We start from the raw sequence: 57,671 nt of genomic DNA, 5'->3' as shown, positions 1-57,671 counted from the left end.
GCCTCCGTGACCGGATGGCACTGGTCAGCATCGCCGGATGGGACGAGAAGAACAGCTGGGAGAAGGAGTGGGGCGAACACCGGGCGATCCTCGACGCTGCCGCTGACGGCGACGCCGACCTCGCCGCAACGCTGGTGCGAGATCACATCGAGTCGTTCCGCGCCCGCTTCGACTCCCTCTGGCCCAGCTAGAACACGAACCACGTCTCGGACGGCCCTTTGTCGCCGAGCGCTGAGATATCAGATATGAGAATGGAGTCCCGATGAGCCTCATCGACCGGATCGAAGTCAGCACATTCGACCTGCCCGTGGAGAACTTCGCGCACAACTACGACGACGACACCTACGGCGGTTCGTTCACCTACGCGCCCGGTGTCACCTCGCCCAGGCAGGTGCTCATGGTCCAGGTGTTCACCGAAGACGGCCTCGAGGGCAACTACGCCTTCTGGTCAGTGTCCGCGGCTGTGCCGCAGGCTGTCTCGGCAGCGCGGGTCGCGGTCGGCCACCGGTGGCATGAACGTGAGGCGATCTTCCGGGCCGTTCGTCGTGCTGCACGGCCCGCCCATTCGTACGGTCTCTCGTTCCTCGACGTCGCCCTGTGGGACCTCGCAGCTAAGGCGCAGAACGTCTCGTTGACCCAACTGCTCGGCGGTGATCGGACCGAGGTTTCGGCATACGCCTCATGCCACAACGGTGATGTCCTGGGCAACCTCTCCGATCAGGACGCGGTCGCGGACTTCTTCCTGAGTCTGCAGGAGAAGGGCTTCCGTGGTTTCAAGATGCATTCGTGGCACAAAGGCGACAAGTGGCAGGAGGCTGCCAACGTCGCGAACATGCGTGAGAAGCTGGGTGAACGCGTCGAACTCATGCTCGACCCGGCGTGCGTGTTCGACTCGCTCAGCGACGCGATCTTCGTCGGAAAAGCTTGTGAGGAATCCGGATTCCGCTGGTACGAAGACCCGATCCGGCCAACCGGCCTCGGAGCCTTCCAGCATCGCAAGCTGCGTGAGGCGCTGAACATCCCGATCCTGCAGACGGAGCATGTCGCGGGTCCGGAAGCGAAGGCCGACTTCCTGCTCGCCGGGGGGACCGATCTGCTGCGCGTCGACGTGCACTACGACCTGGGCATCACCGGTGCGCTCAAGACGATCCACTTCGGCGAATCGTTGGGCGTCACCACCGAGATGCATGCGCCGAGCCCGGTCCATCGGCATCTGATCGCCGCCATGCAGCAGACCACGCTGTACGAGGTCGCGAATGTCTCGCCCGCTGGGCTGGATCCGTCGCCCGAGATCTACACCAACTATTCCGACCATGTCGACTCGATCTCGGCCACGGGCACCCTGGCCGTGCCCACCGGGCCGGGCGTCGGGGTCGAGTATGACTTCGAGAAGTTGCTGCCGCTCCGATCGTTCCACGAGATCGTCAAGGCCGGCTGACCGCGCGAACAGTTCGAGGAGCATCAATGACATCGACTCTCGTCACCGAGATCCGCAGCGTTGCAGCACGAACCGGTGCTGACAACGGACACGTAGCACCCGTCACGACCGCCGACGATGTCGACGAGACGGTCCAGCGCGCAGTGGTTGCGTCCCGGCAACTCCGTGATGCCGGTCGCGATCGACGGATCGAGTTGCTGACCGCACTCGCCGATGCTCTCGACGATTCGGTGGACGAGCTCGTCAGCCTCGCCGACGTCGAGACCGCACTCGGCGCAGCACGTCTCGCCGGCGAGGTCGCCCGGAGCTCGGGACAGTTACGACACTTCGTCGCGGTGCTCGTCGACGGTTGGTACGCGCAAGCGACGATCGATCATGCCGAGCCGTCGGCGACTCCCCCGAAGCCGGATCTGCGGCGGCATCTGACCTCCATCGGACCCGTGGCGGTATTCGCGGCCAGCAACTTCCCGTTCGCGTTCAGTGTGTGTGGCGGCGACACCGCCAGCGCACTCGCCGCGGGATCGGCCGTCGTGGTGAAGGTCCACGACGGACATCCGGCGACCTCGGCCCGCACCGCAGAGATCCTGCGCGCGGCGGCCGAGAGCGCCGGGTTCTCCCCGGACGTGGTGCAGCTCGTCTTCGGACGTGACGCCGGCATCTCGCTGATCTCCCATCCGGACATCGAGGCGGCAGGTTTCACGGGTTCGGTTCCCGGGGGCCGTGCGCTGTTCGACATCGCTTCGGCCCGCCCCACGCCGATCCGGTTCTTCGGCGAACTGGGCAGTCTGAACGCCCTGATCATCACCCCCGGGGCTGCGCTGGACCGGGGCGCGGAGATCGCCGCCGGCCTCGCGGGATCGTTCACCCTCGGGCAGGGACAGTTCTGCACCAAGCCGGGCGTCGCATTCGTCCCGGACGGAGATGCCGGCGACGAACTGATCCGACGGCTGGTCGACGAGGCCTCGACGGTTCCGGCCGGGGCGCTGTTGATGCCGCGGTTGCTGGACGGCTATCGCGCGTCCGTCGGGGAGCTGGTCGGCGCGGGTGAGATCGCCACATCGTTGCTCGATCGATCTGCCGACTCCGAGTTGGGTGTCGGGCCGACGATCCTCCGCATCGACGGAGACGATCTCATCGCCAACGGTGCCGGGCGGCTTCTCGAGGAATGCTTCGGACCGACGACGGTCGTGGTCACCTATTCGTCGGATCGAGAGCTCGCCGAACTGGTGGACCTGGTGCCGCCCAGCTTGACGGGCACCGTGCACGCCACCGCCGCAGAGTCTCAGCCGGGCGCCGCCGGAGACCGCGCGATGCAGGCGCTGCGCGCCAGGTCCGGTCGGCTGGTGTGGAACGGGTACCCGACGGGTGTGGCGGTGACGTGGGCGCAGCACCACGGAGGTGGCTACCCGTCGACGACCGATCCGGCGGCGACCTCGGTCGGTGCGTCGGCGATCGGTCGGTTCCTGCGTGCGGTCGCATATCAGGACGTTCCCGACGCCCTCTTGCCGCCGGAATTGCAGGAGGCGAATCCGCTCGACATCGTCCGCCGCATCGACGGGACGATCGTCCTGCCCTGAGCCGGGCGACAGACCTGCGGTGACTCGGAGTGTGCGACAACGGAGTCCGCTCCGAGTCACCGCATACCACTGGCGCGTAACGGTCGACTCGGCACGCGATCTGTCACAGCCGGTCGACTGTGGCGAGCGCGACAGTCCGGCGGCAGAATCAGGCATTCCAGACTGAGCTAAGGCTATGCTAATCTCACCTCGCCCGGGCAGATCGACACCTCGATCGGGTTCCCGGTTATGACGCTCGGCGAGGTTCCGGTTCGTTCTCGATCCCACCGCCGTGCCCGATCGATGGGGTGGGATGACCGCGGAACAGAAGACCTCGGTGGATGCTGCGCAGAACACGGCAGATGAGCCGATGAGTCCGGTTGGCCATCGCGCCGCCGGCCGACGACGACACCTGGTCGTGAAGCTGACCGCGGTGCTGACACTGGGCACCATCGTCGCGGCGACCATCGGGGCTACGGGCTCCGCGGAGGTGCTCGGGCCGATCCGGCCCGCTGCAGCCACGCCGGTCGCGGAGTCGACCAACAAGTCCACGAAGGACGAGAAGGCCGAGTCGGTCGACGAGCGGATCGAGCGCATCGCCGCGGAGCGTCCGATGCTGAAGGCCCCCAAGGCCAACGAGGGACGTGACACCACCTGCGTGAGTGGCGAGTTCGCCACCTTGTCGGTGGTGTACGACTCGATCTTCGAGTCGGTCCTCCCGTCGCTGCCGCCGCAGCTGCGCCCGACCGCCCAGTCGGCGCGGATCGCCGCACACCGCGACATGAAGCGGCTGCACGTCTCCAGCCTGGCGGTCTCCAACCACCCGATGACCCGTGGTGCCGACAAGGACGACCCCGCCGTGTTGTATCGGGATTCGGTGTCGCAGTGGATCGTCAGTCAGCTCCTGAACATCCGCGACGGGCGTCAGCACGACGCGATCCCGGTCGGGAACCTCACCGTCAGCCAGGCGGTCGAGACGGTGTGGCTCTATCTCTCGGTCACGGTGTTCGCGCCGATAACGTTGGCATCCGGGCTCATCCCGCCGCTGGGCAGCCCGCTGACCGGCACCGCGCTCGAGGCCCTGTCCGGTTATGTCACGTACGGCTCGATCCTGAGCCTGGTGGTCGCCGGCGGCACCCTCGGCCTCCAGTTCCTCTACGCCGGGATCTCCGCAGCGCTGATCGACCAATGTCTGGTGCAGGTCACCGATGAGCAGCGTCGTTCGGCGGGGCGACCCAGCGACACCGTCCGCTATGACATACCGATCCCGGCGATCGTCGCCGAGACGGCGAACCAGCTAGCACTTGCCGACTCCGACACCTGCGCACCGATCGGATCGTTCTCCCTGGAACGTGTCCTGCAGCGCACCTCTGATCAGGCGATCCGCACGACGTCGAACCCGGCGGCCAAGCAGCGCATCAAAGCCCAGACGCGCACCCTGATGCATCAGCTGCGCACCACCCGCGTTCCGCACAACCTGATCCCGGCCGACCCCTACGACTACACGCAGGCCGAACTCGCGGCGTCCATCGTCGGACGTGTCATCCCGATCGTCGGCGGGGCGCCGCTGGGCATCGCCCTCGGTCTCTCGCACAACAAGAACGAGGGCGCCGACTTCGGTGAGATGATCCCGCTCGCGGACCTGACCGTGACCAAATCCCTCACCGCCGCGTATTACACGTACTCGTTCGCACAGTTCCTGTTCGGCACGGTCGGTGGACTGCTGGAGCCGAGTCTGTTGGCCCCGCTGGGTCTCTCGTCGCTGCCGGTGACACCGGTCCGACTGGCCAGCGCATTGCTCTCCCTGCCGCTGACCTACGGACTGATCGTCTACCAGAACGTCGTCCGCTCGATGTGCCTCCGCGAGGACGACACATCCGGGACCGGCCTCGGCGCACAGAAGGACAGCCGAGATGGGCAATCCGTGCAACGCGCCGGAGGATCGGCAGCGGGCCGCACGAGCGCCGCGAAGCCGAGCCGTGCCGTCACGCCCAGCAGTCCCGCGAAGCCGAGCCGCGCCGCCACTCCGAGCAGTGCCGTGAAGCCGAACCGGGCCGCCACATCGGGTCGTGCCTCGACGGCGCCGCACCGGACCTCGGCTGCTCCGGTCCGCATCGCGGGTGATGGTCGATGAGTCCGAGTGACCCAGTCCGCAGGGTGATCCGGCGTCGACACCGTGTCGCGGTGGCTGCGGTACTCGTCGGGATCACCGTCACCGCGGCGGTGCCGGCGGTCGCATCGGCGACACCGACGAGCATCTCGGCAACCCCTACGGCACGTCCCGGTGCAGTCCTCCGCGTGGAGACATTGCCCGCCGAACTGGTCCTGACCCGGGCGAGCAGCGCCCGACACTTCGAGTACTCGACGACCGGTCCGAACGGCCGAGCAGCGACGAGCCTCGGCACGCTGTACGTCCCGAAGGGCACGCCGCCGCGTGGCGGTTGGCCGGTGGTGTCATACGGACATGGCACCGCCGGGCTCAGCGACCAGGTGGTCAGCTACACCGGGTGGGTCGGCAAGGACAACACCGGCGATCAGTACCTGTCGCGATGGCTCGACGCCGGGTTCGCGGTGGCCGCATCGGAATACGTCGGCATCGGGACGCCGGGAGTGCACCCCTACCTGAACACGCGGAGCGAAGGTGCGGCGATGATCGATGTCGTCCGCGCTGCGAGGTCGGTCGATCCGTCGCTGTCGCGCATCTGGGTGGCCAACGGCTACTCGCAAGGGGGTCATGCGAGTGTTGCGGCAGCATCGATGGCGCGCACCTACGCCCCGGAACTGAGGATGGCCGGGTCGGCGGCCGGCGGTGTCCCGGCAGGGATCGCCGACGAGCTCGCCCTGGTGACACCTGCAGCGCCGGTCAACCCCAGTCCCGATCTGTCCGTCTATCTCGCGTACGTACTCGCGGGTTTCCGTGCGGCACAGCCGGACTATCCGTTGGACACCTACCTGAGCCCGCGCGGCGCAGAGGTGCTGGCGCTCGCCGAGAAATTGGACTACTTCGACCTGGGCAAGGCCATCGGATCGGCCGCTCCGGGTGAACTGGTGAGCCGCCCGCTGTCCGAGGGGACGCTGCTCGCCGCGATCCGTCGCAACTCGGGCCTGCCGGTCGCCCGGTACGGGGTCCCGGTCCTGATCTACCAGCAGGCGTTCGATGCGGTGTCGCCGGCGCCGTTCTCGGCACGTCTCGCCGACGACCTGCGCGGCGCCGGCACCTCGGTGACCTACCGGCTCGACCGCTCGCCGGCGGGCCATGCCGCGTGGGACGAGGCGCTCGACCAGGTGCTTCGATTCGCGCGAACCTCCGTCGACGCCGCGCGCTGAGGCGCAGCGTCGACGTGGATTCGTGGCGATGAGGGGCCGAGGCCGGCGATCAGGCGGGTAGGGCGTCCCGGCTGGTCTCGCGGATCGTCAGGACGGTGATGACGCCGATCACGCACACGCCGATGACCCAGTACGCGGGTGACATGCTGTTACCCGTCGATTCCACCAGTTGCGCAGCGACATACGGCGCTGTACCGCCTGCGGCGATGGTGCCGATGTTGAATCCCAGCGAGACACCCGTGTAGCGGACGGCCCGCGGGAAGAGCTCGGTGAACAGCGGGAACGCGGGCACCTGGACCACACCGTTGAGCGTCATGTAGACGAAGTAGACGAGTCCGACGACGATGATGCTGCCGGTGGCACCGAGAATCATGAAGGCGGGCAACGCGATCACCACATACGCGAGGTATCCGGCGAGGAGTACCGGTCGGCGGCCCCATCGGTCGGTCATGAGTCCACTGATCGGGAATGTTGCGCAGGCCAACGCGATGCTGATCGCCGACGTCCAGTAGACCGCTTCCTTGGAGAAGCCCAGATCGTTGATCAGATAGACGCTGAAATACGTCAGACCGATGTAGCCGGAACCGTTCATCGCGATCGCGACACCGACGACCTTGAGCACCGACAGCGGGTTGTTGCGCACCACGTCGAGCAGGGGGCTCTTGGCGACCTGCTCCTTCTCGGCCATCTCCTCGAACTCCGGTGTGTCCTCGAGCTTCAGCCGCACCCGCAGACAGATGAAGGCGAGCGGCAAGGCCAGCAAGAAGGGGATGCGCCATCCCCACGAGGACATCTGTTCGTCGGTGGTGAAGAGCGCCACCAGCCCTACCACCGCGGCGGCCACCGCGAACCCGAGGGTGGATCCGATCGGGGTGAACGAACCGAAGAAGCCGCGGCGATTGTGCGGAGCCGACTCCGCGATGTACGTGGCCGCACCGCCGACCTCGCCTCCTGCCGAGAAGCCCTGTGCGAGACGGACGAGCACCAGGAGGATCGGTGCGACCACGCCGATCGACGAGTGCGTGGGTAGCAGGCCGAGGACACCGCACGCCACACCCATACAGACGACAGTCGTCACCAGCGCCGACCGCCGCCCCTTACGGTCTCCGAGGCGACCGAAGAAGATGCCTCCGAGTGGCCGGGCGACGTAGGCGACACCGAACACCGCGAGGGTGGCGAGGATCGACACCCCTGGACTGTCGGACGGGAAGAACAGCGGCGCGATCGTGACGGCGAGAAAGCCGTAGACCGCGAAGTCGTAGTACTCGATCAGTGTTCCGACACCGCCCGCGATCGCCGCGCGGCGTGCCATCGCAGGCGACTTCGCGGGAGAGGCAGGGGATGTCGCCGAGGGGGACGGGGAGCCCTCGATCTGGGGAGGGCGCTGCACGTTCGTCATCGAGTCTGTCCTTGTCGAGCGGGTGAGTGTTCGGTGAGCAGGAGTTGGTACGAGCCACCTGCTTCGATGATCTGGATGGTCCGGGGATTCGGAGGGTGTCCGACGATCTCGGCGCCACCGGCGGTTCGGAGCGTGGCGGTGCGCCAGTCGAGCAAGATCGCTTCGTCGGTGGACACCGTCGACGAAACCCCCGGGATGGTGATCAGTGGCATCCCGTTGAAGGTCTCTCCTCGCCAGAAGCCCGGCGAGAACGACTCCGCGACGATGGCGGAGATCCCGGCATTGCGCAGGGCGACCATCGGTGGATAGTGCGGATGTCCGTACCCGAAATTGCGTCCGCCGACGATGATGTCGCCGGGCCGCACCCGATCGGCGAAGTCCGGGTCGTAGGCACCCATACACACCGACCGCAGATGATCGGCGTCGTACGACTTGATGTTCGAGACGCCGACGACGAGATCGATGTCGAAGTCGTCGCCGAAGATCCAGGCGACCCGACCTTCGATGAGGTCGGGCGGCGGCGGATACGCGCTCATCGCGCGGACTCCGCGATGGAGCCGCTCAGTGCACTCGCGGCGACGGTGTACGGGGACCCCATGTAGATGTTGGCGTCCGGGCTCCCCATGCGGCCCGAGATGTTGAGCACACCGGTGGAGATGCAGTTCTCGCCCGACTGCAGCGGCTGCTGGTAACCGAAGCAGAAGTCGCAACTGGACACCGCGATGGTGGCACCGGCCGATCGCAGTACGTCGAGAATCCCTTCGCGCTCAGCCTGTTCGTGGACTTCGCGCGACGTGGGGACCACGTTGAGCTCCACCGTCGGCGCGATCGTCCGGCCGTCCAACACCAGTGCGGCGGCCCGCAGGTCCTCGATCCGACCGCTCGCACACGAGCCGATGAACGCCCGCGTGATCGGTGTCCCGGCGAGATCGCGTGCCGTCGTGGTGTTCGCGACCCGCGCCGACCCCGGCGTGACGACCTTGGGGACGAGTGTGCTCAGGTCGATGGTGTAGCGCGCCGCATAGTCGGCATCGGGATCGGGGTGCACCGGCTCGAATGCGGTGCGGGCGACGTCCCGCACATAGGCCAGTGAGACCTCGTCCGGCTCGAAGATCGCGGACACCGCCCCGGTGAACATCGCCATCCCGCACAACCCCTGCCGGTGGTCGATCTTCATCTGGCGCGCACCGGGGCCACCGAACTCCATGACCTGATGGGCGCAGCCGTCGGCACCGACCATCTCGATGATGGTGTGGACCAGGTCGCGACTGTCGACGCCGTCGGGGAACTCGCCGACGAGATCGAAACGGGTGGTCGCGGGGATGTCGACATGGATCTGACCGGTCACCCACGCCTCGATCAGGTCGCGCCGGATGCCCCAGCCGAGGGCGTTGAACGCACCGATCCCGCTGATGTGGCCGTCGAAGTGGACGAGGAACTCGCCCGGGACCGCGAGGCCGAGTTCGGCTGTCAGCTGGTGCCCGATGCCCTGACCCTCGTGCAATTCGATCCCGTAGAACTCACACCAGTCACGGGTGACCTGGTGGACCTCGGTCTCGCGCTCGTTGTTCTTGGTCAGCATGTGGTCGATGAACACGACGTAGCGGCTCGGGTCGTCCAGTTCGGTGATGCCGAAGTCGTCTCGCATCTGGCGGAACATCACATCGGTGTAGCCGGGGAAGTCGTAGGCGATCATCCGCGCGGGCCGAACGGCGTGGTTCTCGCCGGCGCGGACTGCGCGGTTCTCGCCCGCGCGGGCGGGGGCCGGGCCGGCGGTCCGGGCGAGGATCTTCTCGGTGATCGTGTGTCCCATCGTGCTCACCGGGTCCGCTCGGTCGGAAGATACTTGCGTTGCATGGCCTCGACCTCTCCGAAGCCGATCAGGTCGACGAACTCATGATGCGGCATCGCATCCGCGCTCACCTCGGCCGGTGCTTCTCCGGAGACCAGCCTGCGCAACGTCTCCTGCGCAGCGCCGGTGACCGACATCAGGATCTGTGTCGGTAGCAATGCGAGCCGCACCCCGATCTGATCGAGCACCTCGGGGGTGAACTCGCGTTCGGTCCAGGTCGATGCGGTGAGGGTGGCCATCAGCGGGACCCCGACCTCGTCGTGGCACCGTGCCCATTCGTCGACGGTCGTGAAGGTCTTGGTGACCGGCATGATCATGTCGGCGCCTGCGTCGACGTACGCGGTGGCCCGGTGCAGCGCCTCATCGCCGCGGGCGTCGGTCCGAGCCACGAGGAGGACCTCGTCGGGGATCGAGTCGCGAACGGCACGGATCTTGCCCGTCGCCTCCTCTTCGGTGATGAGGTCGACCGGGTCCCCGACGCAGATCGGGCACGACTTCGGCGAGACCTGATCCTCCATGAACATCCCCTGCACGCCGGCGTCGACGAATGCGGTCGCGGTCCTGGCGGCATTGACGGCATTGCCGTAGCCGGTATCGATGTCGGCGACCAGCGGCAGCTTCGATGCGGCGTGGATCGTGCGAACTGCCTGCAGATTCTCCGACATCGTGTAGAGCTCGGCGTCCGGCAGGCCGAGGGCCGCCGAGACCGCGAATCCGGATGCGCACAAGGCGCTGAAACCCGCTTGGTCTGCGAGGCGGGCCGTCAGTCCGTCCCAGACGCCGGGTGCATAGACCAGGCCGCGCGATGTGAGGTCCTTGAGCGAGGGCGCGCCCATGTGATCAACTCCGTTCCGTTATGCGGAATGCGTTTCGCATCTCGATACGAACGGTAGGGTGGCGTGGGTCACAAGTCAAGCGATGTCGGTCCGAAGCTGTTCGTAAGATGTCGGTACCCATCGCGCGTAGACACGGGAAGTGAGTGAGTACCTGTGGGAGTTCCCGCTGAGGCCGAGGGCCAGTCGAACCGCGAGGTGGTCGGCGCCGTCCTCAAGGCGTGCTCGCTGCTCGAGCACTTCGGCACCGATCGGCCGTTCTGGACGCTCAACGAGCTGACTGCGGCCAGCGGCATGAACAAGACGACGGTCCATCGCCTCATGGCGACCCTGATCCATGCCGGGTGGGTGAACCGGAACGACGACGGCGGGTACCGGATCGCGATGCGGGCCTTCGAGGTCGGGTCGGCGGCACTCGTCCGACTCGACATCCGTTCGGCGGCACAGCCGTACATGGTCGATCTGGCGAACACCTTCGGTGACACCGCGTACCTGATGGTGCCATCGGAGCAGGGGGCCGTGTGCATCGACAAACTCGAGGGGCGCAATCCCCTTGTCGTGGCGGGCATCTCGATCGGTTCGGTGATGCCGTACCACGCCGCGGCGGGCCCCACGGTGATGTTGGCCCACTCCGAGGAGATCCGTCGTCGCTGGCTCGCCGACGTCCTGCCGTCGTTCACCGACCGGACCATCACCGACACCGCGCGCCTCGCCACCCATCTCGAAGAGATCCGAGCGGCGGGGTACTCGATCAGCAACGCCGATTATCTCGCGGGGGTTGCAGCGGTGGCGGCGCCGATCTTCGATCGCGCAGGCGCGGTGGTTGCCTCGATCAGCATCGGTGGGCGGGTCGAGGCGTTCGACGGCGAGGCGCTTGACGAGAAGGTCGACCGGGTCCGTTCCGCGGCCGCGTCGATCTCGCGGATCGTCCAGTCGATCCCGCGGTGACCGGGCTCGGGACTCCGAAACGATTCGTTCCCGCTCACCCGGCGGATGAGCGGGAACGGGATCGACGGGTCACCGACGTTCGTCGGCGGGACTGCTAACCGACGCCCTGCTGCTCCGCGTTCGCGACGATGATGTCGCGCACGAACTGCGCCAGGCCAGGTGCCCGGCCGTCGTAGTGCTCGGTGAAACGCTGGTCGGCGATGTACATCTCACCGAGGCACACCTGCATCTCGTGCCCGCAGTCGTAGTAGCGGTTGATCGACGCACGGTGTTCCTCGGCCAGCGCGTTCGCCTCGGCCGAACCCGCGACCACACCGGCCGCCAGAGCATCGGCGAACCGTTGCTCCATGGCCTCGTTCTCCGCGGCGATCCGCTTCCAGTCGTCCTTGGAGAACGTCGCGGTCCGTGCCTGGCTCTGCGCCCAGGCGTCGGTGTCGCCCCATCGCTCCTGTGCCTCGGCGGCGTACTCGTCGCCGAGCCAGTCGTCGCCGAAGATCTCGACCTGTTCCTCGGCGGTGAGCTGGATACCTTCCTTCTTCGCGTTCATCATCTCCTCCACAGCTGCGACCATCCGGTGCAAGCGATCGATCCGCTCGGTCAGCAGCTCTCGCTGAGATCGCAGATGCGCCAGGGCATCCGCGTCCGGATCGTCGAGCAGGGTCGCGATCTGCTCGAGGACGAAACCCAGTTCCCGATAGGTCAGGACCTGGTGGAGGCGCTCCATGTCGGCGTCGGAGTACAACCGGTACCCCGAGTTCGAACGCTGCGACGGGATGACCAGACCGATCTGGTCGTAGTGGTGCAACGTGCGGACACTGACCCCGACCATCCGGGCGATGTCACCGACGGTGCGCCCTGTTCCGGCACGTCTCGTCTCGCTCACATCGGCCACCTTCCGGCCTGACGTCACGTCAGGGTCAAGTGTTCGGGCGCCCGGGCACCCGCGCGGTACCGCTCAGGGCAGAAAGCCGATGCGGTCCGAGCCCTTGGTGCATGTCGCGAGAACGCCCGCGGTGTCGGCGAGTCCGCACTGCCATCCGGAGACGGTCGTCGGCTGACCGGTGGCGATCTTCGGTCCGTACTCCTGGGCGATCTTCGTGGCGGTGCCGCAGTCGACGCCGCCGGCGAGGACCACGATCTCCAGCGCGCCGTCGGGTCCGCGGGTCTCACCGCAGTCGGTGCCCTGGATGTGGGTGCTGCGCGGCACCGAGGAGACCGGGGTGGCGGGTCGAGGCCCGCCGACCACCGATGCGCTCGGGTTCTCCGACACCGTCCCGACCGACGCCGACGAGGCGCTGCCGGGCGACTCCTGCTCGGTCCCGCAACCCACCAGCACCACGGCGAGGGCCACCGCGACCAGCGGTGCGAGGAGCAGGACGCGACGGACGACAGGACGAGAACGCGGCGGCATGGCTTCACCGTAGCGAACCGACCGGTCCCCACGGAACCGCGCACTTTTGGGCGCTGCCGTGCGGACCTGGGAAGATGTCGACGTGACGATCAGCAGTACCGGACTGACCCCCGACCACAGCTTCACCGTCGGCGCGACGCTGCCCGGCACGCGTGGGCGGACCGGGACGATCTCCACCCCGCACGGTGAGATCCAGACGCCGGCCTTCGTCCCGGTGGGCACCAAGGCGACCGTGAAGACGGTGCTCCCGGAGTCGGTCGCGGCGCTCGGCGCGCAGGCCGTGCTGGCCAACGCCTATCACCTCTACCTCCAGCCCGGGCCGGAGATCATCGACGCGGCCGGCGGCCTCGGGCGCTTCATGAACTGGCCCGGGCCCACCTACACCGACAGTGGCGGGTTCCAGGTCATGTCGCTCGGCGCCGGCTTCAAGAAGGTCATCGCGATGGAGATCGAGAAGACTTCACCCGACGACTCGATCATCGCCCCGGGCAAGGAGCGTCTCGCGCTCGTCGACGACGACGGGGTGACCTTCAAGTCACATCTCGACGGGTCGACGCACCGGTTCACCCCCGAGGTGTCCATGCAGATCCAGCACCAGCTGGGCGCCGACATCATCTTCGCCTTCGACGAGCTGACGACACTGATGAACACCCGTGCCTATCAGGAGACGTCGCTCGAACGAACCCGACTCTGGGCCATCCGCTGCCTCGCCGAACACAATCGGCTGAGCCTCGAACGTGCCCATCGTCCGCAGCAGTCGCTGTGGGGTGTCATCCAGGGAGCCCACTACGAGGACCTGCGGCGACAGGCCTCTCGTGACCTCGTCGCCGCCAGCGATCGTGACCAGTCCGAGGGGGGACGCGGGTTCGGGGGATACGGGATCGGTGGCGCGCTGGAGAAGTCCAACCTGGGCACCATCGTCGGGTGGGTCACCGACGAGCTGCCCGACGACAAGCCCCGCCACCTGCTGGGGATCAGCGAACCCGACGACGTCTTCACCGCGATCGAGAACGGTGCCGACACCTTCGACTGTGTGTCGCCGACGCGGGTGGCGCGCAACGGCGCCATCTACTCGCTCGACGGTCGGTACAACGTCACCAACGCGCGCTACCGGGACGACTTCCGGCCGTTGGACGGCGAGGTCGAGAACTACACGTCGCAGTACTCGAGGGCCTACCTGCACCACCTGTTCAAGGCGAAGGAAGGACTCGCGTCGACCCTCGCGACCCTGCACAACGTCGCGTTCATCGTCGCGATGGTCGATCGCGCGCGGGAGGCGATCGTCGAGGGCGATTACGAGGCATACCGCGACGACTTCCTCGGGCGGTATTACGGCGGCACGCGCGGCTGACCCGGGAGGTGCCGACCCGCTGAGTCGACCGGTGGTGTCGCGGGCGAGACGTCGGACACGGTTCGCCCAGATCATTCCTGTCGATCGATAGGCTCTGCTCGGACGAGAGATCCCGACAGACAGGACAGATGCGACGATGCCGAAGCTCGACGAGAAGGTGCAGGATCTGTACGACCAGGTGGTCGCGCGGAACCCCGGAGAAGTCGAGTTCCACCAGGCGGTCCGCGAGGTCTTCGACAGTCTGGGGCCGGTGCTCGCCAAGCATCCGCACTACGCGGAGGCCGAGGTGATCGCCCGGCTCTGTGAGCCCGAGCGGCAGATCATCTTCCGCGTGCCGTGGACCGATGACGCAGGCCGCGTGCGCATCAACCGCGGCTTCCGCGTCGAGTTCAACTCGGCTCTGGGACCGTTCAAGGGCGGGCTGCGCTTCCACCCGAGTGTCTATCTGGGTGTGGTGAAGTTCCTGGGGTTCGAGCAGATCTTCAAGAATGCGCTGACCGGTCTGCCGATCGGTGGTGGCAAGGGCGGTTCCGACTTCGATCCGAAGGGTCGGTCGGATGCCGAGGTGATGCGCTTCTGTCAGTCCTTCATGACCGAGCTCTACCGGCACATCGGCGAATACACCGACGTCCCGGCCGGTGACACCGGGGTGGGCGGCCGCGAGATCGGCTACCTCTTCGGTCAGTACAAGCGGATCACCAACCGCTACGAATCCGGTGTCCTCACCGGAAAGGGTCTGGCCTGGGGCGGTTCCCAGGTACGGACCGAGGCGACCGGGTACGGCGTGGTCTTCTTCGTGCTGGAGATGCTCGCGGCGAAAGGCGAGGCCCTCGACGGCAAGCGCGTGGTGGTCTCGGGTTCGGGCAACGTCGCCGTCCACGCGATCGAGAAGGCGCAGCAACTCGGTGGCCGGGTCATCGCGTGTTCGGACTCGAGCGGCTATGTGGTCGACGACGCCGGCATCGACCTCGAGCTGCTGAAGGACGTCAAGGGTGGGCGCCGCGGCCGGATCGCCGACTACGCCCGCGAACGTGGTTCGGCACGGGTGGTGACCGCCGGGAACATCTGGGATGTGCCCACCGACGTCGCCATCCCGTGTGCCACCCAGAACGAGCTCAACGGAACCGATGCTGAACGACTGATCGCGAACGGGTGTCGGGTCGTGGCCGAGGGGGCCAACATGCCGTGCACCCCGGAAGCGATCCGCGCGCTCACCGGCGCCGGGGTCGGCTTCGCGCCCGGCAAGGCCGCGAACGCGGGCGGTGTCGCGACGAGCGCATTGGAGATGCAGCAGAACGCCTCTCGCGACTCGTGGACATTCGATCACACCGAACGGCGGCTCTCGGTGATCATGCGCAGCATCCACGACACCTGTCTGACGACAGCGGACGAGTACGGTCGCCCGGGCGACTATGTGGTCGGTGCCAACATCGCCGGGTTCACCCATGTCGCAGACGCGATGCTCGCACTCGGCGTCGTCTGAGTTCGAGACGGCCGGCGATTCAGGCTGGCGGATCGAAAATTCATGCGAGAATCCGGAGGATGTTCGATCGCATCCGGCGGTCGCCGAGTGAGAAGAGCTGCCGTGCCGCCGATCCGGAGAACGTCTGTCGTCCTGACCGCCGTCGTGGCGGTGCTCGTCGCCGGCTGTGGATCCGGATCGGACTCGGACAGCTCGACGGACGCGGCCGAATCGGGTGCCGCCGCGGTGTCGTCGTCACGCGCCGGGGCGGGTGGCGCCGCCGGGCCGGTGGAGCGACTCGACGAGATCACCGTCCACCGCATCGACTACCCGACCCGTGGCACCCGGGATCCACAGCAGAACTGGGGAGAGTTCTATCTGCCCGCGGGTGACCAGAAGGTCGACACCATCCCGCTCGTGGTGCTGATCCATGGCGGTTCCTGGAAGTCGAAGCTGGACGCGGGCACGATGCGTCCGTACGCGATGGATCTCGCGAAGCGCGGGATGGCGGTCTACAACATCGAATATCGGCGGGTGGGTTCCGGCGGCGGATTCCCGACCACATTCACCGACGTCGCAGACGCACTCGACCACGTCGTCGAGATCGACAAGAAGTACCCGCAGATCACCACCGACGACGAACTGGTCGTCGGGCACAGTGCCGGCGCCCAGTTGGCGATGTGGTCGGGGACCCGGAACGAGTTGAACCCCAACGAGGTCGGCGCGAACCCGAAGTTCCGGCCGACGAGGGTCGTGTCCCTCGCCGGCCCGCTGGACATGGTCTACGCGGCGCATCACGGCAACGACCGGATCGTCACCGTCCTCGGCGGCACCCCCGAGCAGGTGCCCCAGCGTTACGCATCGGTCGACCCGATCCAGAACATCGACCCGACGATGCCGGTGATCGCGGTCCACGGCAACAAGGACACCCTGGTCCCGCCGATCCTGTCGGAGCGCTACATCGACGCGGTCGAGCGCCGGAAGGGCATCGGTGACCTGGTCATCGCCGACGGCGAGGACCACGTGTCGATCGTGAGTTCCAACTCGCGGGTCTATCCCAAGATCCTCGACATCATCACCGACGCGTCGGGCAAGACCATCGACCAGCTCGAGGACCTCTACAACAGCTGACGTGCGGGGATTCCTCACCGCGAGGAACAGTGGGGAACCATGTCGATGTCCGGTTCGTTACACTCTCACCACTGACCCCCACCGACTCAGAGAGAGCCGATGAGACGCGCCAAGCGCCGACGAAAACGTCGACGATCCGAACCCGCCCCGCTTCACCTCGACGCCCCCGGTCCGTCCCCGACGGTCACGAGCGTCATCCACGCCCCAGGCGTGATCCCCGCCGCCGATGATCGCGGCATCTTCTCCCGGGTGGTCCCGTGCTGACCGTCCTCGGAATCCTCTTCGGTCTCCTCGTCGTGGTGCTCATCACCGCGTTGACCGGCTACTTCGTCGCCCAAGAGTTCGCCTACATGGCGGTCGACCGCTCTCGCCTGAAGGCTCGTGCCGAGGCAGGAGACGCATCGGCGGCGCGCGCACTCACCGTCACCCGACGCACGTCCTTCATGCTCTCCGGTGCCCAGCTGGGCATCACGGTCACCGGACTCTTGGTCGGCTACGTCGCCGAGCCGCTGATCGGTAGCGGATTCGGCGAGTTGCTCAGCGGGATCGGTGTACCGGTGGCGGTCGGCATCGGTGTCGGCACCGTGCTCGCCGTCCTGTTCTCGACTGTCGTGCAGATGGTGCTCGGTGAGCTGTTCCCGAAGAACCTCGCGATCGCCCGCCCGGAGCCGGTCGCCCGATGGTTGGCACTGTCGACCACCCTGTACCTCAAGCTGTTCGGCTGGCTGATCTCGCTCTTCGACGCATCGTCCAACCTCCTCCTCCGTGCACTGCGGATCGAGCCGGTGCACGACGTCGAGCACTCCGCGACACCGCGCGATCTGGAGCACATCGTCTCCGAATCGCGTGCGGCCGGCGAACTCCCGGCCGAGCTGTCCGTGATGCTCGATCGGGTTCTCGACTTCCCGACCCGCACTGCCGATCACGCGATGATCCCGCGCCGCGCGGTCGACCACGTCCGTGTCGACGATCGCGCCGCGGACGTGCTGGAACTGATGAGCACGGGCCACTCGCGCTACCCGGTCGTCGGCGACACCACCGACGATCTGCGCGGCATCATCTCGCTGCACGATCTGCTCGCGTGGTCCGCCTCCGTCGCGGACGCCGAACGCGACGGGGTCACCGTCGGTGCGGTGTCCCGTCCCGCCGTGGTGGTACCCGTCTCGCTGCCCCTGCCCGATGTCCTGGTGCGCCTGCGGGAAGTCGACGAAGAGATGGCGTTGGTCATCGACGAGTACGGCGGTTTCGCCGGCGCGGTGACCGTCGAGGACATCGCCGAGGAACTCGTCGGCGAGATCGACGACGAGCACGACATCGAGTCGCACGACCCCATCACCGCCGACGCCGACGGCGGCTGGACCGTCCGTGGTGACGTACACATCGACGAAGTGTCCCGAGCGGTGGGACATGAAGTGCCCGAAGGGGATCACGAGACCATCGCCGGTCTGGTGATCGCCGAGTTCGCCGGGTTGCCGACGGTCGGCGAGGTCATCCGGATCCCGCTCCAACCCGACTCCGCCGACCTACTCGCGCAGCCGGACACGGTCGGGCGCCGACATCTGGTCGCGCAGGTGCGTGCGGTCGAACGGCGTGTCCCCTCGTCACTGCACCTGTCCATCGAGGTCGACCCCGTCGAGGATGGCAGCGAGACGGATGAGGAGGTCGGTCGATGAGCAACCCATGGGTCGTCGTGATCGTGACCTTCGGTCTGATCGCGGCCAGTGCCTTCTTCGTCGCCGTCGAGTTCGCGCTGATCGCCGCGCGCCGGCATCGCATCGAGGATGCCGCGTCCGAGAGTCGCGCTGCGCGTGCGGCATTGCGCAGTGCGTCGGAGTTGTCGGTGCTGTTGGCGGGCTCGCAGCTGGGCATCACCGTGTGCACGCTGGCGCTCGGTGCGGTCACCAAACCGGCGGTGCACCACTGGCTCACGCCGCTCTTCGAGACCTGGGGTGCGCCGCTGTGGATCGCCGACGTCGCGGGCTTCGTCCTCGCGCTGATCATCGTGACGTTCCTGCACCTCGTGGTCGGTGAGATGGCGCCGAAGTCGTGGGCCATCGCGCATCCCGAGCGGTCGGCGATCCTGCTGGCGCTGCCGATGCGGGCGTTCATGTGGGTCACCCGCCCGGTCATCGTCGTGCTCAACCGACTCGCCAACTGGTGCCTGCGCAAGGTCGGCGTCGAGCCGGTGGATCAGGTGGCCTCCGGCCAGGACCCGGACACGTTGCGGCAGTTGGTCGAGCACTCGGCGGCCACCGGTGCACTCGATGAGCGGTACCACGCCCACCTGGCGAGTGCGCTCGAACTCGAGGCACTGACGGTCCGCGACGTGCTGGGCCCGGACGCCGAGCTCAGCACGGTGCTGCCGACCGCGACGGCGGCGGAGATCCAGGAGCGGTCGCGTAGCAGCGGCCACCTGCGACTGTTGGTCCGCGCGAACGGACATGTCGACGGCGTGGTGCACGTTCGGGACAGCCTGCGGACGCCGGCCGGGACCACGGCAGCCGACCTGATGCGCCCGGTGCTCTCGTTGTCGGCGACCGAGCCCGTCTACCAGGCGCTGACGACGATGCGGGACACCCGCGGTCACGTCGCGCTGGTCCTCGACGAGGGGGTGGTGGTGGGTGTGATCACCCTCGACGACGTGCTCACCAGGCTGCTCGCCACCGCCGTCTGACCCAGCCCCGAATCGGTAGAAGTTCTTCCCGGAAACCGGGAGGAACTTCTACGAGATCGCGAAGAGCCAGGGTTCGCGCGGGAGTGCGGCGGGATCGAACCGCCGGAGGAGGTCGGCAGCGGTCACCTGCTCGCCGGGCTCGGCCATGCCGAGGGAGACCGCCATCCGCGAGACCACGTCGCCGACCGACAGTCCGAGCTCGGCGAGATCGGTGAGCGTCACCGCCCCGTCGCGTTTGCTCAGCCGCACGCGGTCGTGGTTCAGGACCATGGGGACGTGCGCGTAGGTGGGCGGACAGTGTCCCAGCAGGGTGGCCAGGTACGCCTGGCGGGGTGCCGACGACAGCAGATCGTCGCCTCGGACGACCTGGTCGATCCCCTGTGCTGCATCGTCCACGACCACCGCGAGGTTGTAGGCGGGGGTGCCGTCGTTGCGGCGGATCACGAAGTCGTCGACGCTGCCGGAGTAGTCGCCGTGGAGCATGTCGGTGACGGTGAACTCGTCGGCGTCCGTACGGATTCGGATGGCCGGTGGCCGGCCGGCGGCCCGACGTTCGGCGCGCTCGGCGTCGCTCAGGTGCCGGCAGGTTCCGGGGTAGGCGCCCGGCGGGGTGTGCGGCGCCGACGGAGCCTCCAGGATCTCTCGTCGGGTGCAGAAGCACTCGAAGGTGCGACCGGTTGCCGACAGGCCGTCGATGACGGACGCGTAGGTCGCCAGACGATCCGACTGGTACACCACCGGCGGCTCCCAGTCGATGCCGAGCGCAGCGAGGTCGGTCAGTTGCTGAGCGTCGGCGCCGACGGCCGTACGATCGAGATCCTCCATCCGGATGAGGAACCGACGGTCGGTGCTCCGCGCGAAGAGCCACGCCAGGAGGGCCGTGCGCAGGTTCCCGACGTGCAAGGTCCCCGACGGCGACGGCGCATAGCGACCGGCGGGTCGATCCTGGTTCTCCATTGCGGTCGAGACTACAAGTGAGACCATGGGGGAGTGGATCTCCCGGTCATGCCACCGATCGCCCCGATGCTCGCCAAAGCCGTCACGGCGGTGCCCGCCCAGCCCGACGACGGCCCCGAGTGGTCGTATGAGCCGAAATGGGATGGCTTTCGCGCGTTGATCTTTCGAGACGGCGACGAGGTGGCCATCGGATCACGCGGCGGCAAAGACCTCGCGCGCTACTTTCCCGAACTGGTCGCCGCAGCCAAGGCCGAACTCCCCGACAAAGTGGTCGTCGACGGTGAGATCGGTGTTCCGGCGCTGATCGGCGACACCCATCGGCTCGACTGGGACTCCCTGGCCCAACGCATCCATCCAGCGGACTCGCGGGTGCGGATGCTCGCAGAGAAGACACCGGCCATCTTCATCGGCTTCGACGCGCTGGCCCTGCAGGACACCAGCGTCGTCGACGAACCGTTCGAGGTCCGACGCGAGACGTTGTTGCGGGCGATCGAACGCACCGACGACCGCAGTCGGCTGTTCCGGGTCAGCCGCGTCACGCAGGATGCCGAGGTCGCGACCGGGTGGTTCTCCGCCTTCGAAGGCGCCGGACTCGACGGGGTGGTCGGCAAGCGGTTGGCGGGGACGTATGTGCAGAACAAGCGCGAGATGGTGAAGGTCAAGCACAAGCGGACAGCGGATTGCGTGGTGATCGGCTATCGGGTGCACAAGAGCGGCACCGGCCTCGGGTCGATGCTGCTCGGGCTCTACCACGAGGGCGAGCTCCGGATGGTCGGCGGCTCGGGGGCTTTCTCGGATGCCAAGCGCATCGAGCTGCAGGAGATGTTCGAGCCGCTGCGACTCGACCCCGACAACGCCGCGCCCGGCGAGCCGACGCGATGGCGCTCGGAGAAGTCGGGGGAGTGGATCCCGATCCGACAGGAGCTCGTGGCCGAGGTGGCCTACGACCAGATGGAGAACCAGCGGTTCCGGCACACGGTCAAATTCCTGCGATGGCGACCCGACCGTGACCCGGAGAGCTGCGGGTACGACCAACTCGAGGTCCCGCTCACCTACGACCTGCACGATGTGTTGGAAGAGGAGTCCTGATGCCTTCGCCCTCGCCTGCCGAAGAACTCGATGTCGACGGTGTCGCCGTCCGGCTGAGCAACCCCGACAAGATCTACTTTCCCGAACTCGGTGAGAACGGCGGGCGCAAGCGCGATCTCGTCGGCTACTACCGGGAGGTGGCACTCCAGGGCGCCATCATGACCGCCGTGCGTGATCGCCCGACGTTCCTGCAGCGGTTCCCCGATGGTGTCGATGGCGAGGAGATCTACCAGAAGCACATCGCCAAGAAGCGTCCCGACCACGTCGAGTCGACGCGGATCACGTTCCCGTCCGGTCGGACCGGTGATGCCATCCGGCCGACCGTGCCCGCCGACATCGTCTGGGGTGCCAATCTGGGGACGTTCACCTTCCACACCTGGCCGACCATCGCGCCCGACAACGATCATCCCGACCAACTGCGCATCGATCTGGACCCGCAGCCGGGTACCAGCTTCGACGACGTGCGGCGGGTGGCCCTCCAGGGGTTGCGTCCACTGCTCGACGAGCTGGGATTCGTCGGGTTCCCGAAGACGTCGGGCAGCAAGGGAATCCATGTGTTCGTGCCGATCGAGCCGACCGCCGACTTCATCGCGACGCGCCGTGCGGTCATCGCCGTCGCGCGCGAACTCGAGCGTCGGGATCCCGACGGTGTGACCACCTCCTGGTGGAAAGAGGAACGCGGCGAGCGGATCTTCATCGATTTCAACCAGAACGCGCGGGACCGGACGATGGCGTCGCCCTACTCCGCGCGGCGCACGCCGAACGCGATGGTCTCCACCCCCGTCACGTGGGACGAGTTGGTGGATGTGAACCCGCAGGACTGCACCATCGCGACCGTGCCGAAGCTGCTCGCCGACCGCGGAGATCCCTTCGCCGACATCGCCGACCACCGGAAGCCGATCGATCCGCTGTTGGAGATGGTCGCCGCCGACGATGCGAAAGGCCTGGGCGACATGCCGTATCCGCCCAGCTATCCGAAGATGCCCGGCGAACCGAAGCGGGTACAGCCGAGTCGGGACACCGACCGTAAGAAGACTGCCGACGACTCCAGTCACATGCCTTGCATCGGTGACGGACCTTCGTCGATATCCCGCAATCAGGCCGAGGCAACCGCGGCGAAGCGTCGGCGATAGCTGCTCGGGGACACCCCGACCGCCCCTTGGAAGTGATGGCGCAGCAGCGTGGCCGAGCCGAATCCGACGCGGCCGGCGATGTCCTCGACCGACAGCTGGGTCGACTCCAGCAGACGCCGCGCGTGCAGCACCCGCTGCTCGGTGAGCCAGCGATGCGGCGATACACCGACTTCGTCAGCGAACCGGCGGGCGAAGGTCCGGGGAGACATGTGCATCCGCTTCGCCAGGTCGTCGACCGCGATGTCCTGGTCGAGGTTCTCGATCAGCCACGCGAGCATCGCGCCGAAGCCGTCGGAGTCGCACGCCGGCACCGGTGCCTCGACGTATTGGCGTTGGCCACCGTCGCGATGCGGGGAGACCACCATCCGGCGGGCGATCTTGTTGGCGACATCGGGACCCCATGCCTCACGCACCAGATGCAGGCTCGCGTCGATTCCGGCCGCGGTGCCGGCACTCGTGGTGATGGGTCCGTCGTCCACGAACAGGACGTCGATGTCGACCTCGGCCTTCGGATAGTCCTCTTGGAGCTTGCGTCCGTACCGCCAGTGGGTGGTGCAGCGGCGGCCGTCGAGCAGGCCGGCGGCCGCCGCCGCGAACGCACCCGAGCACACGGTGAGGATGCGGCCACCGTTGGCGACCACCTGGCGCAGGGTGTCCAGCACCTCGGGGGCGAAGTCGTCGTCGGTACTGCCGCCGGGGATGGCGACCAGGTCGGCGTTTAGGCACGCGTCGAGTCCGTAAGGCGGCACCACCTGTGCACCGTTACCGATACTCAGCGGCACGCCGGGTTCCGGCGAGCAGATGCGGAAGTCGAACGACGGCACACCGTCTTCGGTCCGGTCGAGGCCGAAGACCTCGTTGACCACCCCGAACTCGAAGAGGGAGACCCGCTTGCCGTGTAGCAGCACGGCCACCGTGGACAGCATCGGACCAGTATGGCAGAAAGTTTGCGAAGAGTGACGATCATGCCACTGGCAGCCGGATCTTTGTGGGCGCATATTTCATGTCATGACAACTCTCGCGATCACCCTCCTCGTCCTCGTCGCCGTCCCCGCCGCAGTGGTCGTCTACCGGGTTCACCAGCGCACCCACGAATTGCCCCGCATCCCATTCGGATTCGGGGTGGCCCAGCCCGATGGCCGGAACCGCGGCAACGACGTCGTCGCGGCCCGCCGGCTCGGCCCCGATGCCGACCGCATCCGCTCCGAACTCGTCACACTGCAACTCCATCACCGCGACTCCGCCTGAACGGGTCCGCCGATCCCGACCGGGCGTCGATCCCGAACCGGGCCACGCACGGCTCTGACCTGCGCGACAATGATCGGGCAGGTGTGGGGATCGTGCACACCTGGGACGTCGCTCGGCGAGGAGGTCGGCATGGGTGTGACGCTGGACGGTGGGATCACCCCCGACGAGTTGGCCGCGGTACCGGACGCGAGTACGCGTCTCGATCCGGTCGAGATCCTGCAGGCGCAGGCGCGCTCGCGGGTGCAAGAACTCGTCCCGGTTCGGTACGGGCGCATGGTCGCCACCCCCTTCACCTTCTTTCGCGGTGCCGCCGCCGTGATGGCCGCCGATCTCGCGTCGACCCCGGACTCGGGCATCCACACGCAACTATGCGGAGACGCGCATCTGAGCAACTTCGGGCTCTTCTACACACCCGAGCGGCGGATGGCGTTCGATCTCAACGACTTCGACGAGACCCACCCCGGTCCGTTCGAGTGGGATGTGAAGCGACTCGCGGCGAGCGTGGCGGTCGCGGCACGCGGCAACGGGTTCGCCGAGGAGGACGTTCGTCGCGTCACACGCGAGGTGGGTCGGGTGTACCGGAAGTCGATGCGCCGCAGTCGGAAGAAGTCGACGCTTGAATGCTGGTACGACCACATCGACGTGGACGAGGACCTGGTGCGCATCAGCGCGAAGCTCGACACGTCGACGGCCGCGCGTACGCGGAAGGCGCTCACCAAGGCCCGGCATCGGGACAGCGTGCAGGCCTTGAGCAAACTGTGTGAGACCGCACCGGACGGGTCCATCCGGATCCGCAGCGATCCGCCTCTGCTGGTGCCGCTCCGCGAGATCTTCTCCGGGGAGGCCGAAGGGGTTGCGGGTGCCGAGATCGACCGACGTCTCGGCGACTATCGGAGCGTGTTGGCGCCGCATGTGGCAGCGCTGTTCGATCAGTTCACCATGATCGAGGTGGCCCGCAAGGTGGTCGGCGTCGGGAGCGTCGGTACCCGCGCGTGGATCGTGCTGCTCCGCGGCCGCGACCTCGACGATCCGCTGTTCCTGCAGCTCAAGGAAGCTCAGGAGTCGGTGTTGGCGCCGTACGTCCGGGGGCACGTCTACGCGAACCAAGGCGCGCGGGTGGTCGAGGGACAGCGCCTGATGCAGGCGGCCAGCGACATCTTCCTGGGGTGGCACACAGGTGTCGACGATGCGTTGGCACAGCACGACTTCTACGTGCGTCAGCTCCGCGACGGCAAGGGATCGGTGGTGATCGAGGCCTTGGAGCCACAGCAGATGCGTCTGTACGCCCGACTGTGCGGTCGGGTTCTCGCCCAAGCCCACGCGCGGACCGCCGGTCGAGAGCGCATCGTCGAGTTCGTCGATGTCGGCAGCGTTTTCGACGAAGCCATCGCAGAGTTCGCGGTGCGTTACGCCGACCTGAACGACGCGGATCATGCGCAGCTGCGCGTGGCGGTGGACAGCGGCCGGGTTCCGTGTCGCGAACTGGTCTGAAGGAATTTATCGTCGCAAACGAATTCGCGGTCGCTGACGGTCGTGCATATGCGGCCGGGAGTGAAGGATTCCGTCCTTTTCGATTGCAATATCCGACATTCTCCATCGAGAAGCGCACAAACGGCTCAGAATGAAGCCGCCGTGCACGAGATAGTGCACTTCGAGTCGGAGGACAAATCATGACTATCGACAATCCGCACCCCGCAAAGCAGGGCATCGCCGCCGGTACGACCTTTGCGGCAGCGATTCTGCTGCTGGTGGCGTCGCTGCTCGCACTGTTCCAGGGAATCGTCGCAGCAGTCAACGATGATCTGATCGTCGCGGGGCCGCAGTACGTCTATCAATTCAACCTCACCACCTGGGGCTGGATTCACATCATCGTCGGCATCATCGGAGCGGCGATCGCATTCGGTCTGTTCACCGGCGCGGTGTGGGCGCGCGCCGCCGCCATCGTGATCGCGGCGATCTCGATCATCGCGAACTTCCTCTGGCTGCCGTACTACCCGCTGTGGTCGATCATCGTGATCGCGATCGACCTGGTCATCATCTGGGCGGTCGTCACCTGGCGCACCGCCGACTGACCTGGTTGGCTCTCCGGACTGCTCGCGGCGCTCTCGGCGCGCGAGCCTCAGGGCGCGTCGTCGGGGTCGGTCGGGGGCTCGACGACGCGTTTCCGGGTGTTCGACGGCCTGCGTACGCGCGCGACGAGAGCCGGACGGGCGAGTCCGACGATCGCGGCGACGGCCAGACCGAAGACGGTCTCGCCCAGACGCTCCAGGAGTCGGCTCTGCGCCTCGCCGACGTCGGGGTAGGCGAGCAGCAGGATCACCAGGAACGTCGTGAAGGTCGGCAGGATGTACCACCGGCTGCCGCGGGTGGCCGCCGCAGCCGCCAGCGCGACCACGAGGGCGGCGGCGATGACAGCGGCCGGCGGTGCGATGTCGACGATCGCCGCAGCTGTGAGCGCGCCGACGAACACCGAGATGAATCGGCCGACGGTGCGCCATTCCTGCAGGTTCCGATCGGGACGTATGACCAACAGTGCTGCCGCGCAGGCCCATCCGACGTGGTCGAGATCCAGTGCGAAACCCGCTGATGCCGTGATCGCGCCGACCAGCGCCACCCGGACGCCGTAGCCGATACCGGGTAGGACGGGGGTGGGACGATCCTCCGGCGCGTCCGCGATCCATCGGATGGGGATTGCGAGGGCTGCTCCGTAGGCGACGACCGAGCCCGCGACGAACAACATGGTGACGGTCACGCCGGAGCTGAAACCGTCCATGCTGAACCCCAGCCCGATCAGCGGCGGCGCCATGGTGATCAGCAGCATCGACAGGCGGGGTCTGCCCAGTCGGGGCGCAGACCAGGTGGCCAGCAGTGGGATGGCCACGATCGTCGCGACCGCCACCGCCGGGATCGGTGCCACTGTCGCCCCGACGAGCATCGGGATACCGAGGATCAGCCCGGCGGACAACAGGATCGCGCGGCGGCGGCGATCCCGGGGCACCCCCAGGACGAGGGCGGGGATCGCCCCGACCGCGAGTGCGGCGCCCGCGCGCACGTCGGCGACGGCCACGGCCGCAGCCGGTGTCGCGGTCAACGCGCCGACGAGTGCGGGCGCCCATCGCCAGACCACCCAGGGAGTCGACGTCACGCTCGGATCAGCGCCCACCGACCCCTCCCGTGTCGCCGCCGGGTGGCGTGACCCCTGCGTCGCCGGTGCTGAATCGCTCGACCAACAGATCTTTCAGTTGCGGTCGGCTGGCAGCGACCAGCGTGAAGGTCGCCTGCCGAGCCAGTCGTTCGGCATCGGAGCCCGCGATCAGTGCCCGTCCGCCGTCGGCGGCCACGAGTGTCGCGGCCGCCTCCACGGCGAGGCGTGCACCTTCGGCTCGCGCGTCGAGAAGTGCGTCGGCATCGGCGATCCCGGCATCGAGACGGGTGCGGATCGCGCTCGCCCGTTCGCGCAGCGTCCGGCCCGCGTGGGCGTGACCGCCCCGGTCCAGCAGCGCCGCGCATCGTCGGACCAGGCCCAGCGGCAGTGTCCCGTTGAGCCGGACCCCGATGTTCTGGGTGGCGAAGAAGTCGTCGAGGGAGACGCGGCTGACGACCTGTGCGTCGTCGACCACGAGATCGTCCACCTCCATCGCCACCGTTGCGCTCGCGTCGGCGGCGATGAGCGGCAACGGTGTGACAGCGGCGATGCCGGGTTGGTCACGCGCCGGCACGATCGCCGCGACCACGTCGTCGGTCTCGTCGTCACGTGCGGAGATCTGCAGGACGTCGACGATGCCCCACCCGCTCACGAACGGTGCATGGCCGGAGAGTCGCCATCCGCCGTCGATGCGATGTGCACGCATGCGAGGTGGGGTGGGGACGACCCCCGCGTAGGCGACGCCGGCCCGCACACGACCGGTCACGGTGTCGGCGAGCAGCCGATCGCGGAGGGTGACGTTGTCGGTGCCGGCGAGGGAGATGACCACTCCGTGGTGCTGCATCCAGGTGAACGCCGTCGCGAGGCAGCCGCTGGCCATCACCTCGATGGTGTCGACCACCTGGGCGAACCCGAGGCCTGGGCCGCCGACGGTGGTCGGTGCCGCGATGCCGAAGAGCCCGGCGTCGGCGATGGCGGTCCAGTGGGATGCCGGTATCGACCCGGTGCGATCCACGTCGGCGGAGGCGGGGAAGAGGATCTCGTCGGCGATTCGTTGGACCGCACGTCGCAGCGGCTCGTCCCCGTCGGTCACGCGCGGCTGTCCGGCCGCGCCGCTGTCGTCGGTCACGCCTCGAGCGTACGGCGGTGCGGCGCGGATCGGTCGTCGATCCGCACCGCACCGGTCAGGCCGTGTGGTGAGTCCGGGTCAGATGGTGCAGAGCGGCGAGTAGTCGCTGCGCCCACCGGTGGTCGGCGAGACCAGGAAGGTGCACGAGTTGTAGCCGACCTTCTCGATCTGGGTCCGGAGCTTGCGGAGTTCGGAGTTCGGGATGACCTTGTCGCGCGAGAGCAGGAAGCCGGACGTCCGGGTCGGATCACCCACGATCGCATAGCGATAGGGGGCATCCGGGGTGGCGCCGTCCTGGACCCAGGAGACGATGTAGTTCGGCGCATCACCGAGGTCGATGCTGTTGGGAACGCCCGGGAAGCGCACCGCCAGTTGGGCATTGGTCTTGGGGTCGACGACCTTCGCGCGGCCCTTCACGCCGTCGATCATCCCGGTCGGCGAGGTGCACTTGTTGTCGACGCCCACCGTCTTGGCATCGATCAGGGTGTAGGTGGCGTTGGTGTCCTTGGCGCAGCGGATACCGAAGAACGACGGCACCGTGGCGAGCTGCCACCACTGACCGAGGTAGCGCTGCACGTCGAGTTTGGCGACCGGTTGCAAGGGAGCCGCGCTCGCCGGTGCGGCGGTGGCGAAGAGTCCCGTCGCGGTGATCGCCGCCGCCGCGAGTGCGGTCGCCCATCGTGTGGTCCATCGGGTGCGTCGCATGATCAGGTCATCCCTTTCCTTGCCGGCTGTGCCGTGGCTTCGACTGCCGTGGATTCGACGCCGCATACCCCGGCGGATGGGTGGAGTAAACGAAGCGCCTTGCCGGGGGATGCTGCGACCAGCGGATTTAGTCGTGCGAGGGGTGGGGTAGTAAGCTATCGCAGGCTACACACGGGGTGTGGCGCAGCTTGGTAGCGCGCTTCGTTCGGGACGAAGAGGTCGTGGGTTCGAATCCCGCCACCCCGACTCGGCGGAAGAGGACGAAGTCCGATTCCGACCACTGTCTTCTTGTGGTTGAGAAGTAGATGAGGCCCTGGCCGGAGAGATCCGGTCGGGGCTTCCTCGTTTGTGCGGGTCGGGCGTAACCGAGTCGGCAGGTGCTTGAATCGAGGCGACGTCTGTGTAGTTGCTGCAGCATCGTTGCGCGACGTCAGGCACCTCTGCCGCACATTCAGGTTCTTGGTAGAAGCCAGCGTAGGTCTCGAGCGTTAAAGTTGCCGACCGTCGACGGTATCGCTCGCTCGGGGTCCACCTCGCCCCGGCCGAGACGAGCAAGTGACGCAACGGTGTCGCAGATCGTGGATCGCCTTTAGTCGATGATCAAGTGCCCCGCCGATTGGTCGCAGTAACGTCAACGCTGTGTTGAACCGTCCGGGCCTGAACGTCGCGAGTCGTAGCAACTCATCGTCAGGTGCAGCGGATAGCAGTACGTTGCGAACCTTGTCGTCCGTTTGCGGTGCCAGATCGTGGGCGAGGAATTGTGGGACGGCACGAGCGCTCTTCGTGGTTCCTGGGCGATGTCCACATCAGCTTGCACTTCACCCAGTTGCCAACTGACAGATGTTCACTCGGCTGCGCAGCGGTCCAGGGTTTCAAACGGGGCGGCCCTCTCGCCACAACCAGTCCGACGTGGCAGAGGAAAGGCGCGACGAGTCGGTGCCCGGTGCCCACCGCCCGCGATGCCCTTCTACCTCCCGTAGATGTGAGGTACGAGCCCGACCGGTTTCCGTTCCGTGGTTTTCGCGCGATGAGGGCCGCGAGAGTTTGCGCTCATCGATCGCCAGCCTCAGCGTGATCCGCAGTACACCGAGTTCGTTTCGATCTTGGCGGCCTAGCGCAGTCGTCGCGAAAGTCCTACATCTGACCTCGCCGTTGATCGACTGAACCTCGTTTCTTCACAACAACTCCCATCGATTCATCCGTGACTGTTGGACCGTATCCTGTGTCTTGGTTGTATCGTTCACGTGTTCGAATGTTCCGGACAGCTGGATCGTCAACCGCGGACTTGGGGCATGCGCCGGAGTTTCGGATCGATTCGCTGCTTAGGGCGACAACAGCATGTAGGCGCCACGTAGCCGTTCTGCCGTCACTGCGTCATACCGCCATGCGATCATTCCGGAATGAGCGAAATCGTCGTCGCCCCTGGCACCACGATGTTGGAGGGACTGGTCAAGAATCCCCAGATTGGCTTGTGTGAACTGGTGTGGAACGCGTTCGACGAGGACGCCACGACGGTGAGCATTGAAGTCGAGAACAGCGAGTTCGGAGTACTCGCCCTCGTTCGGGTGGTCGACAATGGGAGTGGCATGACCCGTCGACGTGCAGAAGACGCGTTCTCCCTGGTGGGTGACAGCTGGAAACGCATGCCAGGGACCAAGTCCGCCGGCGGGCGGTCCGTTCACGGCAAACACGGGCGCGGTCGGTTCGCGGCCTTCGCACTTGGGGGCGCGGTTAATTGGGAGTCGACCGCTCGTGAGGTGGAGGGCGACGAGGTGACGACGATAAGGATTGAGGGTCGGCGCGAGCAACTGCGCCGATTCGAGATCAACGACGCGGTGACGATCGGCGCCGGGACAGGAACGACAGTCGAGATTGGTGCCGTCACCGACGCGGCGATTGCGGCGTTCGAGGAGCGAACCGCCCTGCACCAGCGGCTGCTTACTGAGTTTGCGCTGCACCTCGATCGGCACAGCGACTTCGAGATCGAGTTTTTGGGAAAGCAGATAGATCCGGGTGCCCTGATCGCTACGAAGAAAGTGATAAAGGTGGCGCCGCCCGATCATGTCGAGGGACCGGTCTCACTCACCGTTATTGAGTGGAATCTGTCTGATGTCGAGAGGCGACTGTACCTGTGCAAGGAGGACGGCACCGTCGCCGGTGAGCTACCACCGGCCATCCAAGCCGTCGGCGCGGAGTTCTCTGCGTACCTGGCCTGGGATGGGTTCCCGCACGACGCGGAGTTGCTGCTGGAGGGCGACACTGAGAGTCCAGCTGGGAAGGTGGTCGAGGCGGGCCGGGCAGCGCTGCGCAAGTACCTCACAGGAACCGGCCGCCGACGTGAGGCCGCGACTATCGAGCGATGGCGCAAGGAAGGTGTCTACCCCTACAGCGGGGAACCGAAGTCGGAAGTGGAGAAGGCAACCCGGCAGACGTTCAACGTCGTAGCGATGGCGGCATCCCGGACGGTGGACGAGGCGAAGTCGCCGCCGAGCAAGGCTATGGCGCTAAGTCTGCTCAAAGAGACCTTCGAGAACGACCCGGAGGCGTTACTCCCGATCCTGAAGCAATTCACGAAGCTGAGCAATGCCCGGATCATCGAGCTTAGCGATCTCTTGGAGCGCACGACCCTAACGCATCTCATATCGATGGGCCGAGAGGTGGCCGACCGAATTGACTTCATCCACGGGTTGAACGCGTTGCTGTTCGATCGGATGACGAAGAAGAAATTGCTGGAGCGCAAGCAACTGCATCGAATCCTGGCCAACGAGACGTGGGTATTCGGCGAAGAGTGGTCGCTGACCGGTGACGATGAGCGGTTGCAAGAGGTTCTGCGCAAGTACTTGAAGAAGCTCGGCCTCGATGTAGAGCTTGCTGACAACGCGCCGATCGTCAGGGAGGATGGCCGTGACGCGATTCCGGACTTGGTGCTCGGGCGTCGCCTGGAGACTAGGGAGAACCACTATGCACACCTCGTGGTCGAGCTCAAAAGGCCAAACCATAGGCTGACCGACGACGACGTGTCGCAGCTCCGGAGCTACGCGTCGGCAATCACCAATGACGAGCGGTTCGACCAGCCGAACTCCTCTTGGGAATTCTGGCTCGTAGGGAACGAAATGAAGAACGAGGTCGACGAGCAGCGCGCCCAGGACAACCTGCCCTTCGGAGTAGTCCAGAGCAGCAGGAAGTACAAACTGGTTGTGCGTACGTGGGCCGAAGTTCTTGGCGATGCCGATCACCGACTGAAGTTCGTTCAAAAATCACTTCAGTACGAGTCGAACCGCGATTCTGGGCTGGCCTCAATGCGCAAGAAGTACCAGGAGTTCCTTCCTGATGCCGATGTAGCGGGCGATGACAGCATCGCCGAGAGTCAGCAGCCCGCATGACTAAGGCCGCTAGCCAACGTGCAATCGTTTGGGCGATGCGCCTCCGCGGGCGGGTCCGACTAGCTTGCGACCGAGCACGTAGCGCACCGACGAGCCAAGTGCCGGAGGGGCAGGCCAATACCTGTGCGAGCGCGTGCTAGGGCTCGTCAGTAGCTGACCTGCACATTGCGATCGCGCTCGATCTACGACCTGCTGACCGATCGGGCGGCGCTCGCCGCGGGGCCGCCGCCGAGAGACGCGAGCGGATCCGCCTGAGGAGAGCAGACTTTCACGGCGGAACCGGTTTCTGTCGGTGGCCGGCGGTAGTGTTGTACTCAGATCAGATGATGTATGGCCCCGATGGTGTGGGGCGAGTCAACGATGAAGCAGCCCAATTCATCTCGACACACATGATGGTGTCCTCGCCCGAAGGTCTCTACCGTTGTTCACCTATTCCGATCACCACGCCGACGATGCGGCGCTGTCATCGTGCGGCACCGGTGGGCTCGGTGAACACGGACGGGCAGCCCAACGACTCGAACGCCAAGCCGCAGCCCGCAAAGTACTGCTCGCCCATCGGATCGGGCAGGCGATCTTCGACGACATGCTCTGCCTCGACCCCGCCGATCTCCACCCCGGCGTCGGCAACGCCGCGGAGAAAGCAGCAGTCGGCGAGGTGTCACTGCAATTCGGAGTCTCACGCACCATGGCCGGCCGCTGGATGGAACTGGGCACCATGCTCGCCGACCTCCCCCGCATCCGGATCGCGTTCCTGACCGGCGACTACACGCTCAACCGCGTCACCATCCTCGCCCACGCACTCGAACGCCTCGACCCCGACCTGCGCGAGACAGCGCAGGATACGGCCATCGCCCTGGCCCAGCGTCCGGTCACCGACACCGTCCTGCGTGACCTACTCGACGAACTCGTCATCACCGTCGACCCCGACCAGGCCGCCACCGACCGCGAGGACTACGCCGACCGCTACCTCGACCTCACCATCACCAACGACGGACAAGGCCACACCGCGATCGAAGCGACCGTGCCCGCCGAACACGGCATACACCTGCGCACACGCATCGACACACTGATCGAGCAACGACTGTGCCCCGACGATCCCCGCACCATCGGACACCGACGAGTCGACGCACTCGCCGACATCCACGCACTCCCCGGAGCCCACCTGCAATGCCGATGCGGACTCCCCACATGTCCCAAACGCAGACCCGGCGAGACACCACCCGACACGACCGCCCAACCAAACACGACCCAGCAACCTGCATCGACCCTGGTCCTCGAACGCCGACCCGACACCATTGCGCGCCTCCGCGGACACGGCGCCATCGACCCCGCACACGCCGACCACATCGCAGCCATGCCCGGGGTCACCATCATCACCACGCCCGGCCCCCTCACCCCCGGCCCCCTCGCACCCGGCCTCGTCACACCCGGCGCCGGGGCACTGTCACCGACAACGCCCGCAGCCGTGCCGGTCGACCCCACCGGACACGGCGGCTACCACCACCCACCACCAGGCGCCCTCACCTACACCCCGACAACAGCGTTACGCGCCCAGATCCTGGCCACCGACCGCTACTGCCGATATCCGTTCTGCGGCATGCCCGCCCACCGATGCGAACTCGACCACCTCGTCAAATTCGACCACACCAACCCGTCCGCGGGTGGCTGGACCCTGCCCGCCAACATCGCACCCCTGTGCACACCCGACCACCACCGCAAACACCTCGGCCGATGGATCCCCCACATGAACACCGACCGCACCATCACCTGGCACAACCCCGAAACAGGACAGTCCCTCACCACATACCCGTGATGAGGGACCGCCCGGTCGTCCAGTTATCCGGGGGCTCAGTTGCCCTTGCCCTCGGTGTCGTCGAAGAACGACCACTCGCCGTCGTGGTTGACCTCGATCCGCCAGCCGAGTTCGGTGTTGTCGGCGCGGGAATCGACGAACCATGCGTGTGCATCGTCGGCGTTCTCGATGTCCTTGGTGTCGACGACTTCGCCGCGGGGATTGAGCACTCTGTACGTAGCCATGCCACCGACATACCCGACCTGCAACGCCGTCAATCGTCCTCGGACGATCGTCGACCGGTGACGTGAGCCACCAGCGCCGGATCGGTCGACACCACGCGGTCGGCCTCCTCGCCGCCATCGCACCGACGCAGCGAGATACTCGCACTCGTCGAATCCAGCCGAAGGACTCGCCAGGTCCCACCCGCCGCCTCCCAGCGGAGGAGTTCGTCCAACGTCACTTACTGATCCCACCACGCCCGACAGCGTGTGACCAGAACGCCGCTGGGGTAGCCGATCCACCATGGCAGGCAGCACGACGCGGACGGCCATTGATCGGATCGAGCGCCCCTGGGGCGATCGCACACCGTACACACGCGGTGAGCGATGGCCGACTCGCGTCGACACACAACTCGCCGGCGGCGTGACCGAGGCCGACGTCGACCGATGGGTTCCGGCGGCATCGCTACTCCACTCGAACGGTGATGCGATGGACATCGCAGTCAAGGACGAGACCATCGTCGGAGTGCGTGGACGGGGTGCCGATCGCGTCAACGCCGGCCGCCTCGGACCGAAGGATCTGTACGGCTGGCAGGCCAACAATTCTGCGGACCGTCTCACCCGACCCCTGGTCCGCCGCGGAGGCGAGCTCGTCGAGTCCGACTGGGATACCGCGATGGACGCGATCGTCGACCGCTGCCGAGCCCTCATCAGCGACCCTGACCATGGACCCGAGGCGATCGGCTTCTACACCTCGGGACAGTTGTACCTTGAGGAGTACTACACACTCGGCGTGATCGCCCGCGCCGGCATCGGGACCCCACACCTGGACGGCAACACCCGACTCTGCACCGCGACCGCGGCGGAGGCGTTGAAGGAGTCCTTCGGAAGCGACGGGCAACCGGGCAGTTACTCCGACGTCGACCACACCGACACCATCGCGCTCTTCGGGCACAACGTGGCCGCGACGCAAACCGTGTTGTGGATGCGCATCCTGGATCGGCTCGACGGTCCGACGCCGCCCCGGCTCATCTGTGTCGATCCACGCCGTACCGCGGTAGCCGAACGCGCCGACATCCACCTCGCGCCGCGCCCGGGTACCAACCTCGCCCTGATGAACGGACTCCTTCACGAGATCATCCGCAACCACTGGTACGAGCCAGATTTCGTCACCGACCACACAGTCGGGTTCGCCGACCTGGCGAGGACTGCCGCCGACTATCCGCCGGCCCGGGTCGCCGACATCTGCGGGATCGACGCAGGCGATCTGATGGACGCGGCCGAACTCATCGGGACCACCGATCGACTGCTGTCGACCGTCCTCCAGGGCTTCTACCAATCGCACCAGGCGACCGCCGCTGCCGTGCAGGTCAACAACATCCATCTGCTGCGCGCGATGCTCGGTCGTCCGGGATGCGGGGTCCTGCAGATGAACGGTCAGCCGACTGCGCAGAACACCCGGGAATGCGGTGCGAACGGAGACCTACCGGGTTTTCGCAACTGGGCCAACGAGGACCACGTACACGAACTCGCCGAGCTATGGGATGTGTCTGTCGACCGCATCCCGCACGACGGACCTCCGACGCATGCGATGGAGATCTTCCGACTCGCGGAGACGGGATCGGTTCGACTGCTGTGGATCTCGGCAACCAATCCAGCTGTGTCCCTGCCCGAACTGGCCCGCATACGTGACATTCTCGGCGACGAGGAACTCTTCGTCGTCGCACAAGACCTGTTCCGCACCGAGACCGCTGAACTGGCCGACGTCGTTCTCCCCGCCGCGACCTGGGGTGAGAAGACCGGCACCTTCACCAATGCGGACCGGACGGTGCATCTCGCCGAGAAAGCGGTGGATCCACCAGGGGCCGCACGCGCAGACCTCGACATCTTCGTGGACTTCGCCGCGCGCATGGACTTCCGGGACCAGCATGGCCGACCGCTGATCCGGTGGGCCGATCCGGAGGGTGCTTTCCGAGCCTGGCAGCGGTGCAGCGCAGGACGGCCGTGCGACTACACCGGGTTCAGCTACGAGTTCCTGCGTGCAGCCGGCGGCACCCAGTGGCCGTTGCCGGCGGGATCGTCGGCCGGTACCGAACGCCTGTACGTCGACAGGCGGTTTCCGACGGATGCCGACGAGTGTGAGACCTTCGGCAAGGACATCGCCGACGGGACGCCCGTGAGCCCTTCGGACTACCGTGCCCGCGACCCGCACGGCCGAGCCCTCCTCAAGGCCGCTACGTATTCTCAGCCGCGCGAGGTGCCATCCGAGGCCTATCCGTTCTCGCTGATCACGGGGAGGACGCTCTATCACTTCCACACTCGGACGAAGACCGGCCGTGCGCCCGAACTGCAGGCCGCAGCGCCGGAGGTGTGGGTACAGGTCAACCCCGATGACGCCCGGACCCTCGAGATCGAGGAGGGGCAGATGCTGGAGATCATCAATACTCGCAGTCGTGTCCACGCCCGTGCGCGGATCGGCGACGTCCGGCCGGGAGTCCTGTTCTTGCCGTTCCACTACGGCTACTGGGACGTCGACGACTCGGCAGGCCACGATCGTGCCGCCAACGAACTGACCCCCACCGATTGGGACCCGGCGTCAAAGCAGCCGATCTTCAAGACGAGTGTCGCCGCCCTGCGGAAGGCCCCGCGTTAGCATCACCGCATGTCACCTGCTCGTCGTCCGCGCTCGCTCTCGGCCCGCTCGGCGATCCTGAGGGTGCTGCTCGGCGCGCACCCGGCTCGCGCATCGGCGTCCGGAATACTGTCGGTGGCAACCGAACTCGGCTTCGGTGAGTCGGCCGTCCGCGTCGCGCTCACCCGGATGGTGAGCGCAGGCGACCTGGAGCGCGACAACGGCGAGTATCGCCTCGCGCCCCGACTGATCGAGCGGCAACGACGCCAGGACGCCGCCGTCGTGCCGCAGACGCGGGACTGGGACGGCACATGGCGTCTCGTGGTGATCAGCACCCCGGCGGCCGATGCCGCCACGCGCACCGCGACGCGAGACGCCCTGCGCGCCGCCCACCTCGGTGAGCTGCGAGAAGGCGTATGGCTCCGCCCCGACAACCTCGTCGGCCGGGCCGAACTGCCGGACGATCGGGCCACCTCGATGCTCGCGACACCCGACGACGATCCGTCCGAGCTGGCCGAACGACTGTTCGCGACCTCGCTGTGGGCGCAGTCGGCCACCGAGTTGATCGCCGACTACGCCGACGCATCGACTCTCGCCGATCGCTTCGTCGTCGCAGCCGCGATCGTCCGCCACATCCTCGACGACCCGCTGCTACCTGCTGCGTTGCTCCCGGAGGGATGGCCGGGAACCGAGCTGCGGACACGCTACGACGAGTTTCGCCGTGAATTCGCCGACCACGCGGAGCAGATCGTCGGCGACCTCCGCGGTCGCGCCGACGTCTGAGAATTACATAGTCTTGTCGTGTGACGCGATAATGTAATACGGTCGGTGTCGATCACCGGCACCGAACACCGGGGCGCGTGCCGACGCAGACCGCGGCGAGAGGCGAGACCATGACCGCTACACATGAGGTCCTCAACCAGGTACCTCCACTGATCGACGTGGATGCGGCGCAGCAGCCGGTCATCCTGGAGGCCATCGCGCGCGCCGGTGCCGACCACGCACTGGACGAGTTGCACGAGGTCGGTCGGCTGGCGGGGTCGGCGGAAGCGCTCGGTTGGGGCGATCGGGCAGAGGCGAACCCGCCCATCCTGCGCACTCACGATCGCTACGGGCACCGCATCGATGAGGCGGACTACGATCCCGCGTACCACGAGTTGATGAGGCGGGCAGTGGGATTCGGTCTCCACGGTGCCCCGTGGGTCGACCGTCGACCGAGGCCTCACCTGGTGCGCGCCGCCAAGATGAGTGTGTGGGGCCAGACCGACGCGGGACATGGGTGCCCGATCTCGATGACCTACGCCGTCGTCCCGGCACTCCGCCGATCGCCGGATCTCGCCGCGACCTACGAACCGCTGCTGGCGAGTCTCGCTTACGATCCCGGCCTGCGCGCGCCGCTGTCCAAGCGGGGACTCATCGCGGGCATGTCGATGACCGAGAAGCAGGGTGGCAGCGACGTGCGCGCGAATACCACCACGGCCGAATCGAACTCGGACGGCTCGTACTCGATCACCGGGCACAAATGGTTCACGTCCGCCCCGATGTCCGACCTGTTCCTCGTTCTCGCGCAGGCGCCGGGAGGTCTGTCATGCTTCCTGGTCCCGCGGGTTCTGCCGGACGGTTCGCGTAACCCGTTCCTGCTCCAACGTCTCAAGGACAAGCTGGGCAACCACTCCAACGCGAGCAGCGAGGTGGAGTACGACGGAACTCTCGGTTGGCTCGTCGGCGAGGAGGGGCGTGGCGTCGCGACCATCATCGAGATGGTCAACATGACCCGGCTCGACTGCACGCTGGGTGCGGCGACCGGGATGCGCGTCGGGGTCGCCAACGCGGCCCACCATGCAGCCCACCGCCGTGCGTTCGGTGCCGAGCTCATCGACCAACCCCTGATGCGCAACGTGTTGGCCGACCTCGCGATCGAGGCGGAGGCCGCCACCACCGTCGGACTGTGGCTGGCGGAGCTCACCGACCGGGCCGCCGAAGGCGACCAGGGTGCCGACGCCCTCCGTCGGATCAGCCTGGCGGTGAGCAAGTACCACGTCTGCAAACGCGGTCCGATCCACGCGGCCGAGGCGTTGGAGTGTCTGGGCGGCAACGGATACGTGGAGGACTCGCGGATGCCGCGCCTCTATCGCGAGGCGCCACTGCTCTCGGTGTGGGAGGGATCCGGGAACGTCGCCGCTCTGGACGTGTTGCGGGCCATGGTCAAACAGCCGGAGACCGTCGAAGCCTTCCTCGGTGAGGTGTCGGCGAGTCGCGGGGCCGATCCCCACCTCGACGCGGCGGTGACAAAGCTCGGCGTCGACCTGTCCGGGCTGGCGACCGGATCACCGGATGTCGCGCAGTATGCGGCCCGCCGCGTCGTCGGTGACATGGCGACGATCCTGCAGGGTTCGCTGCTCATCCGCCACGGTCACCCCGAGGTCGCCGAGGCGTTCTGTGTGAGTCGACTCGGCGCCGACCACGGCGACGTGTTCGGAACGCTCCCAGCAGGTCTCGAGGTGTCGGCGATCCTCGACCGCACCACGCCGAAGGTCGGGTGACGGCGATGGCAGCGACGCCGGCCACCACCGTCCGCGTCACGCGCAGGGGTCCGGTCACGCTGATCGGCATCGACCGCCCGCACGTACGCAACGCCGTGGACCGGGCCACGGCCGAGGCGCTCGCCGACACGTTCCGAGCCTTCGACGACGATCCGGACGCATCGGTCGCGGTGCTCTACGGCGAGCACGGGAACTTCTGTGCGGGCGCAGATCTGAAGGCCATCGCCGATGGCGGGGGAAACCGCGTCGCCGACGACGGCGACGGTCCGATGGGACCCACCCGGATGCGGCTGGGTAAGCCGGTCGTCGCGGCCATCGCCGGTCACGCCGTGGCCGGTGGGCTCGAGCTCGCCCTCTGGGCCGATCTCCGGGTCGCCGAACGCAGTGCGGTTCTCGGCGTGTTCTGTCGGCGGTGGGGTGTGCCGCTCATCGACGGTGGCACTGTGCGCCTACCCCGACTGATCGGGACCGGCCGGGCGATGGACCTCGTCCTCACCGGCCGGGCGGTGGACGCGACCGAGGCCTTCGACATCGGTCTGGTCAACCGGGTCGTGGACGACGGTACGGCTGTGGATGCCGCCGTCGAACTCGCCACGGAGATATCGCGATTCCCGCAGACCTGCATGCGTGAGGACAGACTCTCGCTGCTCGAGCAGGAGTCGCTCGACGAACCGGACGCACTCCGGAACGAACTGCGGCACGGCATGACGTCGCTGGCGTCGGACACGGTGGCCGGTGCGACCAGATTCGCCGGAGGTGCCGGTCGGCACGGATCGTTCGAGGAGAGAGATGCCTGAGAAAACGGGTTCGGACTACGCCACCCTGACCTACGAGGTCACCGATCGGATCGCTCGGATCACCTTCGATCGGCCGGAACGGGGGAACGCGATCACCGCCGACACCCCGATCGATCTCGCGGCCGCAGTGGAGCGCGCCGACCTCGACCCCGGCGTCCACGTCATCCTGGTGTCCGGGCGCGGCAAGGGATTCTGCGGCGGATACGATCTCTCGATCTTCGCCGAGGGCATCGGTGCCGGGGACGCAGGGGACTCCGCCGACGGAAACTCCCCGTCGGTGCTCGATCCCATGGTGCAGGCGCGCAACCACGACCCGTCGTCCACCTGGGACCCGATGATCGACTACGCGATGATGAGTCGATTCAACCGCGGCTTCTCGAGCCTGCTGCACGCGAACAAGCCGACCGTGGTCAAGATCCAGGGTTTCGCGGTGGCCGGCGGCACCGACATCGCGCTCTACGCCGACCAGATCATCTGCGCCGATGACGCACGCATCGGGTATCCGCCGATGCGTGTCTGGGGCGTGCCGGCTGCGGGGATGTGGGCGCACCGTCTGGGGGACCAGCGGGCCAAGCGGCTGCTGTTCACCGGCGATCTCATCAGCGGACGTCAAGCCCTGGAGTGGGGTCTCGCCATCGAGGCGCCACCGGCCGACGAACTCGATTCGCGGACCGAGGAACTCGTCGGTCGGATCGCGCAGATGCCGGTCAACCAGCTGATCATGGCGAAGCTCGCGTTGAACAGTTCACTGCTGGCGCAGGGGGTCTCCACATCGGGGATGATCAGCACGGTGTTCGACGGGATCGCCCGTCACACTCCCGAGGGCTACGGATTCCAGATGCGTGCGGCGACCGAGGGATTCCGCGAGGCGGTCCGACAGCGCGACGAGCCGTTCGGGGATGCCAAGCCGCGCTAGGTCGGTCGGCTCGGCAGGTCGGTCGGCTCAGCGCTCTGCTCGGGCCACCCCGAGCTGGTCGGCGAGGTCGTGCACGTCGGTCGCGTGCAGATCGTTGTCGGGTGACCCGGAGTCGTCCTTGGGCTGACCGCCCCATTCGGCCGGGCGCTCGATGAACGCGGTCCGCAGTCCGTTGGAGCGCGCCGCGTCGAGGTCGCTCTGGTGGGTGGCCACCATCATCACCTGCGACGTCGGTACCTCCAAGAGATAGGCGATGCCGCGATACGTTGCGGGACTGGGCTTGTAGTGGCGCCACAGGTCGGACCCGCCGATGAAGTCCCAGCCGAAGTCGTTGTGCTTGGCCATCTCGGTCAGCAGTGCGACGGTTCCGTTGCTCAGCGCGACGACCGTGTACTTCTCGCGGAGCCGACGGAGACCGTCGGCGGCATCGGGCCACGCGGGGATGCTGCGCCAGGCACGGACCAACGACTCGACCTGGTCGTCGTCAATCGCGACCTCGAACTCGTCGGCGGTGTCGCGCACAGTGATCCGCTGCAGGTCGTCGAGGCCTTGCCACGGGCGCTCACCTGCCTCGACCTCGCCCATGATGGGGGCGTAGCGCGTGCGCCAGGCGCGTGTGAAGGCGCCGGCGTCGAGGTCGTCTCCCAGGGTCTCCGTCACGGCCCCGGAGATCCCGGTGTGCCAATCGGTCACCGTGCCGAAGGTGTCGAAGGCGAGCACCTTGACCGACGACGGGGACGGTTGCGAGTTGGTCATCCGAGCAGCTTCTCACAACCGGGATCGCCATATTCAGGGCGGAGACGGAGTCCGCGAAACCGACGCGGCCGATCAGCTGCGCAGATCAGGGTGCTTCGGCAACCCGTGCCGGCCCCGTCAGCTGGTCTCGGTCGCCAACTGCGGAAGCGACTGGTCCACCGATTCGTCGGCGTCGCCGTGGGAGACCGGGGTGAGCGTCAGCAGGCTGGCCTCCGGGCGGCAGCAGAATCGGGCCGGAGCGTACGGGGATGTACCGAGACCTGCGCTGACGTGCAGCTTCATGGTCGACCCCCAGTTGGAGACACCCTTGACCCGAGACCGGTCGAGCTCGCAGTTGGTGACCAGCGCCCCGAAGAAAGGCAGGCACAGCTGGCCCCCGTGGGTGTGGCCGGCGAGCGTCAGGTCGTAGCCGTCGGCGGCGAACCGGTCGAGCACGCGGGGCTCCGGCGAGTGGGTGAGCCCGAGTCGCAGATGGGCCAGCGGGTTGGGCCGACCCTCGACTGTCTCGTACCGGTCGCGCTGCAGGTGCGGATCGTCGACACCCGCCGCTACCACCCGCACGCCGGCGACCTCGAGTTCACGCACCGTGTGGGTCGCATCGAGCCAGCCGCGCTCAGTGAACGCAGCGCGCAGATCCTGCCATGGCAACGGCTCGCCGTGCCGACGCTCGTGGTTCTTGTCGAAGTACTTGAGCGGGTTCTTCGCGGTCGGCCCGAAGTAGTCGTTGGACCCGAAGACAAAGAGTCCGGGCCGGGAGAGCAGACCGCCCAGGGACTGGATCACCGACGGCACAGCCTGCGGGTGGGCCAGGTTGTCGCCGGTGTTGATCACCAGATCGGGCTCCAGCGCCTCGAGTTCGGACACCCAGGCCTGCTTGAGGTGCTGGTTGGGTGTCATGTGCAGATCGCTGATGTGCAGCACACGTAGCGGCGTCGCGCCCGGCTCGAGGACGGGCAGCGTGGAGTGTCGCAGCGTGAAGGCGTTGCGCTCGATCACAGTCGAGTAGAAGAGGCCTGCGGCCGCCGCGCCGGCGGCAGCTCCCAGTACGCGGGCGACGCCCGACGGAACCCGGCCCTCCCGCGACCGGACGGAGGCGATGATCTGGTCGGTGTGGAGCATCAAACCAGGATACGCACGATCGCAGCGCCGGGCTGTCACATCACCCGGGGAGCTGGATCACCACCGGTCCGACACCGGGCACCTGCACGGTGGTCTGGGTCGGACCGTTCGAGCCGCCTTCAGTGCGCCGACCGTTGCTGACGTACACGGTCACCACGCTGCCCGGCATCGCCGAGTCCGACGGTGCCGTGAACACGACGGTGCCCTGCGGACGGCCGCTGTCGACGTCGAGCTGGTTCACCTTGAACCCGGCGGCCTGCAGCCGCGAGGTCGCGGCGCTCGCGGGCAACCCCGTCACATCGGGGATGCGGCCGCGGTCACTGCCCGACTGGAAGCGCGGGTCGATCGGAGGGAGCCGGACCGGCCCGAACTTGGTCGCGACCGGGTTCATCGCCTCGTACCAGGTGCGGGCGGGCTCCATACCGCCGTAGAGATTGCCGTCGTAGCACTGGCGCAGCGGCGAGGTGCAGACACCGGACGGGGTCGGGCCGTCGTTGTAGACGTACGCCGACCCGGCGATCTGGTTGGTGAATCCCAGGAACGCCGACGAGCGGTGTGCCTCGGTGGTGCCGGTCTTACCCGACGCCGGGAGGCTCCAGCCCTGCGATCCCGCGGCCGCAGCCGAGGTGCCGCCACCCTGGTCGTCCTTGCTCATCGCGTTGGCGAGGGTGTTGGCCAGTCCCTCCTCGACGACCTGCTCGCACTTCGGTGCGGTGAACGGCACCGCGGTGAGCGCGGGCCGGTTGTCCGGACCGACCACCGGGTTGCCGTACTTGTCGCGCTTGATGGTGCTGATCGATGCGATCGGGTTCGGCGGGCACCAGGTTCCACCGGACGCGATCGTGGCGGCGACGTTGGACAACTCCAACCCGTTCACCGGAGTGGGGCCGAGGGTGAACGAACCGAGGTTGCCGTCCTTGACGTACTGCGCGACGCTCTTGTCGCCGTAGCCCGACGAGCCGGGCGCGTTGTAGGTCCGCAGACCCAATCGCACCGACATGTCGACTGCCGGCTTCACACCGACCTGCTGCAAGAGCTTTACGAACGCGGTGTTCGGGGACTGCGCAAGGGCATTGGTGATGGACATCGACGCGGGGTACTTGCCGTCGTTCTTGACGCAGTAGGAGTTGGCGGGACAGCCGTTGGAGCCGCCGCTGTTGCCCATGCCCTCGACGGCCACGCTCGACGGGACCGGGATCGAGGAGCCCGCGCCGAGGCCCTTCTCCATCGCCGCGGCGACGGTGAAGATCTTGAACACCGATCCCGCGCCGTCACCGACGAGCGAGAACGGCTGTGGCTGCATGGTCTCGCCTGCGTTCAGGTTGAGCCCGTAGTTGCGGCTCGACGACATCGCCAGCACATCGTGGGAGCGCTTGCCGGGACGGATCGCACTCATCACGTTCGCGACACCGTCGGCGGTCGGGCTCGCCTGGTCCTGGACTGCGCGCACCGTCGACCGCTGGACGGCCGGGTCGAGCGTCGTGCGGATGACGTAACCACCGCGCAGGACCGAGTTGCGGGAGATCCCGTTCTCGGCCAGGAACTGCAGCGCGTAGTCGCAGAAGAAGCCGTTGTTGCCGGCGCCGATGCAGCCCTGAGCAGGGGTGTTCGGGCGCGGCAGCACGCCGAGCGGACTGGCCTTGGCTTTCTCGATCTCGGCGCGGCGGTCGGGGAAATTATCGATCATCGTGTCCAGCACGACGTTCCGACGCTCGAGCGACGCCTCGGGGTTGTTGTACGGATCCAGCGCAGAACTCGACTGCACCATCCCGGCCAACATCGCCGACTGTCCGATCGTGAGATCCTTCGCCGACCGTCCGAAGTAGGTCTGCGCGGCCGCCTCGATGCCGTAGGCGTTGTTGCCGAACGGCACCACGTTCAGGTAGCGCGTGACGATCTGCTTCTTGGCCTCCTGCTTGGCTGCGGCGTCGTCGAGTCCCTTGTCGCGCTTGGCCTGTTCGGTCAGCGACTGCTCCATGGTGAGGGCCATCCGGACCTCGCGGAGCTTGCGGGCGGGGGTGGTCTCGATGGCTGCCTGACGATCGGCTTCGGTGCGTGCCAACACCAACAGCTGATAGTTCTTGATGTACTGCTGATCCAGCGTCGACGCGCCCTGCTGGACCTCGCCCGACGACGAGTTCTTCAGGGCCGCGCGGATGGTGCCCTTCCAGTCGACGCCGTCGTGCTCGAGGAAGCGCCGGTCCTCGATCGAGATGATCGCGCGGATCATGTCCGGCGAGATGTCGTTGTAGCCGACCTGATACCGGAACTGGTCGTAGAGCACCGCGATGGGCTTGCCGTCGGCGTCGGTCATCGTCGACACCTCGGGGAGCGTCCCGTTCAGAAGCTCCGACGAGACGTTCTCGACCGCGGAGGCAGCCCGGTTGGAGACCACTCCCAGGCCGCTGGCCACGGGGAACAGCATTCCGGCGACGAGGACACCGGCGAGGAGGCAGCTTCCTGCAAGTGGCCACAATTTCTTCGAGATCGGCACGAGCAACAGGATACGTGGCAACCCGTCTCCAGGGCCGGACCGCGCGCCCGTCGAGGTGTACGAACCGTTATCGAACCGCTGACCTGCGCTGATGAGCTCTGTTTGCACGGCTGTGCCAGTTTCTTCGCGCTAGGGGTTGCGTCGTCATACACAGATCCCTAAATTGAGTGCAGAATGTGACTCACGTAACAATCCGTCTCAAAAGTGGCGTGGCGAGCGGATTTGTCCAGGTGGTGCGCACCCTCATAGATCGGGTCCCGCAGGGGACCGCGAACCGACACGACAGACAGGGGTTCGGCGGATGACGACAGCAGCGATAGGCGTTCCGACCGGAGAAGTAGTCAACGGCGAAGCTCGGTTGACCTGGGTCGCACAGGCACGGTGCCGAGGCGGGAACCCCGACGATCTGTTCGTCCGCGGCGCGGCTCAGCGCAAGGCCGCGACCATCTGCCGGCACTGCCCGGTCCAGCTCGAATGTGGCGCGGATGCCCTCGACAACCGCGTGGAGTTCGGTGTGTGGGGTGGCATGACCGAGCGTCAGCGTCGCGCATTGCTGCGGCAGCATCCCGAGGTCACCTCGTGGGCGTCGTTCTTCGAGGCCCAGCGTCGGCGCCAGCACGCCGACGCCGTCTAGCGCAGCTTCGCCTGCACCACCGGATCAGCCGCGGCCGGTGATCTGCTCGGCCACGGCCTGCAGTGCCCGGACGTCGGCGACCTCGAACGGCAACGCCGGCACGCCGACTATCGGGACGGCCGGATGAGCCGCCGTGAACCGTTGCAGCAGATGCAGTTCGCGCTTCCCGGTGGCGGCGCGTTCGGCATGGATGCGGAGCACGCCGGTGGTCAGCTCGTCGTCGACGGTCTCCAGGGCAGCTCGCGCCGACGACTCCGAGATCGACGTCAGGTTCGGATGGGTCCGGTTGAGCACCAGACCTGCGAGCGGCATGGTCTCCTCGGACAGCCGGTCGACGAAGAAGGCGGCCTCGCGCAGCGCGTCCGGTTCGGCCGCGGCGACCACGACGAACTGCGTACCCGGCTGCTTCAGCAGCGCATATGTCTTTGCCGCACGATCCTGGAACCCGCCGAACATCGAATCGAGTGACTGGACGAAGGTCGCGACGTCGCGCAGCGTGTCGCCTCCGACGATCGTCGAGACACCGCGCATGGCGAGGCTCATCGCACCCGTCACCACACGTCCGACACCGCGTCCACCGCCGACCAGTACCTTCATCAGCCGTCCGGACAGGAACGAGCCCAGCCGCGCCGGGGCGTCGAGGAAGTCAAGGGCGTTCCGGGACGGCGGGGTGTCGACGATGATGAGGTCCCAGCGGTCCTGTTCGAGGAGCTTGCCGAGCTTCTCCATCGCCATGTACTCCTGCGTGCCGGAGAAGGACGACGCGACCGTCTGATAGAACGCGTTGTCCATGATGGCGGCGGCGCGATCGGGCGTCGAATACTCGATGACCATCTCGTCGAACGTCCGGCGCATGTCCAACATCATGGCGTCGAGGGACCCGTTGCCCGCTCCGGAGACGTCGTCCACGACCACCGGTTGCGGATCGTTGGTCAGCTCCGACATCCCGAGGGACTGTGCGAGTCGGCGCGCGGGGTCGATGGTCAGCACCGCGACCCGTCGGCCGTGCTCGGCCGCATAGAGGGCCATCGCGGCGGCGGTGGTCGTCTTGCCGACACCGCCGGCGCCACAGCAGATGACCACCCGTGTCCCGGGATCGGTCAGGACCGCACCCATCTTGAGGTCGACCGGCATCATGCACCTGCTTTCTGCAGCAGTTCGGCCAGTTCGTAGATCGAACCGAGGTCGATGCCCTCTCCCAGCGCGGGCAACTCGAGTGTCGGGACGTCGACCTCGTCCAGCTGGGCCTTCGCGATCTGCTGCGCCTGCAGACGAGTCGCGTGCTCGATGGTCTCGGTCAACAGTCCGGCCAGATCGGAGTCGGCCAGGGTGATCCCGGCACCGGTCACCGACGCCTGGATCCGCTCGGCGTCGATCCGTCCCTCGGCGATCTCGTCGACCGCGTCGGCTGGCAGATGCGGCGTGCTGACGCGGTTGATGATCAGGCTGCCGACCGTGAGGTCCTTGCTCTGGAGTTCGCCGACGGCCTCGATGGTCTCCTGGATGGGCATCGCCTCGAGCAGGGTGACCAGATGGATGACGGTGTCCGCGGAGTGCAACAGTTGAACCACACCGTCGCTCTGATTGCGGATCGGGCCGGTCTTGGTGAGGTCGGCCATCGCCTGCGTGACGTCGAGGAAGTTGCCGATTCGCCCCGTGGGCGGCGAGTCGACGACCACCGCGTCGTAGACCTGCTTTCCCGACTTGTCGGAGTGGACGACGCGCTCCTTGATCTTGCCGGTCAGCAAGACGTCGCGGAGGCCGGGTGCCACGGTCGTCACGAAGTCGATCGCTCCGATACGCCGCATCGCACGTCCGGCGAAGCCGAGGTTGTAGAACATGTCGAGATACTCGAGGAGCGCATGCTCGATGTCGATCGCCAACGCCGAGACCTCGCCACCACCCTCGGCCGTCGCGATCCGGGTGTCGGTGGGCGGCAGCGGTGGGATGTCGAAGAGCTGTGCGATGCCCTGGCGGCCTTCGCACTCGACCAGCAACACCTTCTTGCCGTCGGCCGCCAACGCGAGCGCGATGGCGGCGGCGACGGTCGTCTTGCCGGTACCGCCCTTGCCGGAGACGAAGTGCAGCCGCGCGCGGGCGGCCACTTCCGGCCAGAGGTTCACGTGCACCCCGGCGGCGTCGGGGACCTCGGCTCCGGGACCGCGACCATCCGGGACTGTCTCATTGACCACGGCCTCACCATATCGGCCCCTCCCGCCGCATCGGGTGTGATGTCGGATGGCGCGGCGACGGCAACTGCGGCACGCGAGTTCTTCGCTCCACTCCGCCGCGCGATCACCCCGACTCCCCGGCACGCCTCGCACCGACTCCGGCACCGGCTAGGCTTGCCGCATGAGTGAAGTGACCGCCTGGGAGTACGTGACGGTGCCGCTGCTGACCCATGCGACCAAGCAGATCCTGGACCAGTGGGGCTCCGACGGTTGGGAACTCGTCAGCGTCCTGCCCGGTCCGACCGGTGAGCAGCACGTCGCCTACCTGAAGCGTCCGAAGGGCTGATCGTGGCGACCTGGACCGAACGACTCGGCGAACTCGGTATCGCGCTGCCCGGTGTGGTCGCGCCCGTCGCGAGCTACGTCCCCGCCGTCCGCACCGGAAACCTGGTCTACACCGCGGGTCAGGTCCCGGTCATCGACGGACGCCTCGACGTGCGGGGCAAGGTCAGTGAGGGCGCCGAGGGCGTCGTGACGCCCGAGGCCGCCACCGCCGCTGCACGCCAATGCGCACTGAACGCGCTCGCCGCCGTCGACGCCCTCGTCGGACTCGACTCGATCGTCCGGATCGTCAAAGTGGTCGGGTTCGTGGCGTCCGCACCCGGCTTCACCGGCCAGCCGCAGGTGATCAACGGTGCTTCCGACCTCCTCGGTGAGATCTTCGGCGAGGCAGGCGCCCACGCGCGATCGGCCGTCGGTGTCTCCGAACTGCCGCTCGGCGCACCCGTCGAGGTCGAGCTGATCGTCGAGGTCAGCACCACCGAGGCCGGCGCCGCCGAAGTCAGCTAGGAGTTGTCGACCGCCGACATCGTCTTGCTGATCGTCGCGGCGGCGATGGCCGGCTGGGTCGACGCCGTCGTCGGCGGGGGCGGGCTCGTCCTGATCCCGGCGATGCTGATCGCCTATCCCGGCCTGCCCACGGCAACGGCCCTGGGCACCAACAAGTTCGCTGCGGTGTTCGGCACCGCCTCGGCCGCCGTCGCCTATGCGCGAAAGGTCCGGCTGGATGCCAGGACCCTCGCGCCCGTGTTCGTCCTCGCGGTGCTCTCCTCGGGAGCCGGCGCCTATGTGGCCAGCCGACTCCCCACCGAGGCATTCACCCCGATCGTCCTCGGACTCCTCGTCGCGGTGGGGATCTTCGTCGTCTGCAAGCCCGACTTCGGGTCGGCGACCCTGCAGACCCGTTCTCGCACATCAAAATTGGTCGGCCTCCTGGTGGCGGGCGTGGTGGTCGCGTTCTACGACGGTGTGATGGGACCCGGCACCGGGACCTTCCTGATCATCACGCTGACCGCCCTCGTCGGCACCGGGTTCCTGGAGAGTTCGGCACGGGCGAAGGTCATCAACACCGGCACCAACCTCGGGGCGCTCGTCGTCTTCGGTTTGGGCGGGCACATCCTCTGGCTGCTCGGACTGGGGCTGGCCGTCGCCAACATCGCCGGTGCCCAGGTCGGTGCGCACATGGCACTCGGCCGGGGCAGTTCATTCGTCCGCTGGGTGCTGCTCGCGGTGGTGCTGGTGATGGTCGGGAAACTCTCGTACGACCTGATCACGGACTGACGGCACGTTACCGGGGACCGCCACCTTTCCGCAGACGCCGATCGGGGCCGCCCACGTGGACGACCCCGACCGGGAGCGCTCAGCCCTGCGCCGGAACGGCTTCAGCCCTGCGCCTGAACGGCTTCAGCCCTGCGCCTGAACGGCGACGTCCTGCCATTGTTCCCAGGTCGCCAGCCGGGATTCGTAGTCGGCCTTGGCGATGTCCAGCGGCGCCGCACCGAAGAAGACTCGCAGGGGCGGCTTCTCGGCGTCGACGATCTTCAGCACCGCAGCCGCTGACGCAGCCGGGTCTCCGGGGGTCGTGGTGCGCTTCTTGCGCGCCTCCTGTGCGGCGGCGTGGACCTCTGCGTACGCGGGCAGTTCCGCGGAGCGCTTCGCCGACGAGCCGGCCCAATCGGTGGCGAAACCGCCGGGCTCGATCAGCGTCACGTGGATGCCGAAGGACTCGACCTCTTGCGCGAGAGCCTGGGAGAAGCCCTCGAGGGCCCACTTCGATGCGTGATAGATGCCCACACTCGCGAACGCGCTGATGCCACCGATCGACGACACCTGGATGATGTGGCCACTGCGCTGTTCCCGCAGGAACGGCAGTGCTGCCTGGGTGATCCAGAGTGCGCCGAAGACGTTGGTCTCGATCTGCGCGCGGGCCTCGTCCTCGGTGAGCTCCTCGATGAATCCGAAGTGTCCGTAGCCGGCGTTGTTGACCACGACGTCGAGCCGACCGAAGTGCTCGTGGGCCCGTGCGACGGCGGCGAAATCGGCCGCCCGGTCGGTGACGTCGAGTTCGATCGGGAGGAGCGCGTCGCCGTAGCGTTGCGTCAGGTCGTCGAGCGACGCGATGTCGCGTGCGGTGGCGGCGACCTTGTCGCCACGGTCGAGTGCGGCGATCGCCCACTCGCGGCCGAATCCGCGCGAGGTGCCGGTGATGAACCAGACCTTTTCAGTCATGATCTGCCTTTCGTCGTCGAACGGCCGGTGCGCCGGCCACCCTGCGCACAACGGTGAGGTAGGGGTCCGCTGTTCCCCCGGTCCGACCTCGGCTCGGCGTGCGCCGAACCGAGGTGGATGCACAGCCGACACCGAGGATCGGGTGAATCGGACACGTCCGAGCCGAGCCCGAGTCGCCCGGATGGCCGGGCGCGGGGGCTGTGTCGGTCGGCCGGCTGCTGTTCGCGGTCACACCTGGCCGGATAGGGTGAGGCATCGAGAGATCCCGCAGTACGGCAGGGGAGGACGTGGTCGGTTCGACGGGCGTGGTCACGCTCGCCATCGCCGGAGGCGACGGCATCGGTGAGGTCGAACTCGCGTTGGCCGGCGGCACCGAGCGATACCTGGCGCGCAGCGCCGACCCGATCGAGGTCGATGCGACGGTGTTGGTGATCGGGGTCGAACCCGGTCGGATCGTCGACGTCGAACGCTGGTTGCCCCTGCCGGGCTGACGCACCACCGGTGCGCCCGAGGTACATCCAGAGCCGGTGACCAGACCGGCAACCACAGAGAGGTAGAACATGCTCGGATACCACGTGCCAGAACCCGACGAAGCGATGTTGATCTCGGGTAAGAAGTCCCGCGAGGGCGGCACTCCGTTCGACGTGGTCGTCGGGCACGGCAAGTGGGTCGTCCCGGTCCTGCGCAAGGTCCGCTACCTCTCGATGGCACTCCACGAGGCGCAGATCCGTGAGGTCTGCGTGACGACCCAGGGCATCCAGCTCAACGTCCGCGCGGTGATCGCCCACAAGGTCGGCGGCGACGTCGCGTCGATCGTCAACGCCGGCCAGCGCTTCATCTCCGAGCAGGAGAACGAGATGAACCAGTTGACCGGGCAGGTGTTCTCCGGCCACCTGCGATCGATCGTCGGCTCGATGACCGTCGAGCAGATCATCCGTGAACGCGACACCCTGGCACGTCAGGTCCTGGAGGCTTCGAAGAAGGAGATGGGGTCGATCGGCCTGGTGGTCGACTCGTTCCAGATCCAGTCGATCGACGACATGGACTCCGGTTACATCAACGCCCTCGCCGCACCCAACATCGCGAAGGTTCAGCGCGAGGCCGCCGTCGAGAAGGCCCGCGCCGACCAGGAGGCGTCCAAGGCGCAGCAGGAGTCGCTCCGAAACCAGGCCGACTACGAGCGCGAGACGTCCATCAAGCGCGCCGAGATCAGGTCCGAGACGGACAAGGCGAACGCCGAGGCATCCCAGGCAGGGCCGCTCGCGGAGGCGCGTGTCAGCCAGGAGATCATCCGGGAGCAGTCACTCCTCGCCCAGGCGCAAGCGGATCTGCGTGAGCAGCAGCTGCTCTCAGAGGTGATCAAGCCCGCCGAGGCAGAGGCGAAGCGCACCCAGATCATCGCCGAGGCCGAGGCGCGAGCGATCGAGATCCAGTCGGCGGCCGCCGCCAAGCACAACCGGATCGCGCTCGACCAGCAGCTCATCGAGCAGTTGCCATCGCTTGTCGGCGAAGTCGCCAAGGGACTGGGTGCCTCGAACCTGACCGTGTTCAACGGGGCCGAGGGCATCAACGAGGTGATGACCGGTGTGGTGACCCAGGGTGCGGCACTGCTGAAGTCGCTGCAGGGGCAGGTCGTCGGCTCCAACGGTGACGACGGGCACGGCGATGGCGAGTACGGCGAAGACGGGTACGACGGCACGGCGGACTACACGGTCGAGGACGGTCCGTTCGAGACGCGCTCGGTCGGCGGCGGAGCGACCGATAGCCACCCCTGATCCGGGACCTCGCCGACGCGGTGGTGTCCCCGATCGTCGTCGACACCCGTTGCGGCCGAACCCTTGTCAGGCCAGGTGGTGCGCGAACGCGTAGGCCACCAGCGCAGCCCGGTCCCGACAACCGGTCTTCGTCAGGATGTGGTTGATGTGCGTCTTCACCGTGCTGATGCTCACCACGAGCTCGGTGGTGAGCCGATGATTGGAATGGCCCTTCGCCACCAGGCGGAGCACCTCGATCTCCCGGTCGGTCAGGCCATCAGGGTTCTCCGGCGGCCGGCCGGCCGGAGTGCCGGCGCGGGTGCGAAGAGCGTGTAGCGCTTTGGCGTCGAGCAGTGAGCGACCCTCGGCGGCAGCCACGATCGCCGATTCGATCACTTCGGGGTCGGCGTCCTTGTTCAGGAACCCGATGGCCCCGGCATCGAGTGCGGCGACGATCGTCTCGTCGTCGTCGTAGGTCGTCAGGGCCACCGCAGCGGTCCGGGAGCCGCCGGTCACCAGTCGCCGGATTCCCTCGACACCGCCGATCCCGGGCATGCGCAGATCGGTCAGCAGGACGTCGGGATCGGCTGAACCGACCAGTCGCAGCGCATCTTCCGCGTCCGGGGCGACCCCGACCACCTCGATCGAGTCGAACAGCGACAGCAGCGACCGCAAGCCCTCGCGGACCACGGTCTGGTCGTCGGCGATGACGATGCGGACGGTCATGGCGCCGTGCGGAGTTCGAGGAGGAATCCACCGTCGGTGGCGCCGTGGGACAGTGATCCGCCTGCGGCCTCGACCCGCTCGCGGAGGCCGATGATCCCGTGGCCACCACCGCCGGTGTCGCCCCTGCCGAAGGTCGTCACGTCGCCGACGGACAACACCCGCACCGTGATGGGGGTGGGGGCATGGTCGACGGCGGTGTCTGCATCATCGACCGGGCGGGCACCATCGACCGGGCGGGCAACGTCGACCGGGCCGCAGAATTCGATGCGCACGGGCGCACCGGGTGCGTGCCGGATCGAGTTGGTGAGCCCCTCCATGAGCAACGATCGTACGAGGCCCCGCCACCCGGACGGCACGACGTCGGCGTCACCGTACACGGTGGCCTCGAGACCGGTCGACGCCCGCGACCGGTCGATGGTCCGTGCCAGCCAGTCGGCAATCGGTTCGGAGTCGGCGTCACCCGACGCCGGCCCCGCGTCACCGTCACCGCGCAATGACCCGACCGCCGATCGCGCCCCCGACAAACCGTCGCGCGCAAGCGAGATGGCGGTGCGCAGCCGCTCGTCGAGATCTGCGGACACGTTCTCCTTGCGAGCCGCCACCGACGCGCCCTGCAGCGTGATGACGAGGCCGGACAACGTGTGCGCCAACACATCGTGCAGCTGGGCCGCGATCTCCCGCTGCTGCTCGACCGCGATGGCACGGGCGCGCTGCTCCTCGATCACGGCGCGTTGGGCCGAGGCGAGTTCCTCAGCCTCACGCTCCCGGGTCCGCGCGATCACATAGGCAACCGTGATGATCGCGGCCCCGACGTTGATGATCGGCGCCCACGTGCTGTCGGCGAGCCACCAGCTGTGGATGCCGAGCGCGACCACGGGCGGGAGCGCGATCACGACCGACAACCAGCCGGCCGTCGGGACCAGCCCGGCCGCGATCACCCCGAGGTAGCCGATCCAGGTCGTCGCGCCACCGGTGAAGGCCAGCACCAGAGTCGATGCCGACGCCGCGAGGCCGATGGCGCCGGCCATCCGCCAGCGACCGAAACGTCCGCCGCCGAAGACCGCGACCAGCATCGGGCACAGCACCACCGTGGCCGCCCAGCCGATCGCCGACCGCCACGCCGGTTCATGCGAGGCGTCGTTGACGACGGTGACCACGACGGCGAGGATCAGCACGCCGGACAGCACCCCGCGCTCCGGCGCGATCGCGCGCGCTCTCCGCTCGATCATCCGACTCCCTTCCTGTCGCCGACACAGTTGCGTCTGTCACCGACGCACGTGCGGCCCGCCTGAACCGCTGCCCGCCTCGACCGCTGCCCGCCTGAACCGTAGCCGCACCACGCGGGCATCGAGCGGGCCGTCGTCCCGAGATCAACCCTGGATCAACCCGAGGGTTGATGGCCGCAGCAGCGTCGACGTCGAAGCTGAAGAGCATGAACACACCGCTCATCGTCATCCTCGTGGTCGTCGCCATCGTCTTCCTCCTCTACCGGCAGACCCGCGAACGCCCGGTGTCCCGCTCGACCGTCACGGTGCCGGTGGTGCTGGGGGCCGTAGGGATCTACCAGACAGTCGACTACCTGCAGAACCACCACCACACCGTCGGCGACATCGTGGCCGTCCTCGTGGGATTCGTGGTCGCCGCCGCAATCGCCGTACCCCGCGCGCACCAGGTGAAGATCTATCGCGATGCCGCAGGTGTCGTCGTCAGCCGGGGCGGTCCGGCGACCATCGCGCTGTGGGTCGTCGCGATCGTCGCCCACGCCGCGATATCGCTGGGCGTCCCCATGGCATTCGGCGAACCGATGGCCCGGGGGCTCTCCGGCCTCGACGGCGCCTCGATCCTGGTCTACCTCGCGATCACCATCGGAGTGCAGGGCGCGATCATCTCCGCCCGAGCGGCCGGGGTGCGTCGGTCCGATGCCGCGGATGCCGTGGTCGCATCGCAGCGGATCGGATGAGAACCGATCTGCAGGAATCGAAGGCGGTACCCCGGCCGGCGCGGAAGTGACGCGGATTACTGTGGGAAACCATGACCGACGAAGCCGGTACCGATTCCTCTGCTGACTCCACCGCTGCTGACTCCACAGTTGATGACCTCCCGGTGCACCCCGCCTACGGCGTTCTCCGGGAGGTCACGCCGTTCGCGTCCGTGCTGCTGTGCAAGAACCCCGGTTCGATGACGCTCGAGGGCACCAACACCTACATCCTGCGGGCGCCCGGCAACCGCGAATGCGTGGTCGTCGATCCGGGTCCGAAGAAGCACAAGGCCCATGTGAAGCGGATCGCCGAGCAGTCGGGGATCGTACTGACGCTGATCACGCACCGACACTTCGACCACACCGGGGCGATCGACGCGCTTGCGAAGCGGACGTCGGCGCCCACCCGGGCGCGACTGTCGGCGCATTGCCGGGACGGCAAGCCGCTCGCCGACCGCGAGGTCATCGAGGTCGCCGGCCTGCGGATCACCGTTCTCCTCACGCCCGGTCACTCCGGCGACTCGGTGAGCTTTCTCGTGGAGTGGCAGGGTCAGCGCGCGCTGCTGACCGGCGACACGATCCTCGGTCGCGGGACCACGGTCATCGACCCCAGCGACGGGACCCTGCGGGACTACCTGAACTCCCTGAACCGGATCATCGTCGAGAGCGAGAACGGCGATGGTGCACCGACGGCGCTGCTGCCGGCACACGGACCCGACCATCCCGACGTGATCCCGGTGGCGCGGTTCTACAAGCAGCATCGCGAGGAGCGGATCGACCAGGTGCGGGCTGCGCTCGACGACCTGGGCATCTCGGCGAAGAAGGCGAAGCCGATGAAGGTGGTCCGCAAGGTCTACGCCGACGTCGACAAGAAACTGTGGCCTGCGGCCCGGATGTCGGTGAAGGCGCAGTTGGAGTACCTGCGCAGCGCCTGACCGGTCTGCTCGAAGGCTCTGCGTGTCGTCGGCCGGGACGGGCTTCCTACCGACGCGGAACAGCCCCCGGTGGAGATCCACCAGGGGCTGTTCACAATTCGATCGGTGAGCGCGTCTCAGCGCGCTCGGCGGGCCAGTCGCTCGGAGTCGGCGATCAGCACGCTCTTGCCCTCGAGGCGGAGCCAGCCACGCTGCGCGAAGTCGGCGAGTGCCTTGTTCACGGTCTCGCGGGAGGCGCCGACCAGCTGGGCGATCTCTTCCTGCGTGAGGTCGTGGGTGACGCGCAGAGCGCCGGCCTCCTGGGTACCGAAGCGCTGGGCGAGCTGCAGGAGCTGCTTCGCCACGCGACCCGGGACGTCGGTGAAGATGAGGTCGGCCAGGTTGTTGTTGGTGCGCCGGAGGCGGCGGGCCAGGACGCGGAGCAGCTGCTCGGCGATCTCGGGGCGGTCCTTGATCCACGCGCGCAGGGCGTCGCGGTCCATGGACACGGCGCGCACCTCGGTGACCGTGGTCGCCGACGACGTGCGGGGACCGGGGTCGAAGATCGAGAGCTCGCCGAACATGTCCGACGGTCCCATGATGGTCAGCAGGTTCTCGCGACCGTCGGGGGAGCGACGACCGACCTTCACCTTGCCCGACAGGATGATGTACAGCCGGTCGCCGGGTTCACCCTCGTGGAAGATCACGTGACCGCGGGGGAAATCGACTGGCTGTAGTTGCTTGGTGAGCGCTGCGACGGCTGAGGGCTCGACCCCCTGGAATATGCCCGCCCGCGCCAGTACTTCCTCCACCTACAAACCTCTCTCGTCCAGCTCAGTCCAACGTGCCCATGTCACTGCGCGACCCTCGGGGTGGGATCGACGGCACGGGGATGCCGATGCAACGCTACTCCCGCCACCAGCATATGTGTTGAATGGGTCACTGACGACGCAATGGCGGCGTGTCCCGGGGCGCGATGTGCAGAGTCGATCGCGATGTGCAGGGTCGATTCAGCTCGCCCGCTGCGGCGACGGCTCGGCGGTGAGGGCGACCTGCGCCGCGGAATCACCGTCGACACGGGTGGCTCGGCGGGTGCGCAACTCGTCCATCGCCGCGGGAAAGCCCTCCTTGGCGAGGGTGTCGACGTTGGCCGGCTCGGCCGATTGCAGGAAGTCCTCGACGTGGTCGCGGGAGACGGACAGACGGTCGATCCTGGTCTGTACCTTCTCCATCGCGAGTGCGAACAGCATCAGCACAGCCGGGAACAGCAGCGCGGCGAGACCTTGCATGGGGATCAGTAAACACAATGCGGACGCCACCTCCTAACCAGAGGCGGGGACGTCACTGACTTGTTATCAACGACCAGCGATGTTGCCGACGACCTGCCATCCATCGAGTCGCGACGATGCCGGTCGGTTCCGGTGGCTAACCTGATCGGGTGAGCCCTCGCAAGACCGACGAGACCAGGCTGGGCCTGGTCCGGCG

General features: G+C 67.2%; 54 protein-coding genes and 1 tRNA gene (1 of these 55 cut by a window edge). 32 read left to right on the top strand and 23 right to left on the bottom strand.

From position 1 onward, the window contains the following. The 5 genes from GS4_RS07350 to GS4_RS07330 all read left to right on the top strand — a co-directional run. Positions 1-191: the end of a GntR family transcriptional regulator gene (locus tag GS4_RS07350; protein WP_157226538.1), read on the top strand. It extends 466 nt beyond the left edge of the window; 191 of the gene's 657 nt are visible here — the last part of the coding sequence; its start codon lies off the left edge, out of view; the stop codon is at positions 189-191. A gap of 71 nt (positions 192-262) precedes the next feature. Next, positions 263-1,438: an enolase C-terminal domain-like protein gene (locus GS4_RS07345; protein WP_007619086.1), complete on the top strand. Its 1,176-nt coding sequence runs from the start codon at positions 263-265 to the stop codon at positions 1,436-1,438. Positions 1,439-1,464: 26 nt separating this feature from the next. Beyond that, the gene (locus GS4_RS07340; RefSeq protein ID WP_007619084.1) at positions 1,465-3,015 is read left to right on the top strand and encodes an aldehyde dehydrogenase (NADP(+)); all 1,551 of its coding nucleotides are present in this window, start codon (positions 1,465-1,467) and stop codon (positions 3,013-3,015) included. Between the two features lie 292 nt (positions 3,016-3,307). Continuing rightward, positions 3,308-5,128: a hypothetical protein gene (locus GS4_RS07335; RefSeq protein WP_245555584.1), complete on the top strand. Its 1,821-nt coding sequence runs from the start codon at positions 3,308-3,310 to the stop codon at positions 5,126-5,128. 50 nt (positions 5,129-5,178) lie between these two features. Then, positions 5,179-6,321 carry a lipase family protein gene (locus GS4_RS07330; RefSeq protein WP_157226537.1) on the top strand — a complete coding sequence of 381 codons (1,143 nt, stop codon included), beginning with the start codon at positions 5,179-5,181 and terminating at the stop codon, positions 6,319-6,321. A gap of 49 nt (positions 6,322-6,370) precedes the next feature. Here the strand turns inward: GS4_RS07330 and GS4_RS07325 are convergent, their stop codons facing one another. The 4 genes from GS4_RS07325 to GS4_RS07310 are packed head-to-tail and all read right to left on the bottom strand — an operon-like array spanning position 6,371 to position 10,408. Further along, positions 6,371-7,720 carry an MFS transporter gene (locus GS4_RS07325; RefSeq protein ID WP_007619078.1) on the bottom strand — a complete coding sequence of 450 codons (1,350 nt, stop codon included), beginning with the start codon at positions 7,718-7,720 and terminating at the stop codon, positions 6,371-6,373. Beyond that, positions 7,717-8,256 carry a 3-isopropylmalate dehydratase small subunit gene (locus tag GS4_RS07320; RefSeq protein ID WP_007619077.1) on the bottom strand — a complete coding sequence of 180 codons (540 nt, stop codon included), beginning with the start codon at positions 8,254-8,256 and terminating at the stop codon, positions 7,717-7,719. Before GS4_RS07320 ends, GS4_RS07325 begins: the two co-directional genes overlap by 4 nt. After that, positions 8,253-9,533, bottom strand: a complete 1,281-nt coding sequence (locus GS4_RS07315) for a 3-isopropylmalate dehydratase large subunit (RefSeq protein WP_007619075.1) — start codon at positions 9,531-9,533, stop codon at positions 8,253-8,255. Before GS4_RS07315 ends, GS4_RS07320 begins: the two co-directional genes overlap by 4 nt. Positions 9,534-9,538: 5 nt before the next feature. Beyond that, positions 9,539-10,408: an isocitrate lyase/PEP mutase family protein gene (locus tag GS4_RS07310; RefSeq protein ID WP_007619068.1), complete on the bottom strand. Its 870-nt coding sequence runs from the start codon at positions 10,406-10,408 to the stop codon at positions 9,539-9,541. A gap of 153 nt (positions 10,409-10,561) precedes the next feature. Here GS4_RS07310 and GS4_RS07305 point away from each other — a divergent pair, with 153 nt between their 5' ends. After that, positions 10,562-11,353: an IclR family transcriptional regulator gene (locus tag GS4_RS07305; protein WP_007619066.1), complete on the top strand. Its 792-nt coding sequence runs from the start codon at positions 10,562-10,564 to the stop codon at positions 11,351-11,353. A gap of 94 nt (positions 11,354-11,447) precedes the next feature. Here GS4_RS07305 and GS4_RS07300 read toward each other — a convergent pair whose 3' ends face one another. Beyond that, positions 11,448-12,236 (bottom strand): MerR family transcriptional regulator, encoded by a 789-nt coding sequence (locus tag GS4_RS07300; protein ID WP_007619064.1) that lies wholly within the window; start codon positions 12,234-12,236, stop codon positions 11,448-11,450. A 72-nt stretch (positions 12,237-12,308) separates the two neighbouring features. Then, positions 12,309-12,764 (bottom strand): hypothetical protein, encoded by a 456-nt coding sequence (locus GS4_RS07295; RefSeq protein WP_007619062.1) that lies wholly within the window; start codon positions 12,762-12,764, stop codon positions 12,309-12,311. Between the two features lie 88 nt (positions 12,765-12,852). Here GS4_RS07295 and tgt point away from each other — a divergent pair, with 88 nt between their 5' ends. The 5 genes from tgt (at position 12,853) to GS4_RS07270 (ending at position 19,382) form a co-directional block, all read left to right on the top strand. Continuing rightward, on the top strand, positions 12,853-14,115 hold the full coding sequence (tgt, locus tag GS4_RS07290; protein ID WP_040509863.1) for a tRNA guanosine(34) transglycosylase Tgt: 1,263 nt from the start codon (positions 12,853-12,855) through the stop codon (positions 14,113-14,115). 136 nt (positions 14,116-14,251) lie between these two features. After that, the gene (gene gdhA, locus GS4_RS07285) at positions 14,252-15,598 is read left to right on the top strand and encodes an NADP-specific glutamate dehydrogenase (RefSeq protein WP_007619057.1); all 1,347 of its coding nucleotides are present in this window, start codon (positions 14,252-14,254) and stop codon (positions 15,596-15,598) included. An 87-nt stretch (positions 15,599-15,685) separates the two neighbouring features. Next, on the top strand, positions 15,686-16,708 hold the full coding sequence (locus GS4_RS07280; protein WP_439644616.1) for an alpha/beta hydrolase family protein: 1,023 nt from the start codon (positions 15,686-15,688) through the stop codon (positions 16,706-16,708). A gap of 257 nt (positions 16,709-16,965) precedes the next feature. Further along, entirely contained in the window at positions 16,966-18,381 is a 1,416-nt protein-coding gene (locus GS4_RS07275) for a hemolysin family protein (protein WP_007619053.1), read from the top strand. Continuing rightward, a complete protein-coding gene (locus GS4_RS07270; RefSeq protein ID WP_007619051.1) occupies positions 18,378-19,382 on the top strand; it encodes a hemolysin family protein in 1,005 nt (334 codons plus the stop codon). The genes GS4_RS07275 and GS4_RS07270 overlap by 4 nt, the downstream gene beginning before the upstream one ends. 48 nt (positions 19,383-19,430) lie before the next feature. Here GS4_RS07270 and gluQRS read toward each other — a convergent pair whose 3' ends face one another. After that, entirely contained in the window at positions 19,431-20,339 is a 909-nt protein-coding gene (gluQRS, locus tag GS4_RS07265) for a tRNA glutamyl-Q(34) synthetase GluQRS (RefSeq protein WP_040509766.1), read from the bottom strand. Positions 20,340-20,372: 33 nt separating this feature from the next. On the opposite strand from gluQRS, the gene GS4_RS07260 reads away from it, so the two are divergent. Continuing rightward, positions 20,373-21,428: an ATP-dependent DNA ligase gene (locus GS4_RS07260; RefSeq protein ID WP_040509764.1), complete on the top strand. Its 1,056-nt coding sequence runs from the start codon at positions 20,373-20,375 to the stop codon at positions 21,426-21,428. Then, positions 21,428-22,561, top strand: coding sequence for a DNA polymerase domain-containing protein (locus GS4_RS07255; RefSeq protein WP_007619048.1), 1,134 nt, complete (start codon positions 21,428-21,430; stop codon positions 22,559-22,561). Before GS4_RS07260 ends, GS4_RS07255 begins: the two co-directional genes overlap by 1 nt. Here the strand turns inward: GS4_RS07255 and GS4_RS07250 are convergent. Next, positions 22,525-23,487 (bottom strand): helix-turn-helix domain-containing protein, encoded by a 963-nt coding sequence (locus tag GS4_RS07250; RefSeq protein ID WP_007619047.1) that lies wholly within the window; start codon positions 23,485-23,487, stop codon positions 22,525-22,527. The two genes, GS4_RS07255 and GS4_RS07250, sit on opposite strands and share 37 nt — an antisense overlap. Before the next feature lie 82 nt (positions 23,488-23,569). Between GS4_RS07250 and GS4_RS07245 the strand changes: the two genes are divergently transcribed. The 3 genes from GS4_RS07245 (at position 23,570) to GS4_RS07235 (ending at position 25,881) form a co-directional block, all read left to right on the top strand. Next, a complete protein-coding gene (locus GS4_RS07245) occupies positions 23,570-23,809 on the top strand; it encodes a hypothetical protein (protein WP_040509762.1) in 240 nt (79 codons plus the stop codon). A gap of 129 nt (positions 23,810-23,938) precedes the next feature. After that, on the top strand, positions 23,939-25,300 hold the full coding sequence (locus tag GS4_RS07240) for a DUF2252 domain-containing protein (protein WP_007619045.1): 1,362 nt from the start codon (positions 23,939-23,941) through the stop codon (positions 25,298-25,300). Positions 25,301-25,479: 179 nt separating this feature from the next. Beyond that, positions 25,480-25,881 (top strand): DUF7144 family membrane protein, encoded by a 402-nt coding sequence (locus GS4_RS07235; RefSeq protein WP_007619044.1) that lies wholly within the window; start codon positions 25,480-25,482, stop codon positions 25,879-25,881. Between the two features lie 47 nt (positions 25,882-25,928). Here the strand turns inward: GS4_RS07235 and GS4_RS07230 are convergent, their stop codons facing one another. The 3 genes from GS4_RS07230 to GS4_RS07220 form a co-directional block, all read right to left on the bottom strand. Next, a complete protein-coding gene (locus tag GS4_RS07230) occupies positions 25,929-26,972 on the bottom strand; it encodes an FUSC family protein (RefSeq protein ID WP_007619042.1) in 1,044 nt (347 codons plus the stop codon). Next, positions 26,962-28,083, bottom strand: a complete 1,122-nt coding sequence (locus tag GS4_RS07225; RefSeq protein WP_007619040.1) for an acyl-CoA dehydrogenase family protein — start codon at positions 28,081-28,083, stop codon at positions 26,962-26,964. The genes GS4_RS07230 and GS4_RS07225 overlap by 11 nt, the downstream gene beginning before the upstream one ends. Before the next feature lie 78 nt (positions 28,084-28,161). Further along, the gene (locus GS4_RS07220; protein WP_007619038.1) at positions 28,162-28,788 is read right to left on the bottom strand and encodes a lipocalin family protein; all 627 of its coding nucleotides are present in this window, start codon (positions 28,786-28,788) and stop codon (positions 28,162-28,164) included. A gap of 172 nt (positions 28,789-28,960) precedes the next feature. Here GS4_RS07220 and GS4_RS07215 point away from each other — a divergent pair. The 3 genes from GS4_RS07215 to GS4_RS07205 all read left to right on the top strand — a co-directional run bounded on the left by GS4_RS07215 (position 28,961) and on the right by GS4_RS07205 (position 33,984). Then, positions 28,961-29,034 (top strand) — tRNA-Pro (locus GS4_RS07215). A gap of 1,154 nt (positions 29,035-30,188) precedes the next feature. After that, positions 30,189-32,171: an ATP-binding protein gene (locus GS4_RS07210; RefSeq protein WP_007619036.1), complete on the top strand. Its 1,983-nt coding sequence runs from the start codon at positions 30,189-30,191 to the stop codon at positions 32,169-32,171. 421 nt (positions 32,172-32,592) lie between these two features. Continuing rightward, positions 32,593-33,984: an HNH endonuclease signature motif containing protein gene (locus GS4_RS07205; protein ID WP_007619034.1), complete on the top strand. Its 1,392-nt coding sequence runs from the start codon at positions 32,593-32,595 to the stop codon at positions 33,982-33,984. Between the two features lie 35 nt (positions 33,985-34,019). Here GS4_RS07205 and GS4_RS07200 read toward each other — a convergent pair whose 3' ends face one another. Both GS4_RS07200 and GS4_RS07195 read right to left on the bottom strand, forming a co-directional pair. Continuing rightward, the gene (locus tag GS4_RS07200; protein WP_040509859.1) at positions 34,020-34,208 is read right to left on the bottom strand and encodes a hypothetical protein; all 189 of its coding nucleotides are present in this window, start codon (positions 34,206-34,208) and stop codon (positions 34,020-34,022) included. A 29-nt stretch (positions 34,209-34,237) separates the two neighbouring features. Next, positions 34,238-34,426 (bottom strand): hypothetical protein, encoded by a 189-nt coding sequence (locus tag GS4_RS07195; RefSeq protein ID WP_040509760.1) that lies wholly within the window; start codon positions 34,424-34,426, stop codon positions 34,238-34,240. Between the two features lie 62 nt (positions 34,427-34,488). On the opposite strand from GS4_RS07195, the gene GS4_RS07190 reads away from it, so the two are divergent. The 5 genes from GS4_RS07190 (at position 34,489) to GS4_RS07170 (ending at position 41,072) form a co-directional block, all read left to right on the top strand. Further along, positions 34,489-36,837, top strand: coding sequence for a molybdopterin oxidoreductase family protein (locus GS4_RS07190; RefSeq protein WP_007619025.1), 2,349 nt, complete (start codon positions 34,489-34,491; stop codon positions 36,835-36,837). A 9-nt stretch (positions 36,838-36,846) separates the two neighbouring features. Then, a complete protein-coding gene (locus tag GS4_RS07185; RefSeq protein ID WP_007619024.1) occupies positions 36,847-37,599 on the top strand; it encodes a PaaX family transcriptional regulator C-terminal domain-containing protein in 753 nt (250 codons plus the stop codon). A 110-nt stretch (positions 37,600-37,709) separates the two neighbouring features. After that, on the top strand, positions 37,710-39,359 hold the full coding sequence (locus tag GS4_RS07180; protein ID WP_007619023.1) for an acyl-CoA dehydrogenase family protein: 1,650 nt from the start codon (positions 37,710-37,712) through the stop codon (positions 39,357-39,359). 5 nt (positions 39,360-39,364) lie between these two features. Next, positions 39,365-40,156: a crotonase/enoyl-CoA hydratase family protein gene (locus GS4_RS07175; RefSeq protein ID WP_040509857.1), complete on the top strand. Its 792-nt coding sequence runs from the start codon at positions 39,365-39,367 to the stop codon at positions 40,154-40,156. Continuing rightward, complete coding sequence (locus tag GS4_RS07170; protein ID WP_007619021.1) at positions 40,149-41,072, top strand: crotonase/enoyl-CoA hydratase family protein; 924 nt, start codon at positions 40,149-40,151, stop codon at positions 41,070-41,072. The genes GS4_RS07175 and GS4_RS07170 overlap by 8 nt, the downstream gene beginning before the upstream one ends. Before the next feature lie 27 nt (positions 41,073-41,099). On the opposite strand, the gene GS4_RS07165 is transcribed toward GS4_RS07170, so the two are convergent. The 3 genes from GS4_RS07165 to GS4_RS07155 form a co-directional block, all read right to left on the bottom strand. After that, positions 41,100-41,828, bottom strand: a complete 729-nt coding sequence (locus tag GS4_RS07165) for a haloacid dehalogenase type II (RefSeq protein ID WP_007619020.1) — start codon at positions 41,826-41,828, stop codon at positions 41,100-41,102. Positions 41,829-41,945: 117 nt separating this feature from the next. Further along, positions 41,946-42,947, bottom strand: a complete 1,002-nt coding sequence (locus GS4_RS07160) for a metallophosphoesterase (RefSeq protein ID WP_007619019.1) — start codon at positions 42,945-42,947, stop codon at positions 41,946-41,948. Between the two features lie 40 nt (positions 42,948-42,987). After that, positions 42,988-45,441, bottom strand: a complete 2,454-nt coding sequence (locus GS4_RS07155; RefSeq protein ID WP_007619018.1) for a penicillin-binding protein — start codon at positions 45,439-45,441, stop codon at positions 42,988-42,990. A 301-nt stretch (positions 45,442-45,742) separates the two neighbouring features. On the opposite strand from GS4_RS07155, the gene GS4_RS07150 reads away from it, so the two are divergent. Then, complete coding sequence (locus tag GS4_RS07150) at positions 45,743-46,075, top strand: WhiB family transcriptional regulator (RefSeq protein ID WP_051989644.1); 333 nt, start codon at positions 45,743-45,745, stop codon at positions 46,073-46,075. Between the two features lie 24 nt (positions 46,076-46,099). Here GS4_RS07150 and bagB read toward each other — a convergent pair whose 3' ends face one another. Together bagB and bagA are read right to left on the bottom strand one after the other, a co-directional pair. Next, a complete protein-coding gene (gene bagB, locus GS4_RS07145; RefSeq protein ID WP_007619016.1) occupies positions 46,100-47,209 on the bottom strand; it encodes an ArsA family ATPase in 1,110 nt (369 codons plus the stop codon). Next, on the bottom strand, positions 47,209-48,204 hold the full coding sequence (gene bagA / locus GS4_RS07140; protein WP_245555591.1) for an ATPase BagA: 996 nt from the start codon (positions 48,202-48,204) through the stop codon (positions 47,209-47,211). Before bagA ends, bagB begins: the two co-directional genes overlap by 1 nt. A gap of 223 nt (positions 48,205-48,427) precedes the next feature. Between bagA and sp36 the strand changes: the two genes are divergently transcribed. Genes sp36 through GS4_RS07130 form a run of 3 tightly spaced genes read left to right on the top strand, consistent with a single transcriptional unit; the run spans position 48,428 to position 49,866 of the window. Continuing rightward, the gene (gene sp36 / locus GS4_RS25410; protein ID WP_007619014.1) at positions 48,428-48,592 is read left to right on the top strand and encodes a Sp36 family protein; all 165 of its coding nucleotides are present in this window, start codon (positions 48,428-48,430) and stop codon (positions 48,590-48,592) included. Next, positions 48,592-49,095: a RidA family protein gene (locus GS4_RS07135; RefSeq protein WP_040509758.1), complete on the top strand. Its 504-nt coding sequence runs from the start codon at positions 48,592-48,594 to the stop codon at positions 49,093-49,095. Before sp36 ends, GS4_RS07135 begins: the two co-directional genes overlap by 1 nt. Positions 49,096-49,098: 3 nt before the next feature. After that, positions 49,099-49,866 carry a TSUP family transporter gene (locus tag GS4_RS07130; protein ID WP_007619012.1) on the top strand — a complete coding sequence of 256 codons (768 nt, stop codon included), beginning with the start codon at positions 49,099-49,101 and terminating at the stop codon, positions 49,864-49,866. 123 nt (positions 49,867-49,989) lie between these two features. Here GS4_RS07130 and GS4_RS07125 read toward each other — a convergent pair whose 3' ends face one another. Continuing rightward, positions 49,990-50,814 carry an SDR family oxidoreductase gene (locus GS4_RS07125; RefSeq protein ID WP_007619011.1) on the bottom strand — a complete coding sequence of 275 codons (825 nt, stop codon included), beginning with the start codon at positions 50,812-50,814 and terminating at the stop codon, positions 49,990-49,992. Between the two features lie 287 nt (positions 50,815-51,101). Between GS4_RS07125 and GS4_RS07120 the strand changes: the two genes are divergently transcribed. Together GS4_RS07120 and GS4_RS07115 are read left to right on the top strand one after the other, a co-directional pair. Next, positions 51,102-51,305 (top strand): NfeD C-terminal domain-containing protein, encoded by a 204-nt coding sequence (locus GS4_RS07120; RefSeq protein WP_007619010.1) that lies wholly within the window; start codon positions 51,102-51,104, stop codon positions 51,303-51,305. A 69-nt stretch (positions 51,306-51,374) separates the two neighbouring features. Beyond that, positions 51,375-52,589 (top strand): flotillin family protein, encoded by a 1,215-nt coding sequence (locus tag GS4_RS07115; RefSeq protein WP_007619009.1) that lies wholly within the window; start codon positions 51,375-51,377, stop codon positions 52,587-52,589. Positions 52,590-52,655: 66 nt separating this feature from the next. Here GS4_RS07115 and GS4_RS07110 read toward each other — a convergent pair whose 3' ends face one another. Together GS4_RS07110 and GS4_RS07105 are read right to left on the bottom strand one after the other, a co-directional pair. After that, positions 52,656-53,294, bottom strand: a complete 639-nt coding sequence (locus tag GS4_RS07110) for a response regulator (RefSeq protein ID WP_007619008.1) — start codon at positions 53,292-53,294, stop codon at positions 52,656-52,658. After that, positions 53,291-54,523 carry a sensor histidine kinase gene (locus tag GS4_RS07105; RefSeq protein ID WP_007619007.1) on the bottom strand — a complete coding sequence of 411 codons (1,233 nt, stop codon included), beginning with the start codon at positions 54,521-54,523 and terminating at the stop codon, positions 53,291-53,293. Before GS4_RS07105 ends, GS4_RS07110 begins: the two co-directional genes overlap by 4 nt. 203 nt (positions 54,524-54,726) lie before the next feature. Here GS4_RS07105 and GS4_RS07100 point away from each other — a divergent pair, with 203 nt between their 5' ends. Both GS4_RS07100 and GS4_RS07095 read left to right on the top strand, forming a co-directional pair. Next, positions 54,727-55,254 carry a hypothetical protein gene (locus GS4_RS07100; RefSeq protein WP_040509847.1) on the top strand — a complete coding sequence of 176 codons (528 nt, stop codon included), beginning with the start codon at positions 54,727-54,729 and terminating at the stop codon, positions 55,252-55,254. Between the two features lie 143 nt (positions 55,255-55,397). Next, on the top strand, positions 55,398-56,207 hold the full coding sequence (locus tag GS4_RS07095) for an MBL fold metallo-hydrolase (RefSeq protein WP_007619005.1): 810 nt from the start codon (positions 55,398-55,400) through the stop codon (positions 56,205-56,207). Positions 56,208-56,323: 116 nt separating this feature from the next. On the opposite strand, the gene GS4_RS07090 is transcribed toward GS4_RS07095, so the two are convergent. Together GS4_RS07090 and GS4_RS07085 are read right to left on the bottom strand one after the other, a co-directional pair. After that, positions 56,324-56,998 (bottom strand): Crp/Fnr family transcriptional regulator, encoded by a 675-nt coding sequence (locus GS4_RS07090; RefSeq protein ID WP_007618989.1) that lies wholly within the window; start codon positions 56,996-56,998, stop codon positions 56,324-56,326. A gap of 198 nt (positions 56,999-57,196) precedes the next feature. Beyond that, entirely contained in the window at positions 57,197-57,475 is a 279-nt protein-coding gene (locus tag GS4_RS07085; RefSeq protein ID WP_051989642.1) for a hypothetical protein, read from the bottom strand. Positions 57,476-57,671 lie beyond the last annotated feature (196 nt).

The sequence above is a fragment of the Gordonia soli NBRC 108243 genome, assembly GCF_000334455.1.
Classification (GTDB): Bacteria; Actinomycetota; Actinomycetes; order Mycobacteriales; family Mycobacteriaceae; genus Gordonia; species Gordonia soli.
Note: the sequence above shows the minus strand (reverse complement) of the source record. Positions and strands in the feature narration are given on the sequence as shown.

Coding starts and splice junctions, on each gene's coding strand:
- GS4_RS07345 (WP_007619086.1), top strand. CDS start 263: ATGAGCCTCATCGACCGGATCGAAGTCAGCACATTCGACCTGCCCGTG.
- GS4_RS07340 (WP_007619084.1), top strand. CDS start 1,465: ATGACATCGACTCTCGTCACCGAGATCCGCAGCGTTGCAGCACGAACC.
- GS4_RS07335 (WP_245555584.1), top strand. CDS start 3,308: ATGACCGCGGAACAGAAGACCTCGGTGGATGCTGCGCAGAACACGGCA.
- GS4_RS07325 (WP_007619078.1), bottom strand. CDS start 7,720: ATGACGAACGTGCAGCGCCCTCCCCAGATCGAGGGCTCCCCGTCCCCC.
- GS4_RS07320 (WP_007619077.1), bottom strand. CDS start 8,256: ATGAGCGCGTATCCGCCGCCGCCCGACCTCATCGAAGGTCGGGTCGCC.
- GS4_RS07315 (WP_007619075.1), bottom strand. CDS start 9,533: ATGGGACACACGATCACCGAGAAGATCCTCGCCCGGACCGCCGGCCCG.
- GS4_RS07310 (WP_007619068.1), bottom strand. CDS start 10,408: ATGGGCGCGCCCTCGCTCAAGGACCTCACATCGCGCGGCCTGGTCTAT.
- GS4_RS07295 (WP_007619062.1), bottom strand. CDS start 12,764: ATGCCGCCGCGTTCTCGTCCTGTCGTCCGTCGCGTCCTGCTCCTCGCA.
- gdhA (WP_007619057.1), top strand. CDS start 14,252: ATGCCGAAGCTCGACGAGAAGGTGCAGGATCTGTACGACCAGGTGGTC.
- GS4_RS07270 (WP_007619051.1), top strand. CDS start 18,378: ATGAGCAACCCATGGGTCGTCGTGATCGTGACCTTCGGTCTGATCGCG.
- gluQRS (WP_040509766.1), bottom strand. CDS start 20,339: ATGGAGAACCAGGATCGACCCGCCGGTCGCTATGCGCCGTCGCCGTCG.
- GS4_RS07255 (WP_007619048.1), top strand. CDS start 21,428: ATGCCTTCGCCCTCGCCTGCCGAAGAACTCGATGTCGACGGTGTCGCC.
- GS4_RS07250 (WP_007619047.1), bottom strand. CDS start 23,487: ATGCTGTCCACGGTGGCCGTGCTGCTACACGGCAAGCGGGTCTCCCTC.
- GS4_RS07245 (WP_040509762.1), top strand. CDS start 23,570: ATGACAACTCTCGCGATCACCCTCCTCGTCCTCGTCGCCGTCCCCGCC.
- GS4_RS07240 (WP_007619045.1), top strand. CDS start 23,939: ATGGGTGTGACGCTGGACGGTGGGATCACCCCCGACGAGTTGGCCGCG.
- GS4_RS07235 (WP_007619044.1), top strand. CDS start 25,480: ATGACTATCGACAATCCGCACCCCGCAAAGCAGGGCATCGCCGCCGGT.
- GS4_RS07220 (WP_007619038.1), bottom strand. CDS start 28,788: ATGCGACGCACCCGATGGACCACACGATGGGCGACCGCACTCGCGGCG.
- GS4_RS07210 (WP_007619036.1), top strand. CDS start 30,189: ATGAGCGAAATCGTCGTCGCCCCTGGCACCACGATGTTGGAGGGACTG.
- GS4_RS07200 (WP_040509859.1), bottom strand. CDS start 34,208: ATGGCTACGTACAGAGTGCTCAATCCCCGCGGCGAAGTCGTCGACACC.
- GS4_RS07190 (WP_007619025.1), top strand. CDS start 34,489: ATGGCAGGCAGCACGACGCGGACGGCCATTGATCGGATCGAGCGCCCC.
- GS4_RS07185 (WP_007619024.1), top strand. CDS start 36,847: ATGTCACCTGCTCGTCGTCCGCGCTCGCTCTCGGCCCGCTCGGCGATC.
- GS4_RS07180 (WP_007619023.1), top strand. CDS start 37,710: ATGACCGCTACACATGAGGTCCTCAACCAGGTACCTCCACTGATCGAC.
- GS4_RS07175 (WP_040509857.1), top strand. CDS start 39,365: ATGGCAGCGACGCCGGCCACCACCGTCCGCGTCACGCGCAGGGGTCCG.
- GS4_RS07170 (WP_007619021.1), top strand. CDS start 40,149: ATGCCTGAGAAAACGGGTTCGGACTACGCCACCCTGACCTACGAGGTC.
- GS4_RS07165 (WP_007619020.1), bottom strand. CDS start 41,828: ATGACCAACTCGCAACCGTCCCCGTCGTCGGTCAAGGTGCTCGCCTTC.
- GS4_RS07160 (WP_007619019.1), bottom strand. CDS start 42,947: ATGCTCCACACCGACCAGATCATCGCCTCCGTCCGGTCGCGGGAGGGC.
- GS4_RS07150 (WP_051989644.1), top strand. CDS start 45,743: ATGACGACAGCAGCGATAGGCGTTCCGACCGGAGAAGTAGTCAACGGC.
- bagB (WP_007619016.1), bottom strand. CDS start 47,209: ATGCCGGTCGACCTCAAGATGGGTGCGGTCCTGACCGATCCCGGGACA.
- sp36 (WP_007619014.1), top strand. CDS start 48,428: ATGAGTGAAGTGACCGCCTGGGAGTACGTGACGGTGCCGCTGCTGACC.
- GS4_RS07125 (WP_007619011.1), bottom strand. CDS start 50,814: ATGACTGAAAAGGTCTGGTTCATCACCGGCACCTCGCGCGGATTCGGC.
- GS4_RS07115 (WP_007619009.1), top strand. CDS start 51,375: ATGCTCGGATACCACGTGCCAGAACCCGACGAAGCGATGTTGATCTCG.
- GS4_RS07110 (WP_007619008.1), bottom strand. CDS start 53,294: ATGACCGTCCGCATCGTCATCGCCGACGACCAGACCGTGGTCCGCGAG.
- GS4_RS07105 (WP_007619007.1), bottom strand. CDS start 54,523: ATGATCGAGCGGAGAGCGCGCGCGATCGCGCCGGAGCGCGGGGTGCTG.
- GS4_RS07100 (WP_040509847.1), top strand. CDS start 54,727: ATGAACACACCGCTCATCGTCATCCTCGTGGTCGTCGCCATCGTCTTC.
- GS4_RS07085 (WP_051989642.1), bottom strand. CDS start 57,475: ATGCAAGGTCTCGCCGCGCTGCTGTTCCCGGCTGTGCTGATGCTGTTC.